The sequence below is a fragment of the Paenibacillus macerans genome, assembly GCF_050565405.1.
In the GTDB taxonomy this organism is placed as follows: domain Bacteria; phylum Bacillota; class Bacilli; order Paenibacillales; family Paenibacillaceae; genus Fontibacillus; species Fontibacillus macerans_B.
On record NZ_JBNYYG010000045.1, the window covers coordinates 1 to 42756 of the forward strand.

Sequence of the window (42756 nt, forward strand, 5' to 3'; positions counted from 1 at the left end):
GCTAAACGGCCTCAGTCCCATGGAATTCAGGACAAAGGCCGCCTAATTGGTTTTTCATTTTTTGTACTGTCTACTTGACGGGGTGCAGTTCACTTTTTTATGAATCAATTCTCCGCTTTCGCTCCGGCTCAGCTCGGCTGTTCGGACAATTGCGCCGGGGCCGGCTTATGCTTGAAGATCGGAACCAGGATGATTGCGCCGATCAGCATGATGATGCCGGACACCGCGTAGATGCCTACCAGCGGGAACAACGTTTTGAGTACGCCGGACAGCGACATCATGATGACCATCATGCCCATGAACATCGGGCTGAGCACGCCGTTCACGCGGCCCACGTAAGATTGCTCCGTCCACTGCAGGATCATTGTATTGATCCCGATCTGGATGCACGGGAACGTCAGCCCGTTCAGGAACTGCAACGCCAGGGTAAGCGGAACGCTTGTCGAATAGCCCATGCCCACGATGCAGACGGCGCTGATCGCCATCCCGAAGGCCAGCAGCACTTGCGGCGATACCTTCTTGGCGACGCTCATGATCAAGCCCCCGCCGATCAGCATGGCCACCCCGTTCACCGCCAGCAAAAATTGCAGGAACTCCTTCGTTTGCCCCAGGCGCTCCGTGACGACGAACAAGCCCAGCGTCTGGATGATCCCGACGGAGAAACCGGCGATCGCAAACGTCGCGCCGAGCACCTTCAGCACCGGGCTGCGCCACACATACCGGAATCCGTCGGCCAGCTCCTTGCGGATATTGGCGGTTTGCTCCCGCTTCTCCTCCTGCTCCTCGTCCGCCGGAAGCCGGAACAGTACCAGCGCGGAGATCAGGAAAGCGACGCCCATGACGCCGATCGAGATATAAATCCCGAATTGATGATAAGAGAAAATGCCCAGCGACGGCCCGATCACCATGAAAATGGCCACCAGCGATTGGAACAACGCCATCCCTTGCTGCACTTTTTCCGGATGGACATGCTGCTTGAACAGCTTCATGACCGACGGCTGCGAAAACTGCGACAAGATCGCCGAGATAAAGGTGGCGAAATAGACCGCCTCCCACGAACCGTACAACAGCGTCAAAAGCACGGCGAATACCGAGACGGCGGACAGGAAATCGCACCAGATCATCGTTCTCTTCGGCTTCCAACGGTCGGCGAACGCCCCGCCGATAAAGGAGAAGACGAAGATCGGGGCGAACTCCACCACCGAAATGAGCGAAATCGCCAGCGGATCGTTATTGGTCTGGTCCGTCACGAACATCAGGATGGCGAAGTTCCGGACCCAGATGCCGATTTGCAGAAACAGGTTGGAGATCAAAATCGTCTGATAAAACCGGTTCCGGAACAAACTCCCGGAAGCGGATGAAGCCTGCGTACCGTTTAACATTTAAGAAAACACCTCATTACTTTAGGACTCATTTTTTATTCATATTTGCCAGGATGGACTATAGATTATCCATGTTTTATGGAACTCTGTCAATTGTTTCTTAGGCTGCCGTTTCTCAGGACCCGGCCAGGGCAACTCACTTCGGCGACGCCGCCGGACCGGGTTCTTGCCGATCGCGCGCCGCCGCTGCTCCCGGTCCGTGGCCGAGCATTTTGGCGCTACCCATGAAGAATACCGTAATCAAGGCCAGCACGGCCGGAACGACCGTCCACCAAAACATGCCGGTGATCGATTTCGACAAATCGCTGACGATTCGCTCCAGTACGGGAGCCGGAATCGCCTTTCGCGCCTCGGAAGCAAGCAATGTCCGCGGATCGTCCAGGGAAGGCAGCCCCTCTGCCCCGCCGTCCATGCCCGCCAGCGATTCGGTCAACCGGTTCGCGAAAATATTCCGCTGAATGATCCCGAACACCGTGATCCCCACCGTCATGCCCAGCGAGCGGATGAAGGACATCGTCGCGCTGGCGGCTCCCCGCTGCTCCGGCCCGAAATCCTGGATGGCCGACATCCCCAGCACCGAGAAGGAGAAGCCGACGCCGAAGCCGGCGATGGCCATATAAATGGAGAGCACCGTTTTGGTCGTGTCCGGCGTGATCGTGGCCAGCAAAGCGATCCCCGCGATAAAAATGACCGCCGACAAGATCATCACATTGCGAAAGCTGGTTCGCTGAACAAGGAAGCCCCCCACTTGGGCCGCCACGACCGAGCTGAGCGTCATCGGCAGCAAAATCAAGCCCGAATTGGTCGCCGTTCCGCCGGTTACCCCCTGCACGAACAACGGGATATACACGGAGGCGGCGATGAACGCAGCCCCGTAAAACAACCCGGCCGCATTGCTGCTGGCAAACAGCCGTTTACGGAACATCCCGAAGGAGATGATCGGCTCCTCCGCCCGGCGTTCCGCCAGTAGAAAGGCCGCAAACAGGACGGCAAACGCGGCGAACAAACCGAGGATCACCGCGGAATCCCAAGCATACAGCTGTCCGCCCAGCTCTAACGCAAACATCAAGGCTACGATCGCGCTAATCAGGGTGATGGCGCCCCACCAGTCGATTTTTTGCTTGGCATGAACGGCCGACTCCCGGTAGAACGCGACGATAAAGAACAACGCGATCACGCCCAGCGGCAGATTGATATAGAAATTCCAGCGCCAATCCAGATGGTCGGTGATAAATGCGCCGAGCAGCGGGCCGGCCAAGCTGGAAATGCCGAACACGGCCCCGAACAAGCCGCCCATGGCCCCGCGTTTCTCCACCGGGAACACGTCGAAGACGATGGCAAAAGCGATCGGCATCAGCGCCCCGCCGCCGATTCCCTGAATCGCGCGATATACGCTAAGCTCGACGATCGTGTCGGCCGTGCCGCAAAGCACCGAACCCAAGAGAAACACGGCGATGCCGAACACGAAAAACCTCTTGCGCCCGTACATATCGGACAGCTTGCCGAAGATCGGCATCGCCGCCATTTCCGCGACCATATAGGCCGAGGTCACCCACACGTATTTATCCAAGCCGCCCAGCTCGGATACGATGGTCGCCATCGCCGTGGACACGATCGTGTTATCCATCGCGGCCATCAAAATGCCCAGCAAGAGGCCCGCTACTACAAAGCCTAACCGGCTTGTTCCCGCACGCATCATTCATTCCCCCAAACATTCAAGGCTTCGCTTACTTCGGCATACGGATCCTGATGGTAGTGGTTCTTGTATTCCACGAGGCGGATTCGGCAGCCGGGGCCGATCGCGACGTCGCCGCCGCGCACGATGTCGCAGACGGTATTCTCCAAACGAACGACATCGCCTTCGATCACGTCCGCCCGCAGCTCCGGCGTACCCCAAGTTTTAAACAACGACACCCATTTCCAGGTCGGATGCGGGGCGATGCGGATCTGTCCGCCGACGATTTCCGCGGCCCGGCTGCGCCCGAACATCCCCAGCTCCACCCGCTCGGCGTTGATCGTCCCTTCGGTTTGCACTGAGCCTTTCATGCGGAACTGCTCCGCCTGGCAGCCGCCGTTGACCGCGCAACTGCCGGTCAGGCTGATACGCTCCCCGACGATCCCGCCTCCGATGGTGATTTCGCCGCTGATACGGGTCTTTGCCGCATGCAAGCCTCCCCGAACGTCGAGATTGCCGGTCATGCGCAGCTCTCCGCTTTCCAGCGAACCGGCGACGGTGATGTTCCCCGTCGCTTTCAGCTCTTCTGCGCGAAGGCTGCCGTCCACCTCCAGCGTTCCCGTGCAGGTTACGCTTTGGCCGTCGACATTGCCGTTGATTTCGCCTTCGCCGACGATTTTGACCTTGTTAAATACCCCGCCGTTCGACGTCCCGTTGCCGACGATTTTCAAATCGGAACGTTGTTCTTCCATTACCTGTGCGGCCATTTGCGATCCTCCTTATCCTGTTTGCAGAAATTTATATTTGCTCCGCCCGACCCACGGAGGCCTGCGGCGATTGCTCGAAATACTCCTTGTATTCCACGCGTCCGATTTCGCAGCCGGGTCCGATCACGACCGATTTGCCGCGAACGACTTCGGCTTTCGTTCCTTCCAGATGAATGTCGTCCCCTTCGATCACGTCGGCCGTAAGCCGGGTGCCTCCAAGGGGAGACAGGAAGTCCAGCAGCCTCCTGCTTTTCTTCAGCCGGACGACAATCCGTTCGCCGCCGATTTCCTTGGCCCGGCTAGGTCCGTCCATGTCGATCTGCAGACGTCCCGCGTTCAGCATCCCGCCGACCTGGATTTGCCCATAGACCTCCGCCTCTTCGAACTCCGCGTCGCCCGCTAGCCGAAACGAGCCGTCCACCTTCGCTTTGTCTCCCGTCGACGAACCGCCGGACTTCAGCATGCCTCTGACGTGAAGCGAGGAAAAATGTACGTCCCCGCTCACCTTAAACATCCCATCCAGCTCCAATTGCCCTCCGCGCAGCGCCCCTTCCGAAGAGCCGGTGCCGTTCAAGCGGAATTCCTCCGTTACGGCGGTTCCGTTGATTTTGAGCGTCCCGTTGGCTTTCAGGACCGAACAGGTAATGTCCCCGTTCAGCGTGGCGATGCCCTCGGCTTGAATTTTTCCGTATAAGCCGCCCGATGCCTTCCCCACCCCGTTGATTCTCAAATCCTTCACGTTCCGCTCCATATTACCCCTCACTCCCTACTCACCAGTAATTTCAGTTCCTCCGTGCACCGCGCCAGCGATAGCCGGGCCACCGTTCTGACACCGCGATCGAGGTAAATCTCGGCATCGCCCGGAACCAGGATAAAGACGGCTACGCCCATTTTACGAGTCAAATGCACCCCGCACTCCCGGCCGGCCAGCGTTGGCAACCTTTCCTCCAGCGTCTGAACGAACAGCCGTCCTTCCTCGAGCGAAATATTCCCGCTTTGCAGCAGTTTGTCGAGGACATAAACGACCAGGATCTGCTCGAAGCGGAATTCCGGTATGCCGACCCCTGGCCCGGCACTTTCAATATATAAGTTCAATGCCATAGATGTAACAATGTTTCGTTCCAGTATGCCGCCTGCACTTAAGTTGATATCTCCCGGACTCGGCGAGAAGACGTCCGCCAAAGCATCCAGCGACAAATCGTCCTTCATGTTAAGAATCCGGTCGATGCGCTGCAGCATTTTCTCTCTGGGAAAAAACGTCTCTTGCCCGGTAAAGGAGGATTTGCGGATAAACCACTGTTCCGGGATCAGGTTTTTACGCTTCCAGCGGTATAGCTGTCCATACGATATGCCCGTCAGATCGAGCAGCTCCTTCTTGGATATCAATTCCTCACTCATCGTCATGCTCCTTTCTTGCCGAATTAACGTAACATAACATTGTTACGTTGTAAAGCGCGCATGAGCCATGAGCAGATTAAACCAAAGCTGTTACTATCTTAATGGACTTATCGGCAAGCTCCATCCGTCTCGGGGCGGATTCTTATTCCCGGCTTAGGGCCGAAATTGATTCTTGTGGCTGGCTATAGGGTTCGGGTCTTGGTGTCCCTGCACGCTACCTTTGCACCATTATCCCTTTCGTTCAGGGGGCAGGGGTTGAGGGCCAGGGTAGGAGATAAGAAAAAAGAGCTAAGGAAAAAAATAAGGTTCAGGTAACAGGTTGGGATTGATAAAGGAACGTATGTTTGGTAAAATGAAATAAAGCGAACGTATGTACGTAAATTCTTGATTCGGGGGGAATCGGACATGGAAGTCAATGCGGGTACGGATCTTCAACCCTTCAGCAGCCGTTATCACAGCGAGCAGGCTTGTATGGAGGCGCTGATCGCGATGAAGTGGCCGAATGGCTTTGTCTGCCCACGCTGTGCTCACACCCGGTGCAGCCGTCTGACCTCCCGGCGTATCCCCTTGTTCGAATGCAGAAGGTGCGCGCATCAAACGTCGCCTTTAGCTGGCACGATTTTTGAACGGACTCATCTGCCTCTGTTGAAGTGGTTCCGGGCGCTAGAGTTGTTCTTGCTTCCCGATGGCATCTCGGCGCTGCGGCTGAGCCAGGTGATCCGGGTTACCTACAAGACCGCCTGGTTAATGCTGCACAAAATACGCCATGCCGTCGGGGAGTTTGATGCCCGGGAGCTGCTCTGCGGAGACGTGAAGGTGAACAGCGATCTGTATGGGTGTAACCCCTCCCGGTATCAGTTTCCGCATCCGTATGCCTCGGCAGTCGTAGCTGGATGCACGGTCATGGAGTCGGGCGAGCCGGAGCGGGTCAAAATCCGCCTGGTGCCGCATAAGAGGGGAGACGGAACAAGGGCGAACCGTCATGAACTCGCCGCGTTCATTAGCGGGCATGTGGATGTCCGTACGTCGGCGGTGCAGTTGTTCCGGCTAGCCTTTCGGCTGTATTTGCCCTTGCGGAAAGTGGTGAGAGAAGCGTGGGCATCGCTGACGAGTACGTATGTAGCCATGGGACTGAAGCATCTGCAGGCGTACCTGAACGAATACACCGTGCGCCGACGGCTGCACCTGCCCGGAGCGGAAGAAACGATGCGGCAGACGTTGCTGCATATGGGTGTGGCGATTCCGGCGATTACCTATCGACGGCTGATCGCGCGCCAGCCGAATCATCCTTTTGCGGCTGCGGCCTGATCGAGGCGCTTGAACGGTGGGGATTTAACTTGATATGGATCGACTTGATCGGTGTGGTTTAACATGAACGGGTAGGTTAGCATGAACGGTGCGATCGAAAGAATTCAGGGTTCAGGCTGCAGCGAGGATCACTGCCTTTTCATTTTTCTCGGTGCCTTATCCATCCTCTCGTCCGGTCTGCTTCACTTCTCCTAAACCTGCTTCCTTCCCCTAAGCCCTAAGCCCATCTGATGATCTCGAACCTATTTGTTTCTCGACAACATATTTTCTCCTCCCGAGCTTGTCTGTTTCTCTACCACCTGATCAAACGGGATAATCGTGCAAAGCGTCCGGATAGAAGGTGTTGATCTGCCGCCCAACCCACCGGCTTCCCTGTCCTTAAGCTTTCAACGCCCTTCCGCGGATTGCACCGCTAGCTCCATGCACTCCCTTCGAAATTTTATATATTCTCTAATCTTAAAAAGCCCCCTTCGCCAATAATGGCTCAGGGGGCTATCCTTTTAAAACCGCTCTTCTTACAGCTTAAACCGGTCGATTTGGGCATGCATATCCGTAGCCATACGCGCCAAGCCTTCGGAGGCTGAGGAGATTTCTTCCATGGAGGCCAGCTGCTCCTCCGTTGCGGCCGTGACGCCCTGGAGGCTCTCCATGCTCTTGGACGAAGTAACGGCGATCTGATCGACGGAGCGGGCGATCTCGTCGGCGCTGGCTGACATCTGTTCGGTAATAGCGGACACCTCATGGATTTGTTCCGAAATCCGCTGCGTGGAACGTTCGATCGCCTGGAAGGCGGTTTGCGCCTCTTCGGTTACAGACATTCCCCGCTCTACGTTGGCATTCACTTTCTGATTCATCATGTGATAAGCCTTGCCGGTCAACTCGGTCATCTGCCCGATGTGCTGCTGAATCATTTCCGCCGTGGCCCGCGACTGCTCCGCCAGCTTCCGCACCTCGCCGGCAACGACCGAGAAGCCGCGACCCTCCTCGCCGGCCCGCGCCGCCTCAATGGCCGCGTTCAACGCCAGCAGGTTGGTTTGATTGGCAATGTCCGAAATCGCGTTGCTCATGCCGGCAACCTGTTCACTGAGCTCATTCATCTGCTGCATCAATTCAGCCGACTCGCTGGTCGACCGGCGGATTTCCTCCATCTGCAATCCGACCTGGTTGACCTTCTCGCTCCCCTCCCGGACATCCCCCACCGTCTGCATGGACGACTCGACGATCGTACCGGACGCTTCGGCGATCTTGCGGATGCCCATGGACATTTCGTCCATCGTTTTGGCGCTTTCCGTCGACGCGGCCGCCTGGCCCTCCGCATCGTTCGACGCCTCCTGAACGAGCTCCACAACATATTCGACGGCTTTGGAGTTTTGCTCCGTTCCGGCGGTCAGCTCTTCGCTGGAAGCCGCCAGCTGGCTGGCCGTTTCGGCCATTTCCTGCACCATCGTCCGCAAGGAAGCCAGCATGCCGTTGTAATTCGAGGCCAGTTGGCCGATTTCATCCTTCCGTTTCACGACGACGTCCTCATTCAAATAACCTTCACTGACCCGTTTGGCCGATTGATTCAGCCGTTCGATCGGTCGCGTCATGCTGCGGATCACGAAAAACAGCAGGATGCCGGCAACCACCAGGGAGACGCCCAAAACGATCAGGGCCGTCCAGAAAATCGGCAAGGAAGCATCGCTGAATTCCTGGACGTTCAGCACGCCGACGACCTTAAAGCCGGTCAGCTTGTTCGTTGTAAAAAATGTACTCTGCGTAGCGCCGCTTACCGGATTTTCGTACTCCAGAAACCCCGACTCGGTACCCTGAATTTGCGCAAGTTGGCTGCCCGTCGCCTCTTCTCCAACGGCAATCGTCGGGTGGGACACGAACTTATTGGTCCGGTCGAGCAAATAAATGTACCCATTTTTCCCAAGATGTATATTTTTTACCTTATCATTGAGGGTGGCCAAATCCAAAGAGACCGTGATCGCCCCTTGCCCGTCTTTCAGCGCCCGGCTGATAAACAAATTGTAGTTGCCGGTCGTCGCCGATTTAAATGGGTCGACGATGACCGTCTCTTCGGGGCTCTTCATGGCAGCCTTGTACCAGTCCCGTTCGCGGGGATCATAGTCCTGCTTGCCCGGATCGGGCGCCTTCATCCATGCCCCGCTGTTGTTGCCTACCGTTAAAATCTCCAATTCCGGATGTTTCTCCATATACAAATCGATCAATTTTCGCAGTTCCGGCGATTTGGCGTCAATTTGCGCCGATTCGATTTGCATGACCAACTGCTCGACGTTGCGCGTTTCCGCTTCTACGATATTCGTTAGCGAATCATTCAACAGGTTCACGTTCGATCTCGTGCTATCGTCCATTTTGGAGCGAAGCTGTCCGCTTGCGCTGGTATAGCTGAAATAAGCGATAAGCAAATTCGGAATGATCAGCATGACGGCAAAAATCAAAAGCATCCGGTTGCGCAGCGTTCGAATCTCCAGCAAACGTCCAAGGCGGGCAAAAAAAGTTTTCATAATCCTCTCTCCTTTGTGCATTACGAGTGATGTTGCATAAACTGTCCGTCATTCAACCACTCAGCGCAATCGCCGTCCTCTCAAAAATCAATCTCGAAAATGCCGACTTATTCATGATGACAAGGAATGATATAACTATATTTCGACATTTTGCGACCAATTCTTAATAATTTTCTGAAAATATTATGAAATAGTAACAAACAACTACGTTATTTTGAACGTTGCCGTTTGGGGCCCCGCACAATCGCGGTAAAGTCATCGAAAGGCAGAAAAACAGCCGTTCGTCGGATGACGAACGGCTGTTTCGATCGGCAGCGGCGGCCCTTGCGGGCTCGCCGTTCCTATTTGCTTTTGTTCGCGTATTCCTGCGTCCACTCGCGGCCTGTTTCCAGCTTCCGCTCCGCGCGTTCGATCGCCGCGGCCACCTGAGCGGTGGCCGTTCCGCCGTATACATCCCGGGCGTTGACCACGCTCTCCGGCTGCAGCACTTGATAGATGCTGTCGTCAAACAGCGGCGAAAACTGCTTGAACTCCTCCAACGTCAGATCGAGCAAATACTTGCCGTTCTGGATGCAGTACAACACCGTTTTGCCGATGACCTCGTGCGCCTGGCGGAAAGGCAGGCCTTTGTTCGCCAGGAAGTCGGCGATATCGGTCGCGTTGGAGAAGTCCTGATTCACCGCTTCGCGCATCCGCTCCTTGTTCACCTTCATCGTGGCGACCATCGGAGCGAACAGCTGCAGTGCTCCCTGCAGCGTAGCGACCGTGTCGAACATGCCTTCCTTGTCCTCCTGCATATCCTTGTTGTACGCCAGCGGCAGCGACTTCAGCACGGTCAGCAAGCCCATCAAGTTCCCGTATACACGTCCCGTTTTGCCGCGGACCAGCTCCGGCACGTCGGGATTTTTCTTCTGCGGCATGATGCTGCTACCCGTGCAAAAGGCGTCGTCCAGCTCGACGAAGCGGAATTCCGTGCTGCTCCACAACACCAGCTCTTCGCTGAGGCGCGAGAGGTGCATCATCAGGATGGAGGCGTCGGCCAGAAACTCCAGGATAAAATCGCGGTCGCTGACCGCGTCGAGGCTGTTCTCGTACACGCCGTCAAAATGCAGCTGCGCGGCCACGAAATGGCGGTCGATCGGGAACGTCGTCCCCGCCAAGGCACCCGCGCCCAGCGGCAGCACATTGATACGCTTGTAGCTGTCCTGCAGGCGCTCGATGTCGCGCTGGAACATCGACACGTACGCCAGCAGATGATGGGCGAACAAAATCGGCTGCGCCCGCTGCAGATGCGTGTAGCCCGGCACGATCGTGTCCAGATTGGCTTTGGCTTGTCCGAGCAGGGCGTCCTGCAGCTCCTGCAGCAGTCCGACGAACTCCACGACCCGCTTGCGCAGGTACAGGTGCATATCCGTCGCGACCTGGTCGTTGCGGCTGCGCCCGGTATGCAGTTTCCCGCCGACCGTGCCGACCTCGTCGATCAGCTGCTTCTCGATGTTCATATGGATGTCTTCATCCGACACGGAGTACTCCAGTTCGCCGCGGCGGATTTTATGCAGGACGGCATGCAAGCCTTCCTTGATTTTCTCGACGTCCTCCTCCGGAAGGATGCCGCACTGGCCCAGCATCGTCACATGCGCCAGACTCCCCTGCACATCCTCCTCCGCCAGCGCCTTATCGAAACCGATCGAAGCGGTATATTCCTCTACTAAACGGTTGGTCTGCTTCGTAAAGCGGCCACCCCACAGCTTGCTCACCTGACCCACTCCTTAAACTGAAAACTAACCTTATAATAAAATTGTACTCTATTTCCGAATACCTGTAAAAATACAGTTTTTTTCGCTTTTAGAACAAAATTATGCCAAAAACCTGGCCCTTGACGACCCACCCGCTCTGCGGACCTAATTGCCGCTGTTCTGCGCGACGCCGGTGCCTACCTTAAGCCGCAGCGCGTTCAAATGGATGAAGCCCGTCGCGTCGCCTTGGTCGTACGCCTGCGACGGATCGGCCTCCATCGTGGCGATGTCCGGGTTGTACAGGCTGACCGGGCTCTTGACGCCGGCGGCGATGATGTTGCCTTTGTACAACTTCACGCGCACCGTGCCCGTCACGTTCTTCTGGCTTTCCGTAACCAGCGCTTGCAGCGCCAGGCGCTCCGGCGCAAACCAGAAGCCGTTGTACACGAGCGTGCTGTAGCGGGTAATCAGGCTGTCGCGCAGGTTCATGACCTCGCGGTCCATCGTTAAGGATTCCATTTTGCGGTGAGCCGTGAACAAGATCGTCCCGCCCGGCGTTTCATACACCCCGCGGCTCTTCATGCCGACGAAGCGGTTTTCCACCATATCGACGCGGCCGATGCCGTGTTTGCCGCCGAGCTCGTTCAGCTTCTCCATGACGCGGAGCGAGTCCAAACGCTCGCCGTTCAGCGCTACGCAATTGCCCTGTTCGAACTCCAACTCCAAATACTCCGGCTGATCCGGGGCATCCTCCGGCGATGCGCTCAGCAGGAACATGTCTTTGTTCTCCGGCGCGGACGCGTCGAACCACGGATCCTCCAGCATGCCGCTTTCGTAGCTGATGTGCAGCAGGTTGCGGTCCATCGAATACGGCTTTGCGGCCGAAGCCGTGACCGGAATACCGTTCGCTTCCGCGTACGCGATCATTTCGGCGCGGCCCGGGAAGCGGTCGCGGAATTCGCTCAGCCGCCAAGGCGCGATCACGCTGATCTCCGGCGCCAGCGCCGCCGCGGCAAGCTCGAAGCGCACCTGGTCGTTGCCTTTGCCGGTCGCGCCATGGGCGATGGCCGTTGCGCCTTCCGCGCGGGCGATATCGACCATCCGCTTCGCGATCAGCGGGCGGGCGATGCTCGTACCGAGCAGATACTGCCCTTCATACAAGGCGCCCGATTGGAACATCGGGTAAATGAAATCCTTGGCGAATTCGTCGCGCAGATCATCGATGTACACCTTGGACGCCCCGGTCGCCAGCGCCTTCGCTTCAAGGCCGTCCAGCTCTTCCTTCTGCCCGATGTCGGCCGTGAACGCGATGATTTCGGCATCGTACGTTTCTTTTAACCACTTCAGTATGACGGACGTATCCAATCCCCCGGAGTACGCCAGTACGATTTTATCTTTTGCCATGATTGTAGTCCTCCTCCAAAATTATCCCAGCAAAGCCGCCATCAGCGCTTTTTGGGCATGCAGCCGGTTCTCCGCCTGATCGAAAATAATCGAATGCTCACCGTCGATCACGCCTTCGCTGACTTCCTCGCCCCGGTGGGCCGGCAGGCAATGCAAGAAGACATAATCCGGCTTGGCGTGCTGCGCCAGCTCCTCGTCGACCTGATAATCCTTGAAGGCCGCCTCGCGCGCCTTCTGTTCGGCCTCGAAGCCCATGCTGGCCCAGACGTCGGTGTAAATGGCGTCGGCCTCCTGCACGGCCGCTTTCGGCTCGCGGACCACCTCGATTCGCACGCCCGTCGCTTTGGCGATTTCCTGCGCTTCCGCCACGATTTGCGGATCCGGTTCATAGCCCTCGGGGCTGGCGACCGATACGTGCACGCCCAGCTTCGCTCCGCCGAGCATCAACGAGTGGGCCATGTTGTTGCCGTCGCCGACGTAAGCCAGCTTCAGCCCTTGCAGCTTGCCTTTGTGCTCGTAAAGCGTCTGGTAATCGGCCAATACCTGGCATGGATGCGCCTGATCGCTTAATCCGTTGATGACCGGGATGCTGGCATAACGGGCCAGATCCACGACCTTGTCGTGGCCGAAGGTCCGGATCATGATGCCGTCCAGGTAACGCGACATGACGCCCGCCGTATCGGCGATCGTCTCGCCGCGTCCGAGCTGGATGTCGTTTTTGCTAAGAAACAAGGCATGGCCGCCCAACTGATACGTTCCCACTTCAAAAGAAACCCGCGTCCGCGTCGACGATTTTTCGAAAATCAGCCCTACGGTTTTGCCTTTCAGCGGCTGGTATACCTCGTCGTTCTTCTGCTTGCGCTTCAGCTCGATGGCCAGATCGATCAGGTAATGGATCTCTTCGGTCGTATAATCGGTTAATTCGAGAAAATCGCGGCCGCTCAAGTTAATGCCGCTGCGTTTCGTCTGTTCGAGCAAACTCATGTGTTTAGTCCCCCTCCTTGGCGGTATAAGCGGCGACGACTTCCGCGAGCATGGCCACGGCCTGATCGATTTCGTCCTTCGTTACTCTCAGGTTCGGCAGCAGCCGGATGACGTTCGGTCCGGCGGTCACGAACAGCAGGCCGCGCTGCTGTCCCAGAGTGACGATCTCGCTCACCGGACCGACGCATTCGATGCCGGTCAGCAGCCCTTTGCCGCGCGCTTCCTTGACGAACGGTTCGTCTTTGAACGCCTCCTGCAGCCGGTCGACCAGGTAACGGCCCATTTCCTCCACATGCTCGGGGATGCGTTCCTCCTCCATCGTTTCCAGCGTGGCAAGGATCGCCGTCGCAACGACCGGGTTGCCGCCAAACGTGGAGGCATGGCTGCCAGGCGTAAACGCCTCGCGCAAATATTCCTTGGCAAGCATGGCGCCCGCCGGCAAGCCGCTGGCAATTCCTTTGGCCGAAGTGAAAATGTCCGGCTCGATGCCATAATGCTGGTGCGCAAACCATTTGCCCGTGCGGCCCATCCCAGTCTGCACCTCGTCGATGATCAGGAGCAGCCCCTGCTCCTTGCAGAGCGCGGACACCTCCTGCACGAAAGCCGGCTCTACCGGGTGGACGCCGCCTTCGGCCAGGACCATCTCCAGCATCACCGCCGCCGTCTGCGGTCCGATCGCGGCCTTCAAAGCGCCGATATCGTGCAGCGGCACGGTTTGGAAGCCCTCCGGCAGCGGAAGGTACCCGTCCTTGACCTTCTGCTGCCCGGTTGCGGTCAACGTAGCCAGCGTACGTCCGTGGAACGATTGCTCAAACGTGATGATCTCGTAGCTGCCGGTCCCTTTCACCTTCTGATGGTAACGGCGGGCCAGCTTGATCGCCGCTTCGTTCGCTTCGGCGCCGCTGTTGCAGAAGAAGACCACATCGGCGCAGCTGATCTCCGTCAGCTTCCGCGCCGCCGTCTCCTGCTGCGGAATATGGAACAGGTTGGAGACATGCCACAGCTCGTCGAGTTGGGCCTTCACCTTGGCCGCGACCTTCTCCGGCGCATGTCCCAAATTGGCCACCGCCAGTCCGCTCATGAAGTCCAAGTAACGGTTGCCCTTGTCGTCCCACAGCCAGCTGCCTTTACCTTTGACCAGATGAATCGGATACCGGGCGTAGCTCGGAAACAGGGCGCCCGAGCTGCCCGCTTGAGGCGCGGAGGCGGTCCCTGCGCCGGTTGCCGAACTCGGTTGTGCTTCTTTCACATCGCTTTGTGCCATCGTTTAATCCACTCCCATCGCTTAAGATGACTTTTTGAACGACCTCTAATCAACTATAGCCGATTTGCAAAACCCGGGGCTACTGCATGCGCACGATTTTGGTGCCGATGCGTTCGCCGGACAACACCTTGCCCAGCACGCCGGGCTCGCTCCCGTCGACGATCACGACTTCCTTCACCTTGCCGCTGATGCAGGCCACCGCGGCGCGAACCTTCGGAATCATGCCGCCGTAGATTTCCCCGGTCATGATCATGTCTTCGATCTGTTGAACGGTGATCGATTCGAGCACCTTTTTCTCGCCGCCTGCCGTCTTTAGAATCCCCGGCACGTCGGTCACGACGATCATCCGCGATACGCCCAGCTCCGAAGCTACGGCGCCTGCGGCGGTATCCGCGTTGATATTATAGCGCTGGCCGTCTTCGCCGATCCCCACGGGGGCGATCACCGGCATATAACCGAGTTTGAGCACGCCGCCGATCAATTCCGCGTTCACGCCGGTCACGTCGCCGACGAGGCCAACCTCCTTGCTGTTCGCGACCGGTTTGGCCTGCAGCAGCCCGCCGTCCACACCGGATAACCCCAGCGCTTTACCGCCGGATTGGCCGATGCGGCGAACGATCGTCTTGTTGATGCTGCCGGCCAGCACCATTTCCACGACGTCCAGGACGTCCTCCGTCGTATAGCGCAGGCCGCCGACGAATTTGCTTTCGATCCCCAGCTTGCCGAGATTGTCCGAGATGGCCGGCCCGCCGCCGTGCACGATGACCGGTTCCGCACCGTCCCGCTGCAGCTTGACGAGATCGCCGAAAAAAGAATCCGGCAGCTCCGCGAGCGTGCTGCCGCCACATTTCATCACAAACATTGCTTCCCTGGCTCCTTTCCGATTCTCTGTTGGATTGCTCCTGAGATCATATGACATGCGAGATGGCAGATCCGATTATGCTGATCCGAGTATATGGAGGCTAACGCAACGGACCTGAACAGCCTTATTTGCCTGAAAAGACGCCGAATGAATTTCTAACGGACCGCAGAGCCGTTATTTGCTCGAAAAAGACCGGATCCGGACACATCAGAGCCGAATAAGGTCTGTGGTGTCCGTTAGATATTGAAAACCGTTGATTTCGCCAAAATAGCGGCACTGGAGTCCGTTAACCCTGGCGTCACGGTTCCACCTACCTATACGCGTTAATTTTGAACCGTTTCGCTAGTATCGCGAAACGCTATCGATCTACCTTCTCTTGCTTATATCTTCAATGTTGACCCTATCGAACGGCCTCTTATGTGCGGTATGCCGCATTGATGCGGACATAGTCATAGGTCAAGTCGCAGCCCCAGGCCGTCGCTTCGCCCGGGCCGTGATGCAGGTCGACGGAGATGGTCACGTTATCGCCTTGCAAATAGGCAAGCGCTTCGTCCTCGTCGAAAGGAATCGGGCGCGAGCCCGACAGGACGACGATGCCTCCCAGCTTGATGTCGACCGTCTCCGGGTTGACCGGCTCGCCGGCGCGGCCGACCGCGGCGATGATGCGGCCCCAGTTCGCGTCGGCCCCAAACACCGCCGACTTGACCAGGCTCGAGCCGACGATCGTTTTCGCGATCGCGCGGGCGGAGTTGTCGGTCACGGCCCCGGTGACCGTCACTTCGACGAGGCGCGTCGCGCCTTCGCCGTCGCGGGCGATCGCCTGCGCCAGCGCCCCACACACGTGCCGGAACGCCGCGGCAAACGCGTCCCAATCGGCGTGGCCGGCCGTCAGCTCCCGGTTGCCGGCCAGTCCGCTGGCCATCGCCAGCAGCATGTCGTTCGTGCTGGTATCGCCGTCGACGGTGATCATGTTAAACGTCACGTCGGTGGTTTGACCGAGCAGGGTTTGCAAGGCCTGCGGCTCGACGGCGGCATCGGTCGTGACGAACGCAAGCATCGTGGCCATGTTCGGATGGATCATGCCGGAGCCTTTGGCGGCCCCGGCGATCGTCACCTCGCGGCCATCTACGGCCAGCTTCACGCATACCTCTTTTTTCACGAGGTCGGTGGTCAGGATCGCCTGGCAGAATTGCTCGGCGCCTTCGCCGCTCTCGGCCAGGGCCGCCGGCAGCCCGGCGATGCCGGCGTGGACGCGATCCATCGGCATCAGCTCGCCGATGACGCCGGTCGAGGCCACGGCCACTTCGTGATCGCCGAGCCCAAACGCAGCTGCCGCCGCGCCGCGCATGGCGTACGCGTCGGTTTCGCCCTGCGCTCCGGTGCAGGCGTTGGCGTTGCCGCTGTTCACGACGACGGCGCGCAGCCGCCGCCCCCCGGACGCGATGCTCTCGCGCGTCACTTTCAGCGGGGCGGCCTGGAACGCGTTCGTCGTGTATACGGCCGCGGCCACCGCCGGCACCTCGCAAACAATCGCACCGAGATCGTTGCGCGTCGTCTTCTTCAACCCGCAGTGCAATCCGCCGGCCCGAAATCCCTTAGGCGAGGTGATGCTCCCCTCCGGCGCTACACTGAATAAACTAACCACTCCCATGACGTTCTCCTTTCAATGCCCATGTAAAAATACTTAGGTTTGCCTGATTAACGGGTGCCTTAAGGATAAACCGGGGCCAATCGCAAGCCGGTCGTTTCTTCCCAGCCCATCATCAGATTCAAATTCTGAATCGCTTGCCCAGCCGCGCCTTTGACCACGTTGTCGACGACGGAAATGATCGTAAGCCGCCCTGTGCGCGCGTCCGCCGCAAAGCCGATATCGCAATAATTGGAACCGAACACTTCTTTGGTGGCCGGCCATTTGCCGTTATCCCGAATGCGCACGAAGGGTCGGCCTTCATAATACTGACGGTACAGCTGGATCAAATCCTCTTCCGTATATGCGCCTTTGAGGCCGGCGTACATCGTGCTCATGATTCCCCGCGTCATCGGTACCAAATGCGTCGTAAACGTCACCGTTACCGGCTCGCCGGCAATCCGCGACAGCATTTGTTCGATTTCGGGAATATGCTGATGTTTATTGACTTTATAAGCTTTCAGATTTTCGTTGATCTCCGCGTAATGCGTCGTCAGGCTGGTTCCCCGCCCTGCGCCGGACACGCCCGATTTGGCGTCGATAATGATGCTGGCCGGGTCGATCCAGCCCGCGCTCAGCGCCGGGATCAGCCCCAACAGCGTGGCCGTCGGGTAACATCCCGGGTTCGAGACGAACTCCGCTCCCTTGACCTCGTCCCCGTTGATTTCCGCCAAGCCGTAAACCGCCTGCTCCAGCAGCGCGGCTTCCGGCGCCTCATGTTTATACCAAGCTTCGTATACTTTGCCGTCCTTGATGCGAAAATCGCCGGAAAGGTCGATGACCTTCAAACCGGCCTCCACTAGCTGCGGCACCAGCTTGCCGCTAACGCCCGAAGGCGTCGCCGTAAACACGACCTCGGCTTTGGCCGCGATCTCCTGCGGATTCACGCCGTCCAACGGCTGCACGATGATCTCCGACAAATGCGGGAATCCGTCCGTCAACAGCTTGCCGGCGCTCGATGCCGAGATGACCGAAACGATCTCGACCCCCGGGTGCCCCCATAAAAAACGAATCAGCTCCACGCCTCCGTACCCCGTGGAACCGACGATGGCTACCTTTATTTTCTCCCCGTTCAATTTGCCTAACCTCGCTTTCTCTCCCGCTGTTTGAACTTTATGAATCGCCCGACATGGATATTCCGTAGTAAATATGTATTATTATACGGCTGAACTTATATAAATACAACCGTTTGGAAAGAATAAATTAACTTGGGATGTTAGGAGCATCGGAGGAAAGAACCTGTTCCGCCTCACGGCGAAAATGAATAAGGATCTCGGTCGTCAAAAAAACGCGAGCTACAGGAATAGTCCCCCGCCGACTCGCGTTTTTTCAAAAATACGCTTTATGTTTATGCGCCCGATCTATTCGGACTCCGACAGCTCGCTCAGCTCTCCTGCTCTCCGGCTTCGGTTTGTTCGGTTGCCGGGCGCTCTCCGCGTTGGCTGAATCCACCGCGCTTCATTCCCATCCCTTGCTCCCCGCCAGGCATCATTTCCCCGTTGACCAGGCTTGTCACCCGCTCCGTGATTTCCCCAACTCGCGCCTCATATTCATCCTGGGTCAATTTCCCGCTGTCTAGTTGCGCCGCGAGTCTTTCCTTCGATTTCTCGGCCAGCAGGTTGATGAGCGTGGCAACGTCCACGTTTTGGGCGGCAGCGACGTCAGCCAAAGTTTGGCCCGATTTCATCGCATCCTTTAGCTCGTCCGCCGTCAGGCCAAGCGCTTCAGCCAGCTCCTCGGATGCCATCATCATGCCGCCGCCCCGGTGCATCCCCATGCCTTTGCCTCTTTCTCCGATCCGCCCTTGGGCATCCAGCCATTTTTCCGCCAGCTCCGAGGCGTCCAGCGTTTTCGCCCGAACCGTACCACCCTCGGCGGCTTGCTTTTCCTCGACGGAGACCAACTTGCTCTCCAGCCACTCCACGAGCTTGGCCTTCAAGTCGGCGCGCGCGATCCCTTGCGCTTCGGCGATTTCCGCCAGCGTTTGGGTCGAGATTTTTTCTTTGAATGTAGCCTCATCCATACTCAAGTATTGTAAAAGCTGCTCCTGCAGCCCCCCGAAGCCAAACATGCCTGCGTTTCCTCTCGTTGGCTTGGCCGAGGTCTCCGCCTGCCCGTTTGACGTATCCGATGCCGCGCCGGCATAGGTCTGCGGAAGCGCTCCGCCCAGCAAGACCATGGCCGCTACCGCGGAACTAATCATAAGTATTTTTGTGTTTTTCATCCTGATTATCCACCTTCCTTGGGTTAAAGTACTTACGAAACCATCTTAGCCCGCCTACCTGAATTCCCCCTGAACGCCAACTTAAGAAAAACTAAAAAAAAACGTCCGAATAGGTATTCGGACGGTTCGTTCCTTCCCTTATCCCCTCGGTGATGGAAATAGAGGACATTTAGGGCCTTATATTGCTATTCTGAGTTTCGCGGCACAGCCAACTCGCCCGAGCACGGCACGGCCCAAAACGGGCGACCCTACTCGCCTTGAACTCTTTTGAACGCTTCTGACCTTAATATGCTTCCGGATTAGGGACCGGCACCTCTTCATTCTCATTCGGTTCACCCGTGCCGCTGTCATAACCATTGACTTCAAACGTAATGATTTTATCGTAGAATACATAGTCTTTACGATTTTTAAACGGACCTTTATTGTTATCGTGCTTATCAAATGCATACATCACCGTTCCGGTCCCGTTCGCCCGTCCTTCATACCAGTTAATGAAGGCGTTTACTTCTGTCATGGACAAGTCGTACTCTTTTTCAATGCCACCATTTAACGTAATACGAAGCAGCGCTCTCTCTCCGGTCTGATCTTCGCCAGGCAAAGGAGGATTAACAACATCGGCCTTAGGTGTGGCAAAGGCCTCATTCGAATTGCCGCTTTCTCCTGTTGCTCCTACTGCAGAGACGACGTAATAGTATGTAGTAGCATTTATCACGTTAATGTCGGTATAAGTGTAAGTGTTTCCTGTCACCGTATCAATGGTCGTATACGGTCCGCCTGCCACCAAAGCGCGTTTCACGATAAAGTTCGTAACATTGCTGCCGGTGCTAGTCCAATTCAAAACAACCTTTTTGTTCCCCGCGGAAGCCGCCAAATTCAACGGAGTTTCCGTAGGAAGTTCTCCACCTTTGCCGAATACGTTCCATTCGTTGACATACATGCCGGAAACAGTTTTTAAAACCACTGTTGTCACATCTTTTACGGGTTCTTGAAGCGTTTGAAGTTCGCCATTGTTCTGAACATCATACTTTAATAGCAAATTACTGCTGGCATCATAAAATTCAACGTATCCGGCCCCGCTGCTTTTCAAAATCACCGAAGATACTTCTACCGGAGAGGAAAATGCATACCACGCCATAACACTAGACGTGTTCAGGAGTCCCCTTGTCGCTTCGTTGTTATCCGTCATTTCACGTACTGTACTTGCAGGATTTGCAATCGCAGAGCCCACTTTCAATGCAAGTCCATCCAGCAAACCGCCGGTATATTTTGTCGCATCGGGCTTCATGCTTTTTTCCGGCGAATTGCTGCTTTCCCCGGCCTTATTAACCGCACTGACCACGTAATAGTAAGTCGTTCCATTGGTTACTGCCTTATCCATATAAGATGTACCTTTTACATTGGCAATTGTAGCATAGGGTCCTAACGAAGATGTTGAGCGTTTAATGTTATAGGATGCCGCTCCCGTATTGGTCCAATCGAATTTTACAATTTGATCTCCGCCCTGGATCCAATTGATCGTTGTTGCCGTTGGCGGTGCCGAAGGCGCCGTAAAAACATTCCATTCATTAACATACATACCGGACTCTGTTTTCAATACGACTGTCGAAACATCTTTAACAGGGGTTGGAAGGGTTTGAATTCCATCATTGTTGATGAAGCTGTATTTCAACAGCAAATTATTATTGGTATCATAAAATTCAACGTATCCGCCCCCGCTGCTTTTCAGAATCACCGAAGATATCTCCACCGGGGAGGAAAAGGTGTGCCACGCCATAACACTAGACGTGTTCAAGAGCCCTCTTGTCGCTTCGTTGTTATCCGTCATTTCACGTACTGTGCTTGTTGGATTTGCAATCGAAGAGCCCACTTTCAATGCAAGTCCGTCCAGCAAACCGCCGGTGTATTTTGTCGCATCGGGCTTCATGCTTTTTTCCGGCGAATTGCTGCTTTCCCCGGCCTCATTAACCGCACTGACCACGTAATAGTAAGTCGTTCCATTGGTTACTGCCGTATCCATATAAGATGTGCCTTTTACATTGTCAATTGTAGCATAGGGCCCTAACGAAGACGTTGAACGTTTCACGTTATAGGATGCTGCTCCCGTATTGGTCCAATCGAATTTTACAATTTGATCTCCGCCCTGGATCCAACTGATCGTTGTTGCCGTTGGCGGTGCCGAAGGCGTCGTAAAAACATTCCACTCATTAACATACATACCGGACTCGGTTTTCAATACGACTGTCGAAACATCTTTAACAGGAGTCGGAAGCGTTTGAATTCCATCATTGTTGATGAAGCTGTACTTCAACAGCAAATTATTATTGGTATCATAAAATTCAACGTATCCGCCCCCGCTGCTTTTCAGAGCAACCGCTGATATTTCCACCGGTGATGAAAATACGTGCCACGCCATCGTACTTGAAGTATTTAAAAGTCCCCTCGTGGACGTATTTCCATCCGTCATCTCCGTAACCGTAGTTGCAGTCGGTTGGCCAATTGCGGTTCCTACCTGTATAGAGATTCCGTCCAATAATCCTCCCGTAAATTGAGATGCTGCATGTGTAGATACGGGATATGTAAATGTTGAACCACCTATGATTCCGAGGATTAACAGCATAGAGCAAAAAAAACGTTTCAAATGAATTCCTCCTATGTGAAAGATTGTCATCAGGCCTGATGATTTTAAGGCTATCATCAGCGTTTGATTTTGTCTAAACATTAACTTCTATAAAAGGATAGAGAGTCCACATTTTTACTAAAAAGAGTTGTCTATGGAAATTGTCGCTTTTTTCTAAATTAAGAAAAAAAATAATCCATAAGTGTGATTGCGCAGAAAATTCTACTCAACCTACCTATGGATTAAATATTACCGAGTAGTAAACTTATGTTCGCTTAAACCCTTCCCCCAACACTTCGTGGGCGTTCGTAATAATGACAAACGCCGACGGATCGAGTGTCTGTACGACTGTTTTGAGCCGGGTCACTTCGCTTTGGCCCACCACGACCATCAGTACGGTCCGGCTGTCTCCGGTATAGCCCCCGCGGCCATCCAGCTTGGTTAACCCGCGATCCAGATGGGACAACACCGCCTGCGAGATCTCTTCCGTCCGCTCCGCAATAATGTAAGCGACCTTCGTATAGTTGAAGCCCAGCTCGATGGAATCGATGATTTTGCCGGTGATGTATAAGCCGATCAGGGCATATAGCGCTTTCTCCGGCGACAGCAAAAATCCCGCCAGCGCAATGACGATCCCGTCCATCATCACGACGCATACGGACAAGCTAAGCCCGCTGTATTTCTGGATGATTTGCGCCAATGTGGACAAGCCGCCGGTCGAACCGCGCCCCCGGAAAACGATGCCAAGCCCGAATCCGACCCCAATGCCCCCATATAAGGAAGCCAGCAGCGGATCGGTGGTCGGCACGGGAATTTCGCGCGTCAGGAACACAAATAAAGGCAAGACGACCGTCCCCAGCAAGGAGCGGATCGAATAGTCGCGTCCCAGCAGCAGGTAACCCGCCATAAATAAAGGAATGTTCAGCGCCCACTGGGTATACGCCGGCTCCACCCCCAGAAGCGCTTGGACGATGATCGAGATGCCCGATACCCCGCCCGAAGCGATGTCATTGGGAACCAGGAACAGGTTGAAGGCCAACGCGGTAATGAACGAGCCCACGATAATCATCAACGTATCGATCGTATGGCGGATCGGGCCGGTCAAAGGAATCATTTCTTGGAATCTGCGTCTGCGGACTTTCGGCGGCATTGCTGCCCCTCCTTACTTGCAATTCGAATATGTACATCATAAAACCCACCCGAACACGGCATGCCCAAGGTGGGTTTCATGAAACAAAAACAGGTTCCTGCGGTTTGGCTTTAGCTCTCCGTACGAATCTGACTGCGCAAATATCCGTCGATAAAAGCGTCCAGATCCCCGTCCATCACCGCGCCGACGTTGCCGGTTTCCACGGAGGTCCGGTGATCCTTGACCATACTGTACGGGTGGAACACGTAGGAGCGGATTTGGCTGCCCCAGGCGATGTCGGATTGCTCGCCGCGGATTTCATCCAGCTCTTTCTGCTGCTCCTCGATCTTGCGCTCGTACAGCTTGGAACGGAGCATCGTCATCGCCCGTTCCCGGTTCTTGATCTGGGAGCGTTCGTTCTGGCACGTCACCACGATCCCGGTCGGAATATGCGTGATCCGCACGGCCGAATCGGTCGTATTGATATGCTGACCGCCCGCGCCGCTGGCCCGGTACGTATCGATTTTCAGATCCTCGGTCCGAATTTCGACCTCTACGTCATCGCTGATTTCCGGAACGACGTCGCAAGAGACGAAAGAAGTATGCCGGCGTCCGGAAGCGTCGAACGGGGAAATCCGCACCAGCCGGTGCACGCCCTTCTCGGCCTTTAAGTAGCCGTAGGCATTGTAGCCTTTGATCAGCAGGGTAACGCTTTTGATCCCGGCTTCGTCGCCCGGGAGGTAATCGAGCGTTTCGACCTTGAAGCCGCGTTTCTCCGCCCAACGGGTGTACATCCGCAGCAGCATTTGCCCCCAGTCCTGGGACTCGGTGCCGCCCGCGCCGGGGTGCAGCTCAAGAATCGCGTTCATCTTGTCGTACGGCTGGTTCAGCAGCAGTTGCAGCTCAAACTCCTCCAGTTTGGCGACTAAAGCCGTTACGGAATTACCGATCTCCGCGGCCAGCGATTCGTCGCCCTCTTCATCGGCCAGCTCGGCCATCATTTCCAGCTCGTCGTATTCGCCTTGCAGGGCCATATACTGGTCGACGGAGGATTTGACCGCATTCATTTCCGCGATCAGGCTTTGCGCCTTGTCGTTGTCGTCCCAGAAATCCGGGGCGGCCATTTTCTCCTCATAGTTGGCGATCATCTCTTGCTTCAGATCTAAGTCAAAGAGACCCCCTAAGGTTGGATAGTTTCTTGGCTATTTCGCGCATGTCCTGTTTTACATTCGGATCGATCATATGGTTAACTCACCTTTCCTTTTAAGGGATATCGTTCGGGTTAGCCGCTTATATTGCGAGTTGCTCCTTATCGGGCAAAAACGGGCACCCCGGGAGTTCCCCAGGTTACCCGTCATTTCTCGCCTGCCTACTTAAGCTGAATTCAAGATTTGACGTCGAATCCGCTTCTTGACCTGCTTCGTGATAAAAAGATGACTTATGCGTTTTGGCCGTGGCAGTGTTTGTACTTCTTCCCGCTGCCGCATGGGCACAAGTCATTGCGTCCGATATGCTCGCCGACTTTGACCGGGCGTTTCTCCGCAGGCTCGCCGCTTGTGGAGATTTTATCCTCGTCCACGACCGCCTGACGTTCCTGGTTCGATTCGACCTGTGCTTTCATAATATATGTGGCCACTTCTTCTTGGATACTGGCGACCATGTTATTAAACATTTCATAGCCTTCAAATTGATATTCGCGCAGCGGATCGGTACCGCCGTAAGCCCGAAGGTGGATACCTTGACGCAGCTGATCCATCGCATCGATGTGGTCCATCCATTTGCTGTCCACCGAACGGAGAGCGATAACCTTCTCAAATTCGCGAACCATTTCCGGTCCGATCGCTTCTTCGCGGGCGTCGTATTTGGTCATGACGCGTTCAAAAATAAACTCGACCATCTCTTGCGGTTCCTTGCCCCACAAATCGTCTTTGGTCAAAGCCCCTTCATCCAGCAGCTTGCTGTTGACGTAATCGGCAACCTCTTGCAGCTCCCAGTTCTCCGGCAGCTCATCGCTCGTGTGGGCTTCGACGACCCGTTCGATGACCGGTTTGATCATATCGACAATGATTTGCTTGATGTTATCCGATTCCAGCAACTCCCGGCGTTGTTTGTAGATGATCTCCCGTTGTTGGTTCATCACGTCGTCATACTGCAGCACGACTTTGCGCACGTCAAAGTTATTGCCTTCCACCCGTTTTTGGGCGGATTCGACCGCTCGGGTGATCATTTTGCTCTCGATCGGCTGATCTTCCTCGAACCCGAGGCGATCCATCATATTGAGCACGTTGTCGGCCCCGAAACGCTTCATCAATTCATCGCCCAACGACAAGTAGAACTGCGTCGAACCCGGGTCGCCCTGACGTCCGGCACGGCCGCGCAGCTGGTTGTCGATCCGGCGCGACTCATGGCGCTCCGTACCGATGATATGCAAACCGCCTAAACCGGAAACACCTTCGCCCAGCAAAATATCGGTACCGCGGCCCGCCATATTGGTGGCGATGGTCACGGAGCCCGGTTCGCCGGCGCGCGAAATGATTTCGGCTTCTTCGGCATGGTATTTCGCGTTCAGCACTTTATGCGGCACGCCTTTGCGTTTGAGCATTTCCGATACGCGTTCGGAGTTCTCGATCGAAATCGTACCGACGAGCACCGGCTGGTTGTTCTTGTGCCGATTGACGATTTCCTCGACGACGGCTTTGAATTTGCCGTCCACGCTCTTATACACGACGTCCGGCATATCTTGGCGCTGATTCGGCCGGTTGGTCGGTACCTGCAGCACTTCCAAACCGTAGATTTTCTTGAACTCCTCTTCCTCCGTCTTCGCCGTACCGGTCATCCCGGCCAACTTGCGGTACATGCGGAAGTAGTTCTGAAACGTAATCGTCGCCAGCGTCATGCTTTCGTTCTGAACCTCGATACCTTCCTTGGCTTCGATCGCCTGGTGCAGCCCATCGCTATAACGGCGGCCGGCCATCAAACGGCCGGTAAATTCGTCGACGATCAGCACCTCATCGTCCGTCACGACGTAATCGACGTCGCGGCGCATGATGACGTTTGCTTTGAGCCCCTGCACTACGTGGTGGTTCAGCGTTACGTGTTTATGATCGTACAAGTTATCGATGCCGAAAGCGCGCTCCGCTTTGGCGACCCCTTTTTCGGTCAGCGAAACGGCTTTGACTTTAATGTCTACGGTAAAATCTTCTTCCGGCGTAAGCTGCTTCACGAAACGATCCGCCGCATAATACAGCTCGGTCGATTTCTGCGCCTGCCCGGAAATGATCAGCGGCGTCCGCGCCTCATCGATCAAAATGGAGTCCACTTCGTCAATGATGCAGAAATAAAGCGGACGTTGCACCATCTGTTCTTTATAAAGCACCATATTATCGCGAAGGTAATCGAAACCAAATTCGTTGTTCGTGCCGTACGTAATATCGCAGGCATACGCTTCTTGCTTGGCTTCATGCTCCATGCCGTTCAGGTTCACCCCAACCGTCATGCCGAGGAAGTTGTAAATCTGCCCCATCTGCTCGCTGTCGCGCTGCGCCAAGTAATCGTTGACGGTAACCACGTGCACGCCCTTGCCGAGGAGCGCATTCAAATAAACCGGCAGGGTTCCGACCAGCGTTTTCCCTTCACCGGTTTTCATTTCCGCAATGCGGCCTTCATGGAGCGCCATCCCGCCGACCAGCTGGACGTCGAAGTGGCGCATGCCCAAGGTTCTCTTGGAAGCTTCTCTTACCGTGGCAAACGCTTCGGGGAGGATTTCGTCAATCGACTCGCCCTTCTCCAGCCGTTCCCGAAATTCCGTCGTTTTGGCCTTCAACTGCTCGTCCGAAAGCGCCTCGAATTGCGGTTCCAATGTATTGATATAGTCCACCGTCTTCATAAGACGTTTGACATCACGTTCGTTCGTGTCGCCAAATATCTTTTTCACTAATCCCAGCATGATTTACCCCTTTCACGCATAAACAGATGATTTGCCTAAATTGTAACAGTTTGTAAGGCATGCCGCAACACGCTCCATCACGTCTGCGCTGCGGTGAAGTGCCTTTGTATACGAATAAAGAGCCCTATCCGCGGGCGGATAAGGCTCGTTTCCTTTGCGTTGTAATTGCAGGAATTACCACCTGGTTCATACAATCGTCGGAATCCGAACGTTTGCGAGGGGTTAATCCTGCTCGATCAACCCGTATTTCCCGTCATTCCGTTTGTAGACCACATTCACTGACTGAGTGTCGATGTTGGAGAAAACGAAGAAATTATGCCCTACCATGTTCATCTGCAAAATCGCCTCTTCCACGTCCATCGGCTTCAAGGTGAACCGTTTCGTACGGACCACTTCCAGATCCTCGTCGCTTTCATCCACGGCAACGGAGCCGGCGGCCTGACCTTCTACAAACAGGCTGCTCTTCGCGCCTCTCTGGCGCAACTTACGGTTGATCTTCGTTTTGTGCTTGCGGATTTGGCGTTCAAGCTTGTCCACAACCGCATCGATCGAAGCATACATATCATCGCTGCGGTCCTCCGCGCGAAGCACAACGCCGATAAGAGGAATCGTGACCTCTACCGCGTGCAAACCTCGTACCACACTTAACGTGACAGTACCGTCTGAGGTGGGGGGTGCATCAAAGTACTTGTCAAGCCGGCTGAGTTTCTTGTCCACGTAGTCTCGCAAGGCCTCAGTCACTTCAATCTGCTGTCCTCGAATACCAAAATTCATAGGGCACTCCTCCTTTGCTTTGCACCTTAATTATACCATGACGTAAAGGCAAAGTAAAAAGTGTTAAGGGAGTTTTAAAAGCAATTTGCGCATGGCTGCGGGACCCGTGAACTTGCCTCGCTATATTGTCACTATTTCTTCGTAAAGACCGGATTGGGTTCAATGCCGGCAGCATAGTAATAATTTAATACGCTATAAAAATCAATTGTCTTGTTGGTGTTCAGATCATAGATTAAGATGTGGTCGCCCCAGTTCGTTAAATCATCCTCATCCAAATTTCTCGGGGTTCTTTTGCCAAGGGTGTCATCGAAACTGCTCTCATAAACATGATCGGGACCCGATTGGTAATACGCTTCATGATACATGAACCCGGTTCCCGTCCCTGCATAAATCAAGAGGACATTATCGGAGCTGGCATAGGAGGACGAATAGCTGTACGGGGCGGAAACCGATTTAATGGTCGGATTGTAGATTTTATGCGTGCGGGAGTTATATCCGCTTCCCCATGAGAAATAAAATTCTCTTGCCCAATCCAGGTTAGCATAGGTAGCGCTTGTATTATTGGGATTGTATATGAAGGCTCCATTCGAGTACACATCGCCGTTCTCATAAGCAACCATCATGATGTCCAAGGAATCCGTGAAATATTTAACCGTAGCGTAATTTGCAGGATTGGATACATTCGCTTGAAGCGCGTAATCGTCCCCTACAGTTCCCCCCGAAGCAACATAAAACATATAGTCCCCTGCCGGCAAATTCTTCAAGCCGATCCGGGATTGAGCGTACGTGCCAACACTGGTCGGATAGGCTTGTCCCGTGCTCCAATCCACAATGTAGAGCTGTACCATGTAATCCATGTTGCCGGATAATAACTGCAAAACCATGCTCCGATCCGTATCTACGCTAAAAAACCACATGTCGTCCGGATCATCCGCCTGCAGCGAATCCGAGTAATCCATGATCGAGCCGGGGACATCGTAGACGGCATTCGCCACGACAGGTCTATCTACGGCTATCCCCGCCTTTTTATCGGGAGCGATGTTGTCCACGGACTTGATATCAAGCGCAAGCGAATCCAAAGAGGGACCGTCCGCCAATTGTCCGATCGAAGAACTCAGTTGTTGGAGATCGGCTTGCGCCGGATCCCCTGTTCCATCCTCTGCACTTGCCGACGCCAACGAATTGATAAGGCCAAACACCACAAATAACGACAATAAAATAGCGGAAAATTTCTTGCTCAGGTCTTTTTGCATTTCATCTTCTCCTCTTCCCATAGGATTAAAAAAAGCCCTTTCCAAGCTTCCTGATGAAATGAATGGATTGTCGATGACGCTGGTGCAAATGATAAGCTTATCCATTTCACTACTTTAATAGTAAATTAATCCCTTTTATTTGTCATTATTTGGTTCAGCCCATGTCTCGTATTATTTAGCAATGTCATACAAATGTCATGTTTCCGACAATAGCTTTTACTTAAGCCACCTATCTAGCTTCAGCGGCTTAAACGCAATCCGGATCTCCAACGGATCAATATAAATGCGAATAGCGTGCCGCACGCCGCGCCGATCGTATCCAGAAGCACATCCTGGAAAAGAGCCGTCCGCCCCGGCGTCAACATCTGATGCAGCTCATCCGAGCAAGCATAGAGGAACGACAGCAGGATGGCGTAAAGCAGACGGGCGCGAAGATCCCCGCCAGCGGCGTTGCTCCGGATCGCCGCGGCCGGTTGCCGGCGGTCAGGGCGGCTGCGCCCGCCCAAGGCATACACAAATAGCGCGGCCAACAGCGCGTAACTGAAGAAATGCGCCGCCTTACGAATGAAGAACTCGACAAAGCCCGCTCCGCCTACGCTTTCTACGCTGATCTCATGTCCGCCATAACGAAACGCAATCCCGCCGAAGTTATCGGCGATCGACTGCTCCGACGTATTTTTCTCAATATCGGGCACCAGGCTCTGCTCTTGATAAGACTGCGACGAGAACAAGAAAATGATGGCCATCAAGGCGATGGCCGGCAGCCAGCGAAGCCAGGCAGGACGTTTATGCAAAGGGTTCACCTCGTTTAAATGATGTGAAATAAGAAAACCCCGGGTCCCCCCGGGGTGTTTGCTAGCGAATCTTCAATTGTTAACCATCGTACCGTTCATATGTAGGTCGGCTGTGCCGGGATGATTATAATTTGATTACGTTAGCGGCTTGCGGTCCACGAGCGCCTTCAACGATTTCGAACTCGACGGATTGCCCTTCTTCCAAAGTTTTGAAGCCTTCGGATTGGATTGCGGAGAAATGTACGAATACGTCGCCGCCTTCTTCAGTTTCGATGAAACCGTAGCCTTTTTCTGCGTTGAACCATTTTACTTTACCTTGCATGCACTAACATTCCCTTCATTATCAAATAAGAGTGTGATCCTTGTAACCAAGCCCACATTTCTGACTATACCACCCAAGCTTATCCAGTGTCAATTACCAAAGAAAAGGTTTTACTGTAAATAAATTGTAATCATTTGTCGGTTAATGGGGTGAATTGTCTTATGTTGTAGGCGTAACAAAGTTCACTTCATTTTTTACCCGTAAAACAGGAGGTTGAAACTTCCCCCGAATTTATCTTTAAAGAAAACAGAAAAAAAGAAGCTCGTCATTGAAATCAAGAGCTTCCTGCTGGGCGATCCATATTCGACATCCATTTATTTCCGGCGATCCATCAAAATACTGTCCGGCGAATAAGCGGCCTCATAAACACTGCGTTGGGCTTTGGCTTGCACCCGCTGTTGAAGCCAGTTGCCGGCCTCGTGCTTAAGCGAGTTCATTCTGGCGACAATCTCGGCATCATGCTGCAGGACTGCCAGAAGCCGGCCTTTTTGCGCCTCCGTCGGCGGCTGGTCCGCCAATAAAACCTGAAGCTGATCGATTAGTTGCTGGCGCTTCTCGACAAAACCAGACATTTCTTCGTAAGGGACTTGGTCCAGTTGGGCAACGACCTTGCTCGTGATTTGTTCGAGTTCGGCGATAAGGTTATCCATGCTGTTTCTCTGGACTCCCGGGTACCGCCTTTGCCGCCTGAGCCCAGGCTTCCCGCAATTCCGTGAAATAACCCAACGCCTCTTGCGCCGATTCCACTTTTTTCTTCACGTTCGCCTCGATGAGGAGATGGTTGATATATTCATAGAGGGCGGAAAGTCCCTTGGAGACTTCGAAGGATGGGTCCAAGGTGGACATCAGCTCGCTTACGATCGTTTGGGCTTTGCCGAGATTCTGGTTGGTTCTCTGCACATCCTGTTGTTCTAGCCCCTCTATCCCTGCATTAACGAAACGGATGGCTCCATCGTACAGCATTAACAGCAGCTGCGCGGGAGTCGACGTCTGCACCGACGATTGCCGGTATTTCTCATAAGGAGATGTTATCAAATACCTCACCCTTTACCTAATATAAAGTCTAATTCGAAGACATTCCTAAACTGCTAAGGAGGCTGGACGCTTGGGAATTATATTTGTTCATCGCCGTTTCCATCGCCGTAAATTGCTTGTAATAGCGAGTTTCCATTTGATCCAAACGATCCTGCATCGCTAGAATCCGCTGGTTATATTCCTTCAGTTGCTTGCCCATGACGCTTTCTTCTTTGTATATGCTGTTCAAGTCGCCGGAGAACTTGGTCGTGCCTGCGCGGTCGGCGAGTTTCCCCATGGTGTCGTCCGCAAGATCATACAACTTGCCGAAAATCGAGTCTTTCGTGCCGTCGCCCGTCCCTTGGAACAGATCCTGAACTAATTGAGGATTTTGCTCAAGTGCCGTAGTTAACTTCTTTTCATCCAGATACAATTTGCCGCCTTCATAATATTGGCCGGTGGTAATACCGATTTTGCTCAGGTTCCCCAACTTCTCCGAAATGGTCATGCGCATCGATTGTATGGTCGAAGACAAGATATCATTGCCTTTGAGCAAACCGCTTTTGGCCTTTTCTTCCCACGCCTTGACGTCGCTTTCGCTCAAAGCGCTGCGCTGTTCGTCCGTTAACGGCGGAAAATCGCGGTATTTCTCTTCCCCGACCTTCGTGTTAAACAAAGACAATAAGGTATTGTAATCCTCGACGAAAGCCTTTATGGTATCAATGGCCGTTTTGGGATCGCTTTGGGTGGTTACCGTAAAGGGCTTATCGTCAGCCCCGGGTTTATCCAGAACCGTATCTTTGGAACCCGTCACCGCCAATAATGTCATTTGAATCCCGTTGTAGGTAATGGTGTTGCTTTTCTGAGGCGGGATTTTCTGATCGTTGATATAGACCTCGGCATTTTGCCCATCCGTTACCGCAGGGGCTGTCGCCGAGCCGAAGACACCTAACAAGGAGTTGACAGGTCTGGTATCCGTCGGGCTTTCAGGAGTCGTGCTGAAAGCGAACTGGCTGCCCGTTCCCATGGCCTTGGATTTGATGGAGAGTTTCCCGGTAAGCTCGTCAAAGGAAGCGGTCACGTTAAAATCGGAGCTGGCGTTAATCTTCGCGATAACGGAAGCAACGCTGTCCGTTCCCTTGAAGGTCATCGTTTGCTTGTCGTTGATCCGCAGCGTATATTCCTTCTCCTTCTCGGCATCGGTGAGGGTCGAGGCGTCTCCGTCGGCTTTAATGCCCTTGGCAAGTTCGGCTAGCGATTGCTTGGCGTTGAAGCCGAATCCGATTCCGGCGGTTTGGGCCGAAGCGGAAGTCGCTAACTGCGTGACGCTCACTTTCATCGGGATGCCGTTGGCTTCCGCAGAAGCAACGGCTTTGACCGCCGCCGTGTTGCCGGATACCGCCGCCGTTTGGGACGTCAACGCAGCCGAGCTTTTGTACTTCATCAGTTTATTGTTCCGAAAATCATACAGCTTGCTGTTCATTTCCCGATAGCTGTCCCGCTGCCACTCAAGCAAATCCTTTTGTTGATTCAATTTATCCAAAGGGACTCTGGCGGCGGTCATCATGGACTTGACCATACTGTCGATATCCATGCCTGAAAAGCCGTTTACACGCATTGTTACCATGTTTTAATAACCTCCTTAAATCCGCTCATCGACCAGCAACCCGGCCAGTTCCATCATTTTGGCTACCAAATCCAGGGTTTTCTCCGGAGGAACTTCCCGGATCACCTCACCGGTATCTTTATTAAGAACCTTCACGATAATATCGTGGGTTTTGTCATGAATGCTGATATCCAACGTTGTCTGAGGTCCTTGTAAGGATTTTACCGCCCTTTCGATATTGCGGATCAGCTGTTCTTGACCGATCGAAAGCGACATCCCCTGGTTTTCCGCCTTAGCCATTTCCTTGGTGCTACTGATCTGCGACAAAAGTGTATTGGAAAGAACCGCAGGGGGAGAACCTTCTGTTTTGACTGACGAGGATGCACTGGCTGATAAAGAAAATTGTACATTCATCCTTAAAACGACCTCCTACAAAATAGGATTTATTTTTATTATCGGTTAGAAATCCTCATAGTTTAGGGAAATAGAGAAGAAGAGAGAAAATAGCCTATCCCCCCATTATTGAGTTGCCACATGCACCTAATAAAGAAAACGCCTTAGGTATAAGCCCAAGGCGTTTCGGTGTAAGCCGTATTTGACGAAAGTCGATAGAATTAACGAAGCAATTGAAGAACGCCTTGCGGTTGTTGGTTCGCTTGAGCCAACATCGCTTGAGCGGCTTGAGCCAAGATGTTGTTCTTCGTTTGTTCCATCATTTCTTTAGCCATGTCTACGTCACGGATACGGGATTCAGCAGCCGTCAGGTTCTCGGAAGCCGTTCCCAAGTTGTTGATCGTGTGCTCCAGACGGTTTTGCACAGCACCCAGTTTAGAACGTTCGCTGGATACAGTAGCCGTAGCCTTGTCCAGAATATCAAGTGCTTTAGCAGCATCTTCACGAGTGGAGATGTTCAAAGCAGCTTCGTTCTTCACGTCGTCCGTTCCGTTAGTAACGGTGTTAGTTTTGGTGAATCCAGCATCGCCTGCTTTACCCGTGATACCCAGTGCCTTAGAACGCATATCACTGATTTCCAGGCTCATGGATTGACCAGAGTTTGCACCGATTTGGAAAGAAGTTTTGAACTCTTTTTGAACTCCGCCATCTTCAATTGTCAGGTTGTTCCCGTCAGTACCAGCTACAGCAGCTTTAATGTCCAGTTGGGCTGGATCAGTAGTATTAACAGCTAATTGAATACCGTCAATTTTGTTGCCAGCTTGGTTAACAATGGCACTTACTACCGCTTCGTCCCAGTTTGCTGTTGCTGCAAGGGCATCACTTAGGTTAATGCCAATCTTATCGCCTTTATAAGCGCCTGCATTAGCATCATAAAACTCGATTTGTGTACCATTGATAGTCAAACCTGTTCCAAGCAATTTAGTTACCCCTGCTTTATCTGTAACGGAAGAAAAGTCAACAGTGTTGGTAGCTTGAATTGCATTCGTTGTAACACCATTATCCGCAGCACCTGAGGTTGCTCCAGCAACAGTACCTGTTGAGGCTGCAATTACACCAGCAGCACCTTCAAAAGCGCCACCTTTTACAGCCTCTACAGTAATTTCGCCGGCCGCAGTGTTAGTAACCTTCCAATTACCTTTCAAAGTGTCATTCGCATCAATAATCTTTTGCAATGCATTTGCCGCTGCCGCAGCATCAGTTGTTGCATCAGGAGTACCAGTACCTGCAATGTTAATGTCAGCCGAAGTAGCTGTTACGTTAGAAGCAGCATAGTCATCTTTAGTGCTGTCATTAGCTCTGAAAGTAGCAGTGATATCAATACCATTGAGATGTAAAGCTACTGTTTCACCAGCAGCACCCGCAGCTGTAAGCGTAATTGTCGACTTAGCTTCTGTTGTTGTTCTGTTTGCGCCGGCTACTGTAGTACCCAGGTTTCCTGAAGTTACAATACCCGTAGACTTGAGGTTTGCTTTCCCGTCGCCTTGCAGCAATTTTTGAGTATTGAACTCAGTCGTATTGCCGATCCGGTTGATCTCGGAAGTCAATTGGTTCATTTCGTCTTGCAGCGCTTGACGGTCGGAATCGGTGTTCGTTCCGTTTGCGGATTGGTTGGAGATTTCGCGCATACGTTGCAAGATGGAGTGAGTTTCGTTCAGTGCGCCTTCAGCCGTTTGGATCAAGGAGATACCGTCTTGAGCGTTACGGGAAGCTTGGTCCAAACCGCGGATTTGGCCGCGCATTTTTTCGGAAATGGCCAAACCTGCAGCGTCATCGCCAGCACGGTTGATGCGAAGACCGGAAGACAGTTTCTCGATGTTTTTGTTAGTGTTAGCCGTGTTGATGGACAGTTGGCGATGCGTATTCAACGCAGGCACGTTGTGATTGATAATCATGGAATATTTCCTCCCTGAAATAAATTGTTCCACATCCTTGTGGTAAACGCCTAACCTTTAAGGTCGGCCGCCCTGCAGGATCGGCGTCTATAACATATATCGACAGGTCGTTTCGTACATTTTAGACATCTGGAAAAATTTTTTTATTTTATTTTGCTCCGCCCCGGAGCCGTTCCATCAACGCGTCCAAATTCTCCGGCTGCGGAATGGCCGCCTCCCGGTTGGATTCCTGAATCGATAAATAAACTTCTTTGCGAAATATATCGATATGTTTGGGCGCGGATATGCCCAAACGCACGATATCTCCCTCTACGCCCAGCACCGTGACCTCGATCTGGTCCTGAATGACGACGGATTCCCCCTTCTTCCGAGACAATACCAGCATCCTACTCCCCTGCCTTCCCGGAAGCCGCCGAATGAACCTGCTCGGTCCATAGCGGGTGCTTCGTTTGGTAGCCGACTCGATGCAGGACAACCTGCTTTCCGAGGCGCTTCACCGGATTAAGCACGATCGGAGCCAACAAATTGATTGTGGACAGCTCCACCTGGGATCTGAGGGTTACCATGCAGCGCACGATAACCTGAGCATCCAATTCGAGCTCCTCGCTGTCTCCCTCAGGCAATTCAAATTCATAGGACGGATAAAACACAAACGGGTCTACTAACAGAAAAGCAAGCGCCTTGTCCTTTAAAGATTGCAGATAAACAAATAGGCCATCCTCTTTGTCAATCAAAGCGAACTCCGTTTCTTCATCAAATCCGGGGATCCCTTTGGCAAAGTGATAAAGGTGGTCTTCCGCAACCTCCAGGCTCCCCCATGTCATCGTTTCAACAATCACCATATTTTCCTCCCTATCTATCGCAAATAAACAAAAAACTATAGATTCCCCTGAACAGGCGTCTATAGTCGTCATCATTCATTTACCATGTTATGTCCAATGCCGGCGGTATGAACTGAATGGATGCATACTGTTTCATATAAATGTCCAGCTTTCCTCTGGTATAAGAAATTTCCGGCTTGTGTACTTCAACCTGCCGATCCACCTGAGCCGGGGTGTATTGAATATCCGGCGGCGAGGTTTCGAAATGGATATCGACATTATCGATAGACGCCTCCCCACGCAATTCCGGAAAAGGTGCCGCATGCCAGTCTTCCCCGTAAATTTCCGGGATGGTATTGCCCGGAATATGGATCGCGGCTGCCCGGTTTCCCTGCTCCACCCGTTTCGCCAACGCCTGCAGAAAAATAGAGGGAAGCTGCGAGTAAATGCGATCGTTCATTTCCATGAAGCTACCCCCGTTATAGGCGGCGAACGCTCTGGATTGATCGACTTCCAGAACGGGGCGGTGACTTTGAACCTCCAACCGTCCCGGCTGTGTCGTCAAATGCAGCTCGGCCTTCGGTTGACGGATCGAAAACCGGCCCGGATCGGCATCGATCGCGATTTGCCCTGAGGTTTGGCGAATTTGCAGCATTGGGATACTCATTTTACACCCCCCGGCTATCTCAGAAAATCAACCAGGGATGGTTGTATAATCTTAGCCCCTGCCGAAAGGGAGGCGTTATATATATTCTCCTGAACCTTGGAATCCATAATCAGTTGGGCGTAGTCCGCATCCTCGGTCTTGGATTGCAGAGAGGTCAGGTTAATATTCAGATCTTCCAATCGGCTTTGCATCAGCTCGATCCGATTCGTCTTGGCTCCAACTTCAGCGCGAATGGTTAAAATTTTATCGATCCGGCTATCGATGCTTGCCAGCTCATCGGTAATTTTCGAGTGATCCCCGTTTGCGCTCAATTTCTCCGTAAGGCGGTTAATGATCGAGAATATGTTATCCGAGGTCTCGGCCGTGGCGGCGTCGTCCGCCGTCCCAAAGACATCATTCCCGTTCAGGTTAAGAGACATCTTCACGCTGTCCCCGACGATATAAGTGACTTCCCCGGGGTCCGTGGAAATTTCCGACGGATCCATCACCGTGCCGTCCTCTTTGAAAAAGGTTCCATAGGGTTTCGAATCGAATTTCTCGCCATTAAAAATATATTTGCCGTTCAATTGGCTATTGGCAATGTCTACGAGTTGTTCCTTCAATTCGGCCACTTCCTGGCTAATGCTATCCAGCGCCGATTGCGGATTGCTCCCCGTAGACGCCTTAACCGTTAACTCGCGCAGCCGCTGCAAAACATCATTCGTTTGGGACAATACGGTGTCATTGAAGTCCATCCAGGATACCGCACTATCTACATTCTTCTTAAATTGCTCGTTAGAAGCCAGCTCGGAACGATACCGGAGGGAATAGGTGATTCCCACAGGGTCGTCGGATGGCCGATTGATTTTGCGCCCGGTGGCCATTTCATTCTGCGTATGGTTCATTCGCAGCGCATTCCGGTTCAAATTAAGCAGCAGCTGCGAATTCATCATATTCGAAGTAACTCTCTGCATTCATTAACCCTCCATGCCTCTCAATTTGTACGAATTAACGTCCGACGACTCCGGTCGAATTAATCAATTTATCGAGCATTTCGTCAAAAGTTGTCATAAACCGCGCCGCTGCGCTATAGGCATGCTGGTATTTGATCAGTTCCGCCATCTCTTCGTCCAGGGAGACGCCGCTAACCGATTGCCGGCTGCTCTCGACCTGCTGCAGCAATACGGACGAATTCTCCGTCTGGCGGGTCGCCTCCTGCGCTTGAACGCCCAACTGGCCTACCATGGAACTGTAGAACGAGTCCACCGTAGCTTCCCGTTTTCCGTCCGGCGATAAAAATTTCGTCTGCTTCAGGTTGGCCATCAGCAAGGCCATCGTATTGTTGCCTTTGACCACGGTAGCTGCCGTGCCCGTTCCTTCGGTACGCAGGGAGGAGGCAATCAGGTTAGGGTCCGCCGAAATCGCAGGGTTTAGTTGAATGTTGGCTGCCGCGTTCGAGCTATTCGTGCCAAAAGTAAAGAAAGGCAATCCAGGCGCTGTCGTCCCGCCCAACGTATAACCGATCTGATGCAAGCCGTTAACGCCATTAACAATGACTTCCGTATCTTGGTTAATTGCACCGGTTACGTTGGTTCCGTCCGGAGCCAACAAGGTTACCCCATCAGGCAACACCGAACCTTTAGGCAGCGTAACCTTGATCTGGCCATTTGCAATCGTGTTGGCGAGGTCATTCAGTTGATTGCTATAGTCCTTCACATTTTTCTCGCGCGAAAGGATCATGCCGTACACTTCTCCGCCGGTGAGCGTCCCTGCCGTAAAGGCATTTTCGAAAAAGGCCCCTTGCTCTGCTGGAGTTGCTCCCGCGTTCACCTGTACCTGTACTTGTCCCCCTTGAACCAGGGACTGGCCGCCCAGCAATATATTGTAGCCTTGATCCGTATCCTGAACGGTGATGTTCATGATGCGGGACAGCTTATCGGTCAGCAAATCGCGCTGGTCGCGCAAATCGTTCGCATTATCGCCCAAGCCTTCGATCCGCACAATGGAGTCGTTAAGCTCGGCGATCGAGTTCAAATAAGATTGGGCTTCGTTCGCCTTCACGCCGACATTCGTCGTCAAATCCTCGCTCAAATTGGTAAGCTGCTTGCTCATATAATTCAGCGCATCGGTGAGCGCCTGGGCGTTTTCCTTAACGATCCGTCGGGCCGTTACGTTCTCCGGGTCTTTACTCAGGTCGGACCAGGCATTCCAGAAATTATCGAGCACCGTGCGAATCCCCGTATCCGAAGGTTCATTAAAAATGCCCTCCAGTTTATCCAACGTGTCAGACTGGATGTTCCAGTTTCCGAATGCCGTGGATTCATTGCGATATTGCCCGTCCAGGAAGCCCTCGCGAACCCGGGTTATCGATCCATACTCTACACCAGTCCCTAATTGACCCGGCGCAACAGAACGGTTAATGCCATAGGCCTCCATAGGCCGGCTGGCATTCATGTTTACGCGCTGACGCGAGTAACCTTCCGTATTCGCATTGGCGATATTGTGGCCCGTCGTTCCCATGGCCGCAGTCTGCGTAAACAAGCTGCGCTTGGCCGTTTCAATGGAATGAAATGTAGATGCCATGATTTACCTCCCGTAATCTTTTATGCGCGTGCATCAAACAATCCCGTTCGTTGTCCCCCGCCGGACTTGTCCGCCGGATGCTGATAAGTCGCGTCTTGACCCGATCCGCCGCCCAGCAGTTCCAGCGAGTAATCGATGAAGGTGAGCGATTGCTCCATCAGCTTCTGGTTCAGATCGTTCACCTGTTTCAGATCCCCCAGCGTTTGGGATAACTTGGCTTGAGCCCGAAGGAGGGCCGCCTTCTCTTCCGGATCGAACACGAGCCGGGTCAACTCCGTAATCGTTAATTGGAGTGCCGACTTAATGCCCTTCTCCTGCAAAAAAGACTGGCAAGCCGCGATCCGCCGTTCCTCCTGAAGCGCAATCTGCTTCAGGATCCGCGACTCTTGATTCATGATTTGAATCAAGGCATTAACGTCGTTCCGCATGACCGCTTCTTTCTTGTCTTGTCCCCACTTCAACATCTCCTGATGCGCATCGTCCAGTTGGTTCAGTGAGTCAATCAGCTGCTCTATAGCCATAGCCGCCCCCTATTTATCGTTCAGAAAAGACTTGAAGTAAGGAACAAGCTTCTCCGCGATCTTGCCGGAGTCCACCTGGTAGGTTCCCGAAGACACCTGCGATTTCAGATCCTCGATCCGCTGGATACGTTCCGAATCCAGTCCGGTCTCCTGCGCTTTCAGCAGCTCCTTGGCTTCGGCGGAAATGGATACTTCGTCCTTGCGGCGTGCTTTGCTATCTGTATCTTTACGCTGAGATTCAACCTGGCGCTGATAATTATTGATGGCTCCGACCCGTCCGGTTTCATTGATTTTCATGGGCTCCACCCTTCTTTCCATATAAAAAAGCCGATAATCTTTACTAAGTTTATCGGCGGGTTATATATCTTTTTTAATAGCGAAGCTTTGGATGTTTAAGAATATTATGCCAAAGAATCAGGGATTTAGTCGTTAAGGTCTACGAAATTTGTCGATGGCGCTATAGGCACCCGTGCCGTTCCGGTCGTCCGGATCTGTCTTTTTCTGCGTATCTTCTCTGGCGGCTGCGGCGAAATCGCGAGTCAGGCGGGTACGGCACGAATCGCACATATTGCCCTCCCGAATCAGCACGCCGCACACTTCGCAGGGGTACATCATGTTCGGGTTATTGGCGACCGAAATCCGCCCTTCCTTGATGAACTTGGTAATTTGCCGGATGGAGACCCCTGTAGCCTCATGAACTTCCTGTATGGTAGCCGTTTTCTCCTCACGCAAATACTTCAGACACTTCTCGTACTCCTCTTCGATCTCTTTAATGCAAGAAGGACAGATGTCTCTGAAATTATTGGCAAACAATCTCCCGCAGCGTGGACAATTTCCAAGATTCAACCCCATGCTCTTACGTCCTTTCAAAAAAACATCGTTTGATGCTAGATTACCTTATCCAAGGGGGGTTCGTCTATATGTTTGTAAACAGGTTTGCAGAATTTTGTAAGATTTAGGATCGCGCCCAAGTCAAGGAGTAGATCTCCGCTCTCCGCCCGATCCGCTCGCAAAGATCATGCAGCGCCCTGGCGCAAGACTCCACGGTGCTTCCCGTGGTGTAAACGTCATCGACGAGAAGAAGCCGTACAGGAACGGGAGAAGGATCGGTAGGAATTTCCGCAAAAAGCTCGAATCCTCTTCGTTTCCGGCCGGTTCCCGCCAATACGGCAGACAACTCCTCCACCGCATGGGCGGCCGGCCGGAACGCATCATGCAGATCGCGCAGCCGTTCCCAGCGGCTCTTGAAGCTTTGCTTTGCGGTGTGCCGGGAACGTTCCAGCAGGTGCAGAAGCGGAATCCGCCCTGCCGCAGCCGCGCCATAGGCCAATCGGCCGGCTTGATTAAAGCCCCGTTCCTGCATCCGTTCGCCGCTGACCGGGACATACGTGACCGCATCGAACCGAAATCGTCTCCCGCTGCCCGCTTCCTCCAGCTCCTTGACCATTGAAAGGTACGCGCGCCCCGCCATGCGGGCCAATACAGCCCCAAAAACCTCGTTCCCGCGGTATTTGTATTGGGCAAGCCACTCGCGCATCACCGGATTGTACGTCACGGCGCTCCGATTCATCACGAAGCTGCGGGGCGCATTCCCGCTGCGGGTACAGTCCGGGCAGCCTACCTGCCGGCCGCAAATGAAGCAGCGAGGCCGCTTGATCCACGGGATGGATAGGTAGCAGGACAGGCAAATTTCCGGATATCCCCGTACGCGATCGGAGATCGTTTTACCGCAAGTCAGGCAAGGAATCGCCGGAGGGGCCAGCAAATGATGCAAAGGAGAGAGCACCGAGGCCCAGGAAATGCCGCCGTCCTTGCATGAATAAGGGGTCAAGGAGCCGGTCGGAGGCGAGTCGCCCGCGGCATAACCGGAAATCGCAATACGTGAATCTTTCGCGCAGCCGATTCGTACGGCCTCGGGCTTGCCGTCGTTCCGTTCATGCCGCAGAGGGAGCTTAAGATATGGAGTTTGCCGCGGAATCCATGCCGTGTTCGCCCGGCTCCAGTTCCTTTTTCGCTCGATAGGCCCGCGATTCATCGTACTATGGGATGGCTTCATCATTTTCACATAACCTCCTTCTCTTTCAAAAACCCGTTTAGCCTGGCGGCAGCGTTCATATCCCGGATTTGCCGGATCGCCCCGCGCTGGGACTTTGTCCACTCCGCGGCGGCAAACACAACCATACCGTTTGGATCATCCTTGGAGCGGCCAGCCCGTCCGGCCATTTGCACCAGCGAGGTTTCATCGAACAGTTCGCTGTCGGCATCCACTATGTATACATCGCTTTTCGGCACCGTCACGCCGCGTTCCAGTATCGTCGTCGTCACGAGCAGCCGGATCTGGCCTTCCCGGAAAGCCAGCACCTTCTCCGTCCGGGCCGAATCCTGGGAAGAAGTTCCCTCCACCGCCAACCCGGGAAAATAACGCCGGAGGAGCAGGGTAAAAGGAGCAATATGCCGGATACGCGTCACGAACAGGAAAATTTGCGCCCCGCGCCGGATCGAATGCTGCAAAGGACGCAGCATGGCGGACGGCAGCGCTTGCCGGCGAAGGCATTGCTCAACGGGAGACATGGCAACGCGTTCCGGCACCGGCAGCGGAAACCCGTGAAAACGCGCCGGCACCTTGGCATGCGGCAAACGGCCGGCACGGATCTCCCTTTGCATTGCTGGAGGCGGCGTGGCCGATAGGAAAATAAATCGCCCGTCCGGTTTGCAAGCCGCCTCGGCAGCAAAACTAAGCATCGGGTCGTTGTGGTACGGAAACGCGTCCAGTTCGTCGATGATCACCAGATCGAAGGCCCGATGGAACCGCAGCAGTTGGTGGGTCGTAGATAGGATCAGGCTTGCCTCCTCCCATCGCTGCGCGCTGCCGCCGTAGAGCACGGCGGTTCTCTGTTCGGGGAAGGCCTTCGCGATCCGCGGGGCCAACTCCAACACGACATCCCTGCGGGGCGTGGCGACAAGTACCCGTCCCCCTTGGTCCAATACATAATTCAGCAGAGGGAAAATCATCTCTGTCTTGCCGGCCCCCGTCACCGCCCAGAGTAAAAAACGGGGCGGGCGCAAAGGGCCCCCAGGGCTTGCCGCGGCCCACGGGATACGGGAGCGCAGCTGCGCGAGCACGTCCCGGCGCCGCGCCGCCGGGGGCTGCTCCGCGGCCTGGCGGTGGTGCCGCGCC

38 protein-coding genes are annotated in these 42756 nt (G+C 54.0%); 1 reads left to right on the plus strand and 37 read right to left on the minus strand.

The window, feature by feature from the left end:
- Positions 1-128: 128 nt before the first annotated feature.
- The 5 genes from ACQ4N8_RS20875 to ACQ4N8_RS20895 form a co-directional block, all read right to left on the minus strand.
- Positions 129-1382: an MFS transporter gene (locus ACQ4N8_RS20875; RefSeq protein ID WP_430706279.1), complete on the minus strand. Its 1254-nt coding sequence runs from the start codon at positions 1380-1382 to the stop codon at positions 129-131.
- A 136-nt stretch (positions 1383-1518) separates the two neighbouring features.
- Complete coding sequence (locus tag ACQ4N8_RS20880) at positions 1519-3078, minus strand: MDR family MFS transporter (protein WP_430706280.1); 1560 nt, start codon at positions 3076-3078, stop codon at positions 1519-1521.
- A complete protein-coding gene (locus ACQ4N8_RS20885; protein WP_430706281.1) occupies positions 3078-3824 on the minus strand; it encodes a hypothetical protein in 747 nt (248 codons plus the stop codon). The genes ACQ4N8_RS20880 and ACQ4N8_RS20885 overlap by 1 nt, the downstream gene beginning before the upstream one ends.
- A gap of 31 nt (positions 3825-3855) precedes the next feature.
- On the minus strand, positions 3856-4575 hold the full coding sequence (locus ACQ4N8_RS20890; protein ID WP_430706282.1) for a hypothetical protein: 720 nt from the start codon (positions 4573-4575) through the stop codon (positions 3856-3858).
- Positions 4576-4583: 8 nt separating this feature from the next.
- Positions 4584-5222: a YhbD family protein gene (locus ACQ4N8_RS20895; RefSeq protein ID WP_430706283.1), complete on the minus strand. Its 639-nt coding sequence runs from the start codon at positions 5220-5222 to the stop codon at positions 4584-4586.
- A gap of 405 nt (positions 5223-5627) precedes the next feature.
- Between ACQ4N8_RS20895 and ACQ4N8_RS20900 the strand changes: the two genes are divergently transcribed.
- On the plus strand, positions 5628-6530 hold the full coding sequence (locus ACQ4N8_RS20900; RefSeq protein ID WP_430706284.1) for a transposase: 903 nt from the start codon (positions 5628-5630) through the stop codon (positions 6528-6530).
- Positions 6531-7045: 515 nt separating this feature from the next.
- Here the strand turns inward: ACQ4N8_RS20900 and ACQ4N8_RS20905 are convergent.
- The 32 genes from ACQ4N8_RS20905 to ACQ4N8_RS21060 all read right to left on the minus strand — a co-directional run.
- Positions 7046-9043, minus strand: a complete 1998-nt coding sequence (locus tag ACQ4N8_RS20905) for a methyl-accepting chemotaxis protein (protein WP_430706285.1) — start codon at positions 9041-9043, stop codon at positions 7046-7048.
- 341 nt (positions 9044-9384) lie between these two features.
- On the minus strand, positions 9385-10800 hold the full coding sequence (gene argH / locus ACQ4N8_RS20910) for an argininosuccinate lyase (protein WP_430706286.1): 1416 nt from the start codon (positions 10798-10800) through the stop codon (positions 9385-9387).
- 144 nt (positions 10801-10944) lie between these two features.
- Positions 10945-12183 (minus strand): argininosuccinate synthase, encoded by a 1239-nt coding sequence (locus ACQ4N8_RS20915; RefSeq protein ID WP_430706287.1) that lies wholly within the window; start codon positions 12181-12183, stop codon positions 10945-10947.
- Positions 12184-12204: 21 nt separating this feature from the next.
- Complete coding sequence (argF, locus tag ACQ4N8_RS20920) at positions 12205-13167, minus strand: ornithine carbamoyltransferase (RefSeq protein ID WP_430706288.1); 963 nt, start codon at positions 13165-13167, stop codon at positions 12205-12207.
- Positions 13168-13171: 4 nt separating this feature from the next.
- Positions 13172-14431, minus strand: a complete 1260-nt coding sequence (locus ACQ4N8_RS20925; protein WP_430706289.1) for an acetylornithine transaminase — start codon at positions 14429-14431, stop codon at positions 13172-13174.
- A 79-nt stretch (positions 14432-14510) separates the two neighbouring features.
- Positions 14511-15293, minus strand: a complete 783-nt coding sequence (gene argB / locus ACQ4N8_RS20930) for an acetylglutamate kinase (RefSeq protein WP_430706290.1) — start codon at positions 15291-15293, stop codon at positions 14511-14513.
- A 415-nt stretch (positions 15294-15708) separates the two neighbouring features.
- Positions 15709-16944, minus strand: coding sequence for a bifunctional glutamate N-acetyltransferase/amino-acid acetyltransferase ArgJ (argJ, locus tag ACQ4N8_RS20935; RefSeq protein WP_430706291.1), 1236 nt, complete (start codon positions 16942-16944; stop codon positions 15709-15711).
- Between the two features lie 59 nt (positions 16945-17003).
- Positions 17004-18056, minus strand: coding sequence for an N-acetyl-gamma-glutamyl-phosphate reductase (gene argC, locus ACQ4N8_RS20940; RefSeq protein WP_430706292.1), 1053 nt, complete (start codon positions 18054-18056; stop codon positions 17004-17006).
- A 308-nt stretch (positions 18057-18364) separates the two neighbouring features.
- On the minus strand, positions 18365-19204 hold the full coding sequence (locus ACQ4N8_RS20945) for a hypothetical protein (protein WP_430706293.1): 840 nt from the start codon (positions 19202-19204) through the stop codon (positions 18365-18367).
- Positions 19205-19487: 283 nt separating this feature from the next.
- On the minus strand, positions 19488-21842 hold the full coding sequence (locus ACQ4N8_RS20950) for a hypothetical protein (RefSeq protein WP_430706294.1): 2355 nt from the start codon (positions 21840-21842) through the stop codon (positions 19488-19490).
- Positions 21843-22086: 244 nt separating this feature from the next.
- The gene (locus tag ACQ4N8_RS20955) at positions 22087-22971 is read right to left on the minus strand and encodes a YitT family protein (protein WP_430706295.1); all 885 of its coding nucleotides are present in this window, start codon (positions 22969-22971) and stop codon (positions 22087-22089) included.
- A gap of 110 nt (positions 22972-23081) precedes the next feature.
- A protein-coding gene (gene prfB / locus ACQ4N8_RS20960; protein ID WP_430706296.1) for a peptide chain release factor 2 occupies positions 23082-24192 on the minus strand; the annotation gives its coding sequence in 2 pieces (ribosomal slippage) (positions 23082-24119 and positions 24121-24192; 1110 coding nt in all).
- Between the two features lie 196 nt (positions 24193-24388).
- Positions 24389-26896 carry a preprotein translocase subunit SecA gene (secA, locus tag ACQ4N8_RS20965; protein WP_430706297.1) on the minus strand — a complete coding sequence of 836 codons (2508 nt, stop codon included), beginning with the start codon at positions 26894-26896 and terminating at the stop codon, positions 24389-24391.
- 222 nt (positions 26897-27118) lie between these two features.
- The gene (gene hpf, locus ACQ4N8_RS20970) at positions 27119-27670 is read right to left on the minus strand and encodes a ribosome hibernation-promoting factor, HPF/YfiA family (RefSeq protein WP_430706298.1); all 552 of its coding nucleotides are present in this window, start codon (positions 27668-27670) and stop codon (positions 27119-27121) included.
- Positions 27671-27801: 131 nt separating this feature from the next.
- Positions 27802-28923 carry a hypothetical protein gene (locus ACQ4N8_RS20975; protein ID WP_430706299.1) on the minus strand — a complete coding sequence of 374 codons (1122 nt, stop codon included), beginning with the start codon at positions 28921-28923 and terminating at the stop codon, positions 27802-27804.
- Positions 28924-29162: 239 nt separating this feature from the next.
- Positions 29163-29717 (minus strand): VanZ family protein, encoded by a 555-nt coding sequence (locus ACQ4N8_RS20980; RefSeq protein ID WP_430706300.1) that lies wholly within the window; start codon positions 29715-29717, stop codon positions 29163-29165.
- Positions 29718-29841: 124 nt separating this feature from the next.
- Complete coding sequence (locus ACQ4N8_RS20985; protein WP_007132290.1) at positions 29842-30039, minus strand: cold-shock protein; 198 nt, start codon at positions 30037-30039, stop codon at positions 29842-29844.
- Positions 30040-30353: 314 nt separating this feature from the next.
- Positions 30354-30689, minus strand: a complete 336-nt coding sequence (locus tag ACQ4N8_RS20990; protein WP_430706301.1) for a hypothetical protein — start codon at positions 30687-30689, stop codon at positions 30354-30356.
- Positions 30682-31074, minus strand: coding sequence for a flagellar export chaperone FliS (fliS, locus tag ACQ4N8_RS20995; RefSeq protein WP_430706302.1), 393 nt, complete (start codon positions 31072-31074; stop codon positions 30682-30684). Before fliS ends, ACQ4N8_RS20990 begins: the two co-directional genes overlap by 8 nt.
- A 28-nt stretch (positions 31075-31102) precedes the next feature.
- Positions 31103-32680, minus strand: coding sequence for a flagellar filament capping protein FliD (fliD, locus tag ACQ4N8_RS21000; protein WP_430706303.1), 1578 nt, complete (start codon positions 32678-32680; stop codon positions 31103-31105).
- Between the two features lie 15 nt (positions 32681-32695).
- A complete protein-coding gene (locus tag ACQ4N8_RS21005; RefSeq protein WP_430706304.1) occupies positions 32696-33073 on the minus strand; it encodes a flagellar protein FlaG in 378 nt (125 codons plus the stop codon).
- A 200-nt stretch (positions 33074-33273) separates the two neighbouring features.
- Positions 33274-35007, minus strand: a complete 1734-nt coding sequence (locus ACQ4N8_RS21010) for a flagellin (RefSeq protein ID WP_430706305.1) — start codon at positions 35005-35007, stop codon at positions 33274-33276.
- Positions 35008-35155: 148 nt separating this feature from the next.
- Positions 35156-35392, minus strand: a complete 237-nt coding sequence (gene csrA, locus ACQ4N8_RS21015) for a carbon storage regulator CsrA (protein WP_430706306.1) — start codon at positions 35390-35392, stop codon at positions 35156-35158.
- Between the two features lies 1 nt (position 35393).
- Entirely contained in the window at positions 35394-35846 is a 453-nt protein-coding gene (locus ACQ4N8_RS21020; RefSeq protein ID WP_430706307.1) for a flagellar assembly protein FliW, read from the minus strand.
- Positions 35847-35928: 82 nt separating this feature from the next.
- Positions 35929-36495 (minus strand): DUF6470 family protein, encoded by a 567-nt coding sequence (locus ACQ4N8_RS21025; RefSeq protein WP_430706308.1) that lies wholly within the window; start codon positions 36493-36495, stop codon positions 35929-35931.
- A gap of 14 nt (positions 36496-36509) precedes the next feature.
- On the minus strand, positions 36510-37448 hold the full coding sequence (flgL, locus tag ACQ4N8_RS21030) for a flagellar hook-associated protein FlgL (protein WP_430706309.1): 939 nt from the start codon (positions 37446-37448) through the stop codon (positions 36510-36512).
- 34 nt (positions 37449-37482) lie between these two features.
- Positions 37483-39057: a flagellar hook-associated protein FlgK gene (gene flgK, locus ACQ4N8_RS21035; protein WP_430706310.1), complete on the minus strand. Its 1575-nt coding sequence runs from the start codon at positions 39055-39057 to the stop codon at positions 37483-37485.
- A gap of 20 nt (positions 39058-39077) precedes the next feature.
- The gene (locus ACQ4N8_RS21040) at positions 39078-39578 is read right to left on the minus strand and encodes a flagellar protein FlgN (RefSeq protein ID WP_430706311.1); all 501 of its coding nucleotides are present in this window, start codon (positions 39576-39578) and stop codon (positions 39078-39080) included.
- Positions 39579-39587: 9 nt separating this feature from the next.
- Positions 39588-39875 (minus strand): flagellar biosynthesis anti-sigma factor FlgM, encoded by a 288-nt coding sequence (gene flgM, locus ACQ4N8_RS21045; protein ID WP_430706312.1) that lies wholly within the window; start codon positions 39873-39875, stop codon positions 39588-39590.
- A gap of 132 nt (positions 39876-40007) precedes the next feature.
- Complete coding sequence (locus tag ACQ4N8_RS21050; RefSeq protein ID WP_430706315.1) at positions 40008-40424, minus strand: TIGR03826 family flagellar region protein; 417 nt, start codon at positions 40422-40424, stop codon at positions 40008-40010.
- A gap of 109 nt (positions 40425-40533) precedes the next feature.
- Entirely contained in the window at positions 40534-41637 is a 1104-nt protein-coding gene (locus tag ACQ4N8_RS21055; RefSeq protein WP_430706313.1) for a ComF family protein, read from the minus strand.
- 2 nt (positions 41638-41639) lie between these two features.
- On the minus strand, positions 41640-42756 hold a 1117-nt coding region (locus ACQ4N8_RS21060), incomplete at its 5' end, for a helicase-related protein (protein ID WP_430706314.1).

Coding starts and splice junctions, on each gene's coding strand:
- ACQ4N8_RS20875 (WP_430706279.1), bottom strand. CDS start 1,382: ATGTTAAACGGTACGCAGGCTTCATCCGCTTCCGGGAGTTTGTTCCGG.
- ACQ4N8_RS20880 (WP_430706280.1), bottom strand. CDS start 3,078: ATGCGTGCGGGAACAAGCCGGTTAGGCTTTGTAGTAGCGGGCCTCTTG.
- ACQ4N8_RS20885 (WP_430706281.1), bottom strand. CDS start 3,824: ATGGCCGCACAGGTAATGGAAGAACAACGTTCCGATTTGAAAATCGTC.
- ACQ4N8_RS20890 (WP_430706282.1), bottom strand. CDS start 4,575: ATGGAGCGGAACGTGAAGGATTTGAGAATCAACGGGGTGGGGAAGGCA.
- ACQ4N8_RS20895 (WP_430706283.1), bottom strand. CDS start 5,222: ATGAGTGAGGAATTGATATCCAAGAAGGAGCTGCTCGATCTGACGGGC.
- ACQ4N8_RS20900 (WP_430706284.1), top strand. CDS start 5,628: ATGGAAGTCAATGCGGGTACGGATCTTCAACCCTTCAGCAGCCGTTAT.
- ACQ4N8_RS20905 (WP_430706285.1), bottom strand. CDS start 9,043: ATGAAAACTTTTTTTGCCCGCCTTGGACGTTTGCTGGAGATTCGAACG.
- ACQ4N8_RS20915 (WP_430706287.1), bottom strand. CDS start 12,183: ATGGCAAAAGATAAAATCGTACTGGCGTACTCCGGGGGATTGGATACG.
- argF (WP_430706288.1), bottom strand. CDS start 13,167: ATGAGTTTGCTCGAACAGACGAAACGCAGCGGCATTAACTTGAGCGGC.
- ACQ4N8_RS20925 (WP_430706289.1), bottom strand. CDS start 14,431: ATGGCACAAAGCGATGTGAAAGAAGCACAACCGAGTTCGGCAACCGGC.
- argB (WP_430706290.1), bottom strand. CDS start 15,293: ATGTTTGTGATGAAATGTGGCGGCAGCACGCTCGCGGAGCTGCCGGAT.
- argJ (WP_430706291.1), bottom strand. CDS start 16,944: ATGGGAGTGGTTAGTTTATTCAGTGTAGCGCCGGAGGGGAGCATCACC.
- ACQ4N8_RS20945 (WP_430706293.1), bottom strand. CDS start 19,204: ATGAAAAACACAAAAATACTTATGATTAGTTCCGCGGTAGCGGCCATG.
- ACQ4N8_RS20955 (WP_430706295.1), bottom strand. CDS start 22,971: ATGCCGCCGAAAGTCCGCAGACGCAGATTCCAAGAAATGATTCCTTTG.
- secA (WP_430706297.1), bottom strand. CDS start 26,896: ATGCTGGGATTAGTGAAAAAGATATTTGGCGACACGAACGAACGTGAT.
- hpf (WP_430706298.1), bottom strand. CDS start 27,670: ATGAATTTTGGTATTCGAGGACAGCAGATTGAAGTGACTGAGGCCTTG.
- ACQ4N8_RS20975 (WP_430706299.1), bottom strand. CDS start 28,923: ATGCAAAAAGACCTGAGCAAGAAATTTTCCGCTATTTTATTGTCGTTA.
- ACQ4N8_RS20985 (WP_007132290.1), bottom strand. CDS start 30,039: ATGCAAGGTAAAGTAAAATGGTTCAACGCAGAAAAAGGCTACGGTTTC.
- ACQ4N8_RS20990 (WP_430706301.1), bottom strand. CDS start 30,689: ATGGATAACCTTATCGCCGAACTCGAACAAATCACGAGCAAGGTCGTT.
- fliD (WP_430706303.1), bottom strand. CDS start 32,680: ATGGTAACAATGCGTGTAAACGGCTTTTCAGGCATGGATATCGACAGT.
- ACQ4N8_RS21005 (WP_430706304.1), bottom strand. CDS start 33,073: ATGAATGTACAATTTTCTTTATCAGCCAGTGCATCCTCGTCAGTCAAA.
- ACQ4N8_RS21010 (WP_430706305.1), bottom strand. CDS start 35,007: ATGATTATCAATCACAACGTGCCTGCGTTGAATACGCATCGCCAACTG.
- csrA (WP_430706306.1), bottom strand. CDS start 35,392: ATGCTGGTATTGTCTCGGAAGAAGGGGGAATCCGTCGTCATTCAGGAC.
- ACQ4N8_RS21025 (WP_430706308.1), bottom strand. CDS start 36,495: ATGAGTATCCCAATGCTGCAAATTCGCCAAACCTCAGGGCAAATCGCG.
- flgL (WP_430706309.1), bottom strand. CDS start 37,448: ATGCAGAGAGTTACTTCGAATATGATGAATTCGCAGCTGCTGCTTAAT.
- flgK (WP_430706310.1), bottom strand. CDS start 39,057: ATGGCATCTACATTTCATTCCATTGAAACGGCCAAGCGCAGCTTGTTT.
- ACQ4N8_RS21040 (WP_430706311.1), bottom strand. CDS start 39,578: ATGGCTATAGAGCAGCTGATTGACTCACTGAACCAACTGGACGATGCG.
- flgM (WP_430706312.1), bottom strand. CDS start 39,875: ATGAAAATCAATGAAACCGGACGGGTCGGAGCCATCAATAATTATCAG.
- ACQ4N8_RS21055 (WP_430706313.1), bottom strand. CDS start 41,637: ATGATGAAGCCATCCCATAGTACGATGAATCGCGGGCCTATCGAGCGA.